The sequence below is a fragment of the Streptomyces sp. B1I3 genome, from assembly GCF_030816615.1.
GTDB lineage: Bacteria > Actinomycetota > Actinomycetes > Streptomycetales > Streptomycetaceae > Streptomyces.
In genome coordinates, this window is the sequence record NZ_JAUSYD010000001.1 from 2,958,563 (window position 1) to 3,014,607 (window position 56,045).

At 70.0% G+C, this 56,045-nt stretch carries 55 protein-coding genes and 1 pseudogene (2 of these 56 running past the window's edge); 12 read left to right on the plus strand and 44 right to left on the minus strand.

Annotated features, from left to right (window positions below; all coding sequences use genetic code 11):
- Together QFZ58_RS13340 and QFZ58_RS13345 are read left to right on the plus strand one after the other, a co-directional pair.
- A protein-coding gene (locus tag QFZ58_RS13340) for a glycoside hydrolase family 18 protein (protein WP_307125140.1) crosses the window boundary here: on the plus strand, positions 1–839 show its 3' portion. The gene continues 520 nt to the left of window position 1, outside the view; 839 of the gene's 1,359 nt are visible here — the last part of the coding sequence; its start codon lies beyond the left edge, outside the window; its stop codon occupies positions 837–839.
- Between the two features lie 215 nt (positions 840–1,054).
- On the plus strand, positions 1,055–2,170 hold the full coding sequence (locus QFZ58_RS13345; protein WP_307125141.1) for a threonine synthase: 1,116 nt from the start codon (positions 1,055–1,057) through the stop codon (positions 2,168–2,170).
- 69 nt (positions 2,171–2,239) lie between these two features.
- Here QFZ58_RS13345 and QFZ58_RS13350 read toward each other — a convergent pair whose 3' ends face one another.
- Entirely contained in the window at positions 2,240–2,722 is a 483-nt protein-coding gene (locus QFZ58_RS13350) for a cupin domain-containing protein (RefSeq protein ID WP_307125142.1), read from the minus strand.
- A gap of 573 nt (positions 2,723–3,295) precedes the next feature.
- On the opposite strand from QFZ58_RS13350, the gene QFZ58_RS13355 reads away from it, so the two are divergent.
- Positions 3,296–4,072: an IclR family transcriptional regulator gene (locus tag QFZ58_RS13355; protein ID WP_307125143.1), complete on the plus strand. Its 777-nt coding sequence runs from the start codon at positions 3,296–3,298 to the stop codon at positions 4,070–4,072.
- Positions 4,073–4,184: 112 nt separating this feature from the next.
- On the opposite strand, the gene gap is transcribed toward QFZ58_RS13355, so the two are convergent.
- Together gap and QFZ58_RS13365 are read right to left on the minus strand one after the other, a co-directional pair.
- Positions 4,185–5,195, minus strand: a complete 1,011-nt coding sequence (gap, locus tag QFZ58_RS13360; RefSeq protein ID WP_307125144.1) for a type I glyceraldehyde-3-phosphate dehydrogenase — start codon at positions 5,193–5,195, stop codon at positions 4,185–4,187.
- A 63-nt stretch (positions 5,196–5,258) separates the two neighbouring features.
- Positions 5,259–6,176, minus strand: coding sequence for a DMT family transporter (locus tag QFZ58_RS13365; RefSeq protein ID WP_307125145.1), 918 nt, complete (start codon positions 6,174–6,176; stop codon positions 5,259–5,261).
- A 100-nt stretch (positions 6,177–6,276) separates the two neighbouring features.
- On the opposite strand from QFZ58_RS13365, the gene QFZ58_RS13370 reads away from it, so the two are divergent.
- Positions 6,277–6,810: an ABATE domain-containing protein gene (locus tag QFZ58_RS13370; RefSeq protein WP_307125146.1), complete on the plus strand. Its 534-nt coding sequence runs from the start codon at positions 6,277–6,279 to the stop codon at positions 6,808–6,810.
- Between the two features lie 121 nt (positions 6,811–6,931).
- Here the strand turns inward: QFZ58_RS13370 and dhaL are convergent, their stop codons facing one another.
- Complete coding sequence (dhaL, locus tag QFZ58_RS13375; RefSeq protein ID WP_307125147.1) at positions 6,932–7,564, minus strand: dihydroxyacetone kinase subunit DhaL; 633 nt, start codon at positions 7,562–7,564, stop codon at positions 6,932–6,934.
- 538 nt (positions 7,565–8,102) lie between these two features.
- Here dhaL and QFZ58_RS13380 point away from each other — a divergent pair.
- Positions 8,103–8,831 carry a response regulator transcription factor gene (locus QFZ58_RS13380; RefSeq protein WP_307125148.1) on the plus strand — a complete coding sequence of 243 codons (729 nt, stop codon included), beginning with the start codon at positions 8,103–8,105 and terminating at the stop codon, positions 8,829–8,831.
- 49 nt (positions 8,832–8,880) lie between these two features.
- Here the strand turns inward: QFZ58_RS13380 and QFZ58_RS13385 are convergent, their stop codons facing one another.
- The 21 genes from QFZ58_RS13385 to QFZ58_RS13485 all read right to left on the minus strand — a co-directional run bounded on the left by QFZ58_RS13385 (position 8,881) and on the right by QFZ58_RS13485 (position 29,466).
- On the minus strand, positions 8,881–9,444 hold the full coding sequence (locus QFZ58_RS13385; protein WP_307125149.1) for a TetR/AcrR family transcriptional regulator: 564 nt from the start codon (positions 9,442–9,444) through the stop codon (positions 8,881–8,883).
- A gap of 207 nt (positions 9,445–9,651) precedes the next feature.
- Entirely contained in the window at positions 9,652–10,836 is a 1,185-nt protein-coding gene (gene aroC, locus QFZ58_RS13390) for a chorismate synthase (protein WP_307125150.1), read from the minus strand.
- A gap of 55 nt (positions 10,837–10,891) precedes the next feature.
- Positions 10,892–12,175: a 3-phosphoshikimate 1-carboxyvinyltransferase gene (aroA, locus tag QFZ58_RS13395; protein WP_307125151.1), complete on the minus strand. Its 1,284-nt coding sequence runs from the start codon at positions 12,173–12,175 to the stop codon at positions 10,892–10,894.
- Between the two features lie 250 nt (positions 12,176–12,425).
- Positions 12,426–13,766: a class II 3-deoxy-7-phosphoheptulonate synthase gene (locus QFZ58_RS13400; protein WP_307125152.1), complete on the minus strand. Its 1,341-nt coding sequence runs from the start codon at positions 13,764–13,766 to the stop codon at positions 12,426–12,428.
- A 244-nt stretch (positions 13,767–14,010) separates the two neighbouring features.
- Positions 14,011–15,120 (minus strand): pyruvate dehydrogenase (acetyl-transferring) E1 component subunit alpha, encoded by a 1,110-nt coding sequence (gene pdhA / locus QFZ58_RS13405; protein WP_307125153.1) that lies wholly within the window; start codon positions 15,118–15,120, stop codon positions 14,011–14,013.
- 78 nt (positions 15,121–15,198) lie between these two features.
- Positions 15,199–16,425 carry a pyridoxal phosphate-dependent aminotransferase gene (locus tag QFZ58_RS13410; protein ID WP_307125154.1) on the minus strand — a complete coding sequence of 409 codons (1,227 nt, stop codon included), beginning with the start codon at positions 16,423–16,425 and terminating at the stop codon, positions 15,199–15,201.
- Complete coding sequence (locus QFZ58_RS13415; RefSeq protein WP_307125155.1) at positions 16,422–17,018, minus strand: cysteine hydrolase family protein; 597 nt, start codon at positions 17,016–17,018, stop codon at positions 16,422–16,424. The genes QFZ58_RS13410 and QFZ58_RS13415 overlap by 4 nt, the downstream gene beginning before the upstream one ends.
- 2 nt (positions 17,019–17,020) lie before the next feature.
- Positions 17,021–18,874: an FAD/NAD(P)-binding protein gene (locus QFZ58_RS13420; protein ID WP_307125156.1), complete on the minus strand. Its 1,854-nt coding sequence runs from the start codon at positions 18,872–18,874 to the stop codon at positions 17,021–17,023.
- Positions 18,871–19,137, minus strand: coding sequence for a chorismate mutase (locus tag QFZ58_RS13425; RefSeq protein ID WP_307125157.1), 267 nt, complete (start codon positions 19,135–19,137; stop codon positions 18,871–18,873). The genes QFZ58_RS13420 and QFZ58_RS13425 overlap by 4 nt, the downstream gene beginning before the upstream one ends.
- On the minus strand, positions 19,134–20,369 hold the full coding sequence (locus QFZ58_RS13430) for an MFS transporter (protein WP_307125158.1): 1,236 nt from the start codon (positions 20,367–20,369) through the stop codon (positions 19,134–19,136). Before QFZ58_RS13430 ends, QFZ58_RS13425 begins: the two co-directional genes overlap by 4 nt.
- Complete coding sequence (locus QFZ58_RS13435; RefSeq protein ID WP_307125159.1) at positions 20,366–20,749, minus strand: RidA family protein; 384 nt, start codon at positions 20,747–20,749, stop codon at positions 20,366–20,368. The genes QFZ58_RS13430 and QFZ58_RS13435 overlap by 4 nt, the downstream gene beginning before the upstream one ends.
- A gap of 308 nt (positions 20,750–21,057) precedes the next feature.
- Positions 21,058–21,630 (minus strand): 3-isopropylmalate dehydratase small subunit, encoded by a 573-nt coding sequence (gene leuD, locus QFZ58_RS13440; protein ID WP_307125160.1) that lies wholly within the window; start codon positions 21,628–21,630, stop codon positions 21,058–21,060.
- Positions 21,627–23,024 (minus strand): 3-isopropylmalate dehydratase large subunit, encoded by a 1,398-nt coding sequence (gene leuC / locus QFZ58_RS13445; RefSeq protein ID WP_307125161.1) that lies wholly within the window; start codon positions 23,022–23,024, stop codon positions 21,627–21,629. Before leuC ends, leuD begins: the two co-directional genes overlap by 4 nt.
- A gap of 1 nt (position 23,025) precedes the next feature.
- Positions 23,026–23,640, minus strand: coding sequence for a prephenate dehydratase domain-containing protein (locus tag QFZ58_RS13450; RefSeq protein WP_307125162.1), 615 nt, complete (start codon positions 23,638–23,640; stop codon positions 23,026–23,028).
- A gap of 44 nt (positions 23,641–23,684) precedes the next feature.
- A complete protein-coding gene (locus tag QFZ58_RS13455) occupies positions 23,685–24,638 on the minus strand; it encodes a branched-chain amino acid transaminase (protein WP_307125163.1) in 954 nt (317 codons plus the stop codon).
- Positions 24,635–26,050, minus strand: a complete 1,416-nt coding sequence (locus QFZ58_RS13460; RefSeq protein ID WP_307125164.1) for a phenylacetate--CoA ligase family protein — start codon at positions 26,048–26,050, stop codon at positions 24,635–24,637. The genes QFZ58_RS13455 and QFZ58_RS13460 overlap by 4 nt, the downstream gene beginning before the upstream one ends.
- Positions 26,051–26,090: 40 nt before the next feature.
- Positions 26,091–26,525, minus strand: coding sequence for a DUF2000 domain-containing protein (locus QFZ58_RS13465; RefSeq protein WP_307125165.1), 435 nt, complete (start codon positions 26,523–26,525; stop codon positions 26,091–26,093).
- Positions 26,522–26,848, minus strand: coding sequence for a Dabb family protein (locus QFZ58_RS13470; RefSeq protein ID WP_307125166.1), 327 nt, complete (start codon positions 26,846–26,848; stop codon positions 26,522–26,524). The genes QFZ58_RS13465 and QFZ58_RS13470 overlap by 4 nt, the downstream gene beginning before the upstream one ends.
- Positions 26,849–26,863: 15 nt before the next feature.
- Positions 26,864–28,036, minus strand: a complete 1,173-nt coding sequence (locus QFZ58_RS13475; protein ID WP_307125167.1) for a LeuA family protein — start codon at positions 28,034–28,036, stop codon at positions 26,864–26,866.
- Between the two features lie 111 nt (positions 28,037–28,147).
- Positions 28,148–28,540, minus strand: a complete 393-nt coding sequence (locus tag QFZ58_RS13480) for a cupin domain-containing protein (RefSeq protein ID WP_307125168.1) — start codon at positions 28,538–28,540, stop codon at positions 28,148–28,150.
- A gap of 38 nt (positions 28,541–28,578) precedes the next feature.
- Entirely contained in the window at positions 28,579–29,466 is an 888-nt protein-coding gene (locus tag QFZ58_RS13485; protein ID WP_307125169.1) for a TauD/TfdA family dioxygenase, read from the minus strand.
- A gap of 515 nt (positions 29,467–29,981) precedes the next feature.
- Between QFZ58_RS13485 and QFZ58_RS13490 the strand changes: the two genes are divergently transcribed.
- Entirely contained in the window at positions 29,982–31,178 is a 1,197-nt protein-coding gene (locus QFZ58_RS13490; RefSeq protein WP_307125170.1) for a hypothetical protein, read from the plus strand.
- 118 nt (positions 31,179–31,296) lie between these two features.
- Here the strand turns inward: QFZ58_RS13490 and QFZ58_RS13495 are convergent, their stop codons facing one another.
- The 4 genes from QFZ58_RS13495 to QFZ58_RS13510 form a co-directional block, all read right to left on the minus strand.
- A complete protein-coding gene (locus QFZ58_RS13495; protein ID WP_307125171.1) occupies positions 31,297–31,467 on the minus strand; it encodes a hypothetical protein in 171 nt (56 codons plus the stop codon).
- A gap of 36 nt (positions 31,468–31,503) precedes the next feature.
- Positions 31,504–31,860, minus strand: a complete 357-nt coding sequence (locus QFZ58_RS13500) for a PRC-barrel domain-containing protein (RefSeq protein WP_307125172.1) — start codon at positions 31,858–31,860, stop codon at positions 31,504–31,506.
- Positions 31,861–31,989: 129 nt separating this feature from the next.
- A complete protein-coding gene (locus QFZ58_RS13505) occupies positions 31,990–32,487 on the minus strand; it encodes a VanZ family protein (RefSeq protein WP_307128852.1) in 498 nt (165 codons plus the stop codon).
- A gap of 308 nt (positions 32,488–32,795) precedes the next feature.
- On the minus strand, positions 32,796–33,773 hold the full coding sequence (locus QFZ58_RS13510) for a YihY/virulence factor BrkB family protein (protein WP_307125173.1): 978 nt from the start codon (positions 33,771–33,773) through the stop codon (positions 32,796–32,798).
- Positions 33,774–34,438: 665 nt separating this feature from the next.
- Between QFZ58_RS13510 and QFZ58_RS13520 the strand changes: the two genes are divergently transcribed.
- Entirely contained in the window at positions 34,439–35,041 is a 603-nt protein-coding gene (locus tag QFZ58_RS13520; protein WP_307125174.1) for a hypothetical protein, read from the plus strand.
- A 614-nt stretch (positions 35,042–35,655) separates the two neighbouring features.
- Here the strand turns inward: QFZ58_RS13520 and QFZ58_RS13525 are convergent.
- From QFZ58_RS13525 to QFZ58_RS13535, 3 genes are all read right to left on the minus strand, one after another.
- On the minus strand, positions 35,656–36,102 hold the full coding sequence (locus QFZ58_RS13525) for a DoxX family protein (RefSeq protein ID WP_307125175.1): 447 nt from the start codon (positions 36,100–36,102) through the stop codon (positions 35,656–35,658).
- 234 nt (positions 36,103–36,336) lie between these two features.
- Positions 36,337–37,155, minus strand: coding sequence for a hypothetical protein (locus tag QFZ58_RS13530; protein WP_307125176.1), 819 nt, complete (start codon positions 37,153–37,155; stop codon positions 36,337–36,339).
- Positions 37,156–37,586: 431 nt separating this feature from the next.
- Complete coding sequence (locus QFZ58_RS13535; protein WP_307125177.1) at positions 37,587–38,351, minus strand: calcium-binding protein; 765 nt, start codon at positions 38,349–38,351, stop codon at positions 37,587–37,589.
- A gap of 422 nt (positions 38,352–38,773) precedes the next feature.
- Here QFZ58_RS13535 and QFZ58_RS13540 point away from each other — a divergent pair, with 422 nt between their 5' ends.
- Positions 38,774–39,379 carry a lytic polysaccharide monooxygenase gene (locus QFZ58_RS13540; RefSeq protein ID WP_307125178.1) on the plus strand — a complete coding sequence of 202 codons (606 nt, stop codon included), beginning with the start codon at positions 38,774–38,776 and terminating at the stop codon, positions 39,377–39,379.
- Between the two features lie 490 nt (positions 39,380–39,869).
- Positions 39,870–40,010 carry a hypothetical protein gene (locus tag QFZ58_RS13545; protein WP_307125179.1) on the plus strand — a complete coding sequence of 47 codons (141 nt, stop codon included), beginning with the start codon at positions 39,870–39,872 and terminating at the stop codon, positions 40,008–40,010.
- Positions 40,011–40,386: 376 nt separating this feature from the next.
- Here QFZ58_RS13545 and QFZ58_RS13550 read toward each other — a convergent pair whose 3' ends face one another.
- The 10 genes and pseudogenes from QFZ58_RS13550 to ychF all read right to left on the minus strand — a co-directional run bounded on the left by QFZ58_RS13550 (position 40,387) and on the right by ychF (position 50,831).
- On the minus strand, positions 40,387–40,563 hold the full coding sequence (locus tag QFZ58_RS13550) for a hypothetical protein (RefSeq protein ID WP_307125180.1): 177 nt from the start codon (positions 40,561–40,563) through the stop codon (positions 40,387–40,389).
- 1,150 nt (positions 40,564–41,713) lie between these two features.
- The gene (locus tag QFZ58_RS13555) at positions 41,714–42,913 is read right to left on the minus strand and encodes a PP2C family protein-serine/threonine phosphatase (RefSeq protein ID WP_307125181.1); all 1,200 of its coding nucleotides are present in this window, start codon (positions 42,911–42,913) and stop codon (positions 41,714–41,716) included.
- Positions 42,914–43,961: 1,048 nt separating this feature from the next.
- Entirely contained in the window at positions 43,962–44,483 is a 522-nt protein-coding gene (locus tag QFZ58_RS13560) for a DUF4396 domain-containing protein (protein ID WP_373428660.1), read from the minus strand.
- Between the two features lie 133 nt (positions 44,484–44,616).
- Positions 44,617–45,240, minus strand: a complete 624-nt coding sequence (locus QFZ58_RS13565; protein WP_307125183.1) for a DUF305 domain-containing protein — start codon at positions 45,238–45,240, stop codon at positions 44,617–44,619.
- A gap of 129 nt (positions 45,241–45,369) precedes the next feature.
- Complete coding sequence (locus QFZ58_RS13570; protein ID WP_307125184.1) at positions 45,370–45,777, minus strand: DUF6153 family protein; 408 nt, start codon at positions 45,775–45,777, stop codon at positions 45,370–45,372.
- A gap of 288 nt (positions 45,778–46,065) precedes the next feature.
- On the minus strand, positions 46,066–46,239 hold the full coding sequence (locus QFZ58_RS13575) for a hypothetical protein (protein WP_307125185.1): 174 nt from the start codon (positions 46,237–46,239) through the stop codon (positions 46,066–46,068).
- Positions 46,240–46,297: 58 nt separating this feature from the next.
- Positions 46,298–48,256, minus strand: coding sequence for an amino acid transporter (locus QFZ58_RS13580; protein ID WP_307125186.1), 1,959 nt, complete (start codon positions 48,254–48,256; stop codon positions 46,298–46,300).
- 616 nt (positions 48,257–48,872) lie between these two features.
- A complete protein-coding gene (locus tag QFZ58_RS13585) occupies positions 48,873–49,355 on the minus strand; it encodes a hypothetical protein (RefSeq protein ID WP_307125187.1) in 483 nt (160 codons plus the stop codon).
- Between the two features lie 135 nt (positions 49,356–49,490).
- Positions 49,491–49,697: pseudogene (locus QFZ58_RS13590) on the minus strand (phosphatase PAP2 family protein); the annotation flags it as partial.
- Between the two features lie 45 nt (positions 49,698–49,742).
- On the minus strand, positions 49,743–50,831 hold the full coding sequence (gene ychF / locus QFZ58_RS13595; RefSeq protein WP_307125188.1) for a redox-regulated ATPase YchF: 1,089 nt from the start codon (positions 50,829–50,831) through the stop codon (positions 49,743–49,745).
- Positions 50,832–51,061: 230 nt separating this feature from the next.
- Between ychF and QFZ58_RS13600 the strand changes: the two genes are divergently transcribed.
- A complete protein-coding gene (locus QFZ58_RS13600; protein ID WP_373428546.1) occupies positions 51,062–51,709 on the plus strand; it encodes a DUF6542 domain-containing protein in 648 nt (215 codons plus the stop codon).
- A 36-nt stretch (positions 51,710–51,745) separates the two neighbouring features.
- On the opposite strand, the gene ppgK is transcribed toward QFZ58_RS13600, so the two are convergent.
- Positions 51,746–52,483 carry a polyphosphate--glucose phosphotransferase gene (gene ppgK, locus QFZ58_RS13605; protein ID WP_307125189.1) on the minus strand — a complete coding sequence of 246 codons (738 nt, stop codon included), beginning with the start codon at positions 52,481–52,483 and terminating at the stop codon, positions 51,746–51,748.
- 119 nt (positions 52,484–52,602) lie between these two features.
- A complete protein-coding gene (locus QFZ58_RS13610) occupies positions 52,603–53,592 on the minus strand; it encodes a 4-hydroxy-3-methylbut-2-enyl diphosphate reductase (RefSeq protein ID WP_307125190.1) in 990 nt (329 codons plus the stop codon).
- An 87-nt stretch (positions 53,593–53,679) separates the two neighbouring features.
- On the opposite strand from QFZ58_RS13610, the gene QFZ58_RS13615 reads away from it, so the two are divergent.
- Both QFZ58_RS13615 and xseA read left to right on the plus strand, forming a co-directional pair.
- On the plus strand, positions 53,680–55,023 hold the full coding sequence (locus QFZ58_RS13615; RefSeq protein ID WP_307125191.1) for an APC family permease: 1,344 nt from the start codon (positions 53,680–53,682) through the stop codon (positions 55,021–55,023).
- Between the two features lie 212 nt (positions 55,024–55,235).
- Positions 55,236–56,045 carry the 5' portion of an exodeoxyribonuclease VII large subunit gene (xseA, locus tag QFZ58_RS13620; RefSeq protein WP_307125192.1) on the plus strand. 402 nt of this gene lie beyond the right edge of the window, so 810 of the gene's 1,212 nt are visible here — the first part of the coding sequence; the start codon lies at positions 55,236–55,238; the stop codon falls past the right edge of the window.

Genomic DNA, 56,045 nt, shown 5'->3' on the forward strand with positions numbered 1-56,045 from the left:
CCTCCTGCATCGATCTGTACATCAAGGGCAACCTGCCCGTGGACGGCGCCCGCGGCGGCGAGGGGGCCGCCGCCGGCCTCTTCGACGGCATCGACATCGACTGGGAGTGGCCGGGATCCGCCGGGGACACCGACACGGTCCACCGCCCCGAGGACAAGCGCAATTTCACCGCCCTCGTACACGAGTTCCGTACCCAGCTCGACGCCTACGCGAAGAGCCGGCCAAAGGGCGGGACGAAGCCGCGGCACTACGAGCTGTCGGCGTTCGTCCCGACGGCTCCCACCAAGATCGACGCAGGGTTCGACGTGCGTCGCGTCATGCGGGACTTCGACTTCGTCAACCTCCAGGGCTACGACTTCCACGTCTCCGGCGAGGCGGCCACCGCCCAGCAGTCCGCGCTGTACGCCGAGGGTGATTTCAGCGTCGACGGGACGGTCCGTGACTGGGTCAGGCGCGGCGCTCCCGCCCGCAAGCTCGTCATGGGAATGCCGTTCTACGGTCAGGGCTGGACCGGGGTCACCGGCGGCGGCGACGGACTCGGGCAGCCGGCCGCGGCCCCCGCACCGGCCACCTACGCCGCCGGTTACGAGGACTACAAGGCACTCAGGAAGCTGGCCGGCTCCGGGCAGTACACGGTGCACCGGGACAACCGGAACGGTCACGCCTGGCTGTTCGACGGCACCACCCTGTGGACGTACGACGATCCGCAGGTGCTCCGCGCCAAGACCTCGTACATCCGCGACCGGGGGCTCGGCGGCGCGATGTTCTGGTCGCTGGACGGGGACACGGACGACGGAGAACTGATGACCGCCGTCGACCGCGGCCTCAGCGGGCACTGACCGGGCACGGCCCGGGCACGGCCCGGGCCGTCGCGGGGCCCGGGCCGTCGCGGGGCCCGGGCCGTCGCGGGGCCCGGGCCGTCGCGGGGCCCGGGCCGTCGTCACCGCACCGCCGGCGCGGCGGCGGCGACCGGTCCGCGTCAGGCCCGCCGTCAGGCCCGGCGACGGGACAAGCGCCCCGGGAACGGCCGGCCGGGGCCACGTACATTCGTCCCATGACCGGCACCCTGATCTCCACGGCGACCTACCTCTGCCCGCAGGACGGAACCCGGGCCGAGGTGACCACGGCGAACTGGTGCTGCCCGGTCTGCGCGGGCCCCTGGGACCTCGACGTCGGCGCCCGGCCACCGGTCCGCCTCGACTCCCTGCCCGGGCGCGTCAATTCACTGTGGCGCTACGAGGAGGCTCTTCCGCTCGCCGGCCCGGCGGTCTCCCTCGGCGAAGGACGGACCCCGCTGGTCCCCCTCACCGGCCACGTCTCGGCCAAGCTCGACTACCTGATGCCCACGCTCTCCTTCAAGGACCGCGGCGCCGTGATGCTGGCCGAACTGGCCCGCAGGCTCTCCCCCGAGCGGGTCGTCGCGGACAGCAGCGGCAACGCGGGCACGGCCGTCGCCGCGTACTGCGCCCGGGCCGGGCTGCCCTGCACGGTGTACGTGCCCGAGGGGACCTCTCCCAAGAAGACCGAGCAGATCAGGGCCCACGGCGCCCGGCTGGAGATCGTGCCGGGGGGCCGGGAAGCCACGGCGCTCGCCGCCCGGGCCGCCGCCGGAGCACCTGGGACCTTCTACGCCTCGCACGTCTTCAACCCCTATTTCCTGCACGGTACGAAGACCTACGTCTACGAACTGTGGGAGGACCTCGGCGGCACGCTGCCGGACGCGATCGCCGTGCCGGTCGGCAACGGCACCCTGCTTCTCGGCGCGGCTCTCGCCACCGCCGAGCTCCTCGCCCACGGATTGATCGCCCGCCGCCCGGCCCTGATCGCCGTGCAGGCGGAGGCGGTGTCCCCGCTGGCCGCCGCGTTCCGGGCGGGCGCGGACGATCTGCTCGGGACCGGGAGTGCGGGTGCCCCGACGCTCGCCGAGGGCATCGCCATTCCCCGGCCTCCGCGCGCACGGCAGATCCTGGCGGCCGTCAGGGAGTCGGGCGGCACCTTCCTGACGGTGACGGAGGACCGGATCCGTGCGGCGCAGCGCGACCTGGCCGCCCGTGGCTTCTTCGTCGAGACCACCGGGGTCGCCTGCTGGGCGGCGGTGGGCGACCGGACGGACGGGAGCGTCGTCGTACCCCTGTGCGGGGCGGGCCTCAAGACGGGGATGGCCCTCTGAGGGCGGTGCCCTCCGGGCCGTGCCGTCGAAGGCCGAGCCGCCGGGCGCCCCGGCCGGAAGGCCGGACCGTCAGTCGGTCCAGTACGTGTCGTGCTTGGCGAAGAACTCGGCGCGCTCCTTCTCCGGCCAGTCGGACACCTGCGACACCTTCTCGAAGTACTCCTCGCGCGGTGCCCCCGGCGTGAAGAGCAGCAGCATCGACGCGGGCTCGTCGGAGTCGTTGCGGAAGGCGTGCAGGCCTCCCTGCGGCACGTGGAGGAAGTCACCCGGCACGGTGTCGGTCCACTGCTCGCCGTTGTAGATCCGTACCGTCCCGCCGAGGATGAAGAACGACTCGGAGATCGAGCGGTGGAAGTGCGTGGCCGGACCGCCCGCCCGGGGGGCCATGTCGATGCGGTAGAGCCCGAACTCACCGCGTGTGGTCTCCGTCGTCGCCAGGTAGTGCGTGCTGCCACCGGTGCGCGTCAGCAGATCAGGAGCGGTGTCCGCGGGCCGGTACTGCGCACTGATCTCGCCCTCACCGGCGGTGTAGGTGGGTTCCGGGTACGACATGGCGTTCTCCCTGTCCGGTCGCGGTCCTGGTCGCGTCCTGTTCGCTGTGCCTTCCCGGCTCCGCGCGGTGGGCCCGGCGTCGCGTGACCGCACGGGCGCCGGACACGCGACGCCGGCCGGGAGGACCGGCCGGCTCCTCACCCCACGGTACGACGGGGCCTTCGTCCCCGGGACGCCGTGCCGTGAGAGGGCCTCGTCGGCGGTCGCGAGGTGCCCGCCGCGCAGACTCTCCTCCCGCATTGCGGCACCCTCGTCACCTCACCGGGCCGGGCCACCCCGGAGCCCGCCGTCCGAACGCGCTGTTACCTTCGGTCCATGGCCGCATCGGGTGATCCTGCTCAGGCGGATCGAGCGGTTCCTTCCGGACGACGGTCACCTGCCGTACGAGCTCATGTCCGAGGAGCCGGAACAATGACGCCCCCGCAGGACGACTGCCCGTGCGGCGCCGGACCGGACCACGGCGCACCGGCCGCCGGACGGAAGCGAGCCTTACGCTGACGGGTGCCTCGGCCCCAGCGGGTGTATGTTCCCTTCCTGAATGGTATTCCGTAATACTGAATGCGAGTAAAGGTCATGGTGCAGTCTGTTCAGCGTGCGGTGAGCATCCTCCGCGAACTGGCGTCAGCCGGCCCTCGCCTGGGTGTGACTGAGATCGCTGAACGGATCGGTGTGTCCAAACCGACCGTGCACGCACTGCTGCGCACGCTGGAGGCCGAGGGGTTCGTCCGCCAGGAGAAGGAGACCAGCAAGTACCTCCTGGGCTCTGCGCTGCTGCGTCTCGGCAACTCCTACCTGGAGACACAGGAGTTGCGGTCGCGCACGCTGCCCTGGGCCGACGGTCTCGCGGAGCGCACCGGGGAGGCGGTATGGGTCGCCGTACTCGACGGCCGGCACGTCCTCGTCGTGCACCACGCGTTCCGGCGCGGCAGCGGGGTCCAGATCCTCGAACTCGGCGCCACCATTCCCTGGAACACCTGCGCCCTGGGCAAGGCGATGGTCGCGTTCCTGCCGCAGAAGGAGCAGGAGGTGCTGCTCCAGGGGGAACTGGCCACACTGACCGGGCAGAGCGTGGTCGATTCCGGCGTCCTCGCGGGCCAGCTGGAAGAGATCAGGCGGCTCGGCTACGCGCAGGAGGACCAGGAGAGCGCGCTGGGCGAAGCCGGCATCGCCTCACCGGTCTTCGAGCGCCACGGGCACGTGGCGGGCGCCATCGGCGTCGTCGGCTCCACCGAACGGCTCCTCACCGAGGAGTGTAGGCAGCAGCACGCCGTCGCCGTACGCGAGGTCGCGACCCTGCTGTCGCGGGAGCTCGGGGCCGGGCGGGGCATCGCCTGGCAGGCATTCGGCTGATCGCCGGCGGTCCGCTCCGCCGCACGGCACGAAAGACGTCCTGCCCCGAGCGGCCGCGGCCGCTCGGGGCAGGACGACGGGTGACCGCACCCGCGCGGCCACCCGTCGTGGATCAGGCCTCGGCGCCGAGCAGTCGCGCGACGTCGATCAGCCGGTGGGAGAAGCCGGACTCGTTGTCGTACCAGCCGAAGACCTTCGCGTGGCGACCGTCGCCGGTGACCGTCGTCAGCTTGGAGTCGAAGATGCAGGACGCCGGGTCGCCGACGATGTCGGACGAGACGAGCGGGGCGTCCGTGTAGCGCAGGACACCGGCCAGCGGACCGGCCGCCGCCTCAGCGAAGAGCCCGTTGATCTCTTCGACGGTCGTCGGCCGCGACAGGTACACGGACAGGTCGGTCAGCGAGCCGACCGGCACGGGGACGCGCAGGGACAGGCCCGCGAGCCGGCCGTTCAGCTCGGGCAGGACGAGGCCGATGGCCTTGGCGGCACCGGTCGAGGTGGGCACGACGTTGATCGCGGCCGAGCGGGCGCGCCTGGGGTCCTTGTGCGGACCGTCCTGCAGGTTCTGGTCCTGCGTGTACGCGTGCACCGTGGTCATCAGACCGTGCTCCACGCCGAGCCCGTCGTGCAGCACCTTGGCGAGCGGCGCCAGGCAGTTCGTCGTGCACGACGCGTTCGAGACGACGTGGTGGTTCGCCGGGTCGTACTTCGCGTGGTTGATGCCGTACGCGAGCGTGATGTCCTCGTTCGACGCGGGCGCCGAGATGAGTACCTTCCGCGCACCCGCCTCGAGGTGCACGGCGGCCTTCTTGCCGTCGGTGAAGATACCGGTGGACTCCACCACGACGTCGATGCCGAGCTCACCCCAGGGGAGCTTGCCGGGCTCGCGCTCCGCGTAGACCGCGATCTTCCGGCCGTCGATCACGAGGGAGTCACCGTCGACCTCGACCTCGGCGTTCAGGCGGCCCATGGTGCTGTCGTAGGAAAGCAGGTGCGCGAGGGTCGCCGCGTCGGTGAGGTCGTTCACCGCGACAACTTCAAGATCGGTTCCATGGGTGAGTGCGGCGCGCAGGAACCCACGCCCGATGCGGCCGAATCCGTTGATGGCGACCTTGATACTCATGTCTCTTCTCTTCTCTGTCTGTACGTGTGCGTCGCGGAGCGGCATAGCGGGTGACGACCTTGTCTACCTGCGCGCCGCGAGCAGAACACCGACCCCTCCGAGGAGCAGGCCGATGATCGCGGAGTAACCGAGCGTCTGACCGATGACCAGCCAGGCAAGCAGGGCGGTGACGGCCGGAGTGAGGAAGAAGAGCGTGCCCACCCGGCTGGCGGCCTGCTTCTTGAGCATGAAGTTGAGCAGGAGGAACGTGCCCACCGAGTTGACCAGGACGATCCACGCCAGTGAACCCCCGAACGCGCCCCAGTCGGACACCTTCGGGTCCTCCAGGGTCAGGGTCAGGATGCCCATCACGGGTGCACTGGCGAGGAAGTGCACGGCCGTACTGCTGCGGACGTCCGCACCCTGGGTGAAGCGCTTCTGGTAGACCGTGCCCGCGCTCAGGCCGAGCAGTCCCACGAAGGACAGCACGATGGCGGCGGCGGAGAAGTGCAAGGCGCCCGCGACCGCGAGGGCCACACCCGCGCCGCCCACGGCGAAACCGAGCCACTGCCGCCTGGTGATCTCCTCACCCAGGAACAGCCCGGCCAGCAGGGCGATCAACACGGGGTTGAACCCCTGGATCAGCGCGACGACACCGCCGGGCAGGCCCGCACCGATGGCCGTGTAGAAGGCGCCGAACTGCACCGCCTGCATCAACAGACCGGTGACGATCACATGCAGGAGCAGACGGCCCTTGGGCCAGGGTGACCTGCTCACCACGGCGATCACGGCCAGCAGGACGCCGGCGACCGCGAAGCGGGAGAACGTCAGCAGCAGGGGAGGCGCCGCATCGGTACCGAGCACCGCCGCGATGAACGCGCTGCTCCACAGCACCACGAAGACGGCGGGGATCACCGCGTTGGCCCGAGCCGGCGGAGCAGTGGCCTGCGGCTCCTCGGCCGCTGCCTCGACCGTGGCGGGTTTCGGGTCGGCGCCTTGCATTGCAGTGGTGGCCTCTCACTGAGGAAGTAACCAGATCAGTAGGTTATTCAGGACACTACAGGGGCCTCGATGAACCAGTCAACGCGGTTACTCTTGAGGGATGAACTTCGCATTTGTCAGCGGCAGCGTGGCCCTTGACTTCGTCGGCACCGTGCAGAGCCGGCGTGATGCCCCGCTGGACCTGCTCACCACGACGGCCCAACTCTCCGAGTGGACCGCCTCATCCGGAATCCTCGACGCCGCCACGACAGCGACCCGGGGCGACCTGGCCTCGGCGGTCCGTCTGCGCGAGGCGATCTACCGCCTCATGCTCGCCGCGGCCGACCACTCGGCCTACCCCCCCGAGGACTGCGCCACGGTCAATCGCGCCGCGACCCCCAATCCGGTACGCACCGAGCTCCGGCCCGACGGCACGGTGCGGCATCACGGAACGGTCGGCGCCGTCCTGTCGACCGTGGCCCGGGACGCGATCCAGCTGATGACCGACACGCCCCAGCTGGTGAAGGAGTGCGCGGCACCGCGCTGCACCCGGCTCTACGTCGACCGGTCCCACCGCGGCTCGCGCCGCTGGTGCGACATGACCCGGTGCGGCAACCGCGCCAAGGCAGCCCTCTACCGCTCCCGCCACGCCTGACCACCGGCGCCCGGGAGGCGGGCCCGCCTCGCCTCCTCGGGCAGCTCGACCGCCGGGCGGCAGGACACCCGGCGCGTGTCCACGTGCCCGGTCGGACACATACGCGTGTCCACGTCCCCGGTCAGACACATGCACGGGCGGATGACACCACCTCGGCCAGGGAACGGAAGAGCAGTTCCGTTGAGACGGCCCCCGGGTCCAGATATCCGATGCTGCGATGGCCCAGGTAGGACGCCCGCCCTTTGCGCGCCAACAGCGGGATCGTGGACTCCGCTCCGGCGCTCGCCGCCGACGCGGCCGCGGAGGTCGCACGGCGCAGACAGCTGATCTCGACGCAGGAACCGCGGAAGGCCGCCAGGGCGGGCACGAAGGCATCCACCATGGTCTTGTCCCCCGGGGCGGCGGCCCCCAGCTTGACGATGACGGCGAGCCCGGCGTCGAGGGCGTCCGTGAACATGTGGGGATCGGCCTCGGTGGTCGCCAACTCGGCCCCCATCGCCTGGAAGGCACTGCCGTACAGCACCCCCGAAGCGCCACCGACCCGGGTCAGGAGCAGCGCTCCCACCTCGCTCAGCACTCCCCCCACGGAGTCCGGTACGTCACCCTCGTCCAGCCATCGGCAGACATACGAGAGCCCCCGGCAGAGGTTCACTCCGTGATCGCCGTCGCCGATCGCGGAGTCGAGGACGGTGAGGTGGCTCTTGTTGGCGTAGGTCGCTCTTGCAAAGGCTCGTAACCAGTCTCGAGCCAGCACGACATCCACTCGGTTTCCCTTCAGCCGTGACGATAGGGGGACGCCGTCCCTCGACCACACTGTCAAGCGACATCACAGGGTGCTCACACAGGAGCTGGAACCGCAGCAGAAACCCGATCGTAAGGCGTGGGGCAGGTGAGGACAACGAGCGACGGAGTAAAGAGAAGCCCAAGTAGGCCTTCTGTCCGAGGGGTGGACACCCTCATCCACTGTTCATACGAAGGCATTTGACGCTTCATCTACTCACGGTCGCAGGTGACACGCGCACGCACCCCCGCGCCGGCGCGACGTACCGCGCGAGGGCGTCGACGAGCCCGCCCACATACCGGCCCCCGAACCGGCGCACCGCCGGCCCGCGCCGGCCGGCCGGCACTCCGGACGGAGGGGTGGGCGAAGGCCCGGGGGCCCCGAGGGAGCGTCACCGGCGACTGTGGCGAGGCACACTTTTACGGAAACGCTGTTCAGCATTGCTGAATGACATTCTGCGAACTAGGCTCGGGCCCGGTCCAGACCGCACAGCTAAGTGAAGGACGCAGACATGTCTCTGGAGCGTGAACTCTTCGGCGCCGACCATGCCGCCGACGAAAGAGTACGAGTACTGGTGGCGGACCACGACCCGATATCGCGACACGTCCTCACGAGCGTCCTTCACAGATCGCCGCATCTGGAGGTGGTCGGCAGTGTGAACGAACAACAGCCGCTGCACCAGTGGCCGTTGGAGCGGATCGACGTGGTGGTCCTGGTGTCCGTCCCGCGCGAGAACGTGACGCAGCTGGTGCGTCAGCTGGAGTCGCGGAAGGTGCGCGTGCTGCTCGTGGGCACCACTTGGAGCAAGCGACGGCTCGACGCCGCCTTCGCGGCCGGCGCCACCGGGTGCCTGGTGAAGAACATCCAGGTCGCCGGGTTGTCGGCGGCCATCCGCGCGGTGGCCTCCGGACACACCGTGCTGTCACCGGAGTTGCGCGTCCTCTACGCGCAGCGGATGCCCGTGTCGTCGAGCGCGCACACGGCCGGGTCCGAGCAGCTGCTGCACACGCTGACCTCACGTGAGCGGGAGGTGCTGAAGAGCCTGGCGGAAGGTATGTCGACGGCTGAGACGGCGGCCCAGCTGCACGTGTCGCCGGCCACGGTCAAGAGTCACGTGTCGCACGCGCTGACCAAACTCGGTGCCCGCAACCGTCTTGAAGCCGTTCTGCTCTTCCAGCGTTCCTACGGCCTCGACACGGAGACGGTGCCGGGCGGACAACTGGCGGCCATGGTCGGGTGAGGCGTCTTCCCGGACCGCACCGTCCGGCTGCCGGGCGGTGGTTCCGCGTTCAGGCCGCGAGCCGGTTCAGCATGCTCAGCAGGCCGTTGACGGCTTGGTCGAACGATGCGGCGGAGCCGGACGCGCGGGCCAGTACGTAGCCGCCCTGGACGACGGCGAGGATGGCCGCGGCCGTGTCGGCGGGGTCGAGGGCGTCGCCTTCGTCCTTCCCCTCCTGGCCCTCGGACAGAACCGCGGTGAGACGCTGCTGCAGCCAGGCGAACGTCTCCTCCACGGGCTGCCGCATCCGGTCGTCGTCGACGATTTCCGGGTCCGCCGTCAGACGCCCGACGGGGCAGCCGCGCAGCACGTCCGACGCGCCGGCCGAGTAGGAGGCTATCCGGTCGAGTGATGTGCCGGAGCTCGACAGCCGCTGTTCCGCCTCCTCCTTCACCTCCTCGGCACTGCACCGGATCGCCGCCAGGGCAAGGTCCGCCTTCCCGGTGAAATGGTGGTACATGCTCCCCTGCCCCACCCCCGCCCGTTGCAGTATCGCCTTGGGGCTGGTGGCGGTGTAACCCCGGTCCCAGAGCAGTTCACGCGTGCTTTCGATCAGGCGTTCCGCGGTGTTCATGGACTTCATTGTGCAGCCACCCGCCGCACCCGGCACCGCACTTGTCCGGGAGCCGTCCCCTGGGGCGGACCCCGGTCCGCACCGAGGTGATGAGCCCTCGTCGGCCGGGAGTTGGAGAACCGGTGAGCCCGGCGGCGGGTGAGTATGACGGGGCAGTCCTCGGCGTCCAGCTCGGGCCGCAAGCTCCGTCGCCGGACGTCGAGCACGTCACCTCACCACCAGGTTGTCCAGGTAGCCGCGCACATTGCGGTGGGTCTCGGTGACGTGGTCGCCGCCGAACTTCTCGGCCACCGCGTCCGCGAGGACCAGGGCGACCATCGCCTCCGCGACGATTCCGGCGGCCGGCACCGCGCACACGTCGGAGCGCTGGTGATGGGCCCTGGTCGCCTCGCCGGTGCGGGTGTCGACGGTGGCGAGCGCCCTCGGCACCGTGGCGATCGGCTTCATGGCCGCGCGCACCCGCAGCGGCTCACCCGTCGACAGACCGCCCTCGGTACCCCCCGAGCGGCCGGACGCGCGGTACACACCGTCCGCGCCCGGCAGGATCTCGTCGTGCGCGCGCGAACCCACCACCCGGGCGAGCTCGAATCCGTCGCCCAGTTCCACGCCCTTGATGGCCTGTATGCCCATCAGCGCCGCCGCGAGCCGTGCGTCGAGCCGCCGGTCCCAGTGCACGTGCGAGCCGAGGCCCACCGGCACCCGGTAGGCGACCACCTCGACGACACCACCGAGGGTGTCACCGTCCTTGCGGGCCTGCTCTATCTCGACGACCATCCGTTTCGAGGCGTCCACGTCCAGGCAGCGCACCGGATCCGCGTCCAGGCGTGCCTCGTCGTCCGGCACCGGCAGCGACCCGGCGGGGGCCCTGGCCGCGCCCAGCTCCACCACGTGGGAGACCAGCTCGATGCCGCAGGTCCGCCGCAGGTAGGAGCGGGCCACGGCACCGATCGCAACGCGCGCCGCGGTCTCCCGGGCGCTGGCGCGCTCCAGGACCGGACGGGCTTCGTCCAGCGAGTACTTCTGCATGCCAGCCAGGTCCGCGTGGCCGGGCCGGGGACGGGTCAGGGGCGCGTTGCGGGCCAGCCCGGACAGCACCTCCTCGTCCACCGGGTCGGCGGACATGACCTGCTCCCACTTCGGCCACTCGGTGTTGCCCACCATGATCGCCACCGGGGAGCCCAGCGTCAGACCGTGCCGGACGCCTCCCAGGATGGTCACCTCGTCCTGCTCGAAGTTCATCCGGGCGCCGCGGCCGTGACCGAGCCGCCGCCGCGCCAGCGCCCCGGCCACCGTCCCCGTGGTGACCGGCACGCCCGCGGGCAGGCCCTCCAGCGTCGCGACGAGTGCGGGGCCGTGCGACTCCCCTGCTGTCAGCCAGCGCAGGCTACTCATGAGCGCCACGTCCTTTCGCGTCCCTCTGCCGGTGCCGCGCCGTGGCGGCGCCCGGTCATGCCACGTCCCGGAGCAGGCGGTGGTGCCCGGGGAAGACCCGCCGGAACTCGGCGTGGAAGCCGGGGAAGGTCTTGGCCACGCACGAGGGGTCGTCGAGCGTGATCCCCGGTACGCGGAGACCCAGCACCGAGAAGGCCATGGCGATCCGGTGGTCGCGCCGGCAGGAGATCCGCGCACCCTGGGGGCGGCCCGGGTGGATGGTGATCCGGTCGGGGCCGGTGTCGGCGGTGATGCCGATCTCCTCGAGGTTCTCCGCCACGGCGGCGATCCGGTCGGACTCCTTCAGCCGGGCGTGCCCGATGCCGCTGATGGTGATGGGGGCGTCCGCCAGGGGCGCGATCGCCGCGAGCGTCATGAACGTGTCCGAGATCTCGCCCATGTCGACGGTGAAGCCACCGCGCAGCGGCCCGGTTCCGGTGACCGTGGTGCTGTCCCGGCCGATCCGCACCCGGGCGCCGGTCCGGCGCAGGACCTCCGCGAAGCGCAGGTCGCCCTGGAGACTGCCTTCTCCGAGCCCGGGGACGGTGACGGAGGTACCCGTCACCGCTGCTGCCGCCAGGAAGTAGGAGGCGGTGGAGGCATCCGGCTCGATCACGAGGTCGGTGGCGGTGTACTCGCCGGGGTGGACCGTGTACACGCCGGCCTCGCCGGCGGCCTCGACGCCGAAGCGGCGCATCAGGGCCAGCGTCATGTCGACGTACGGCCGGCTCACCAGTCCTTCGGTGCGCACCGTCAGCGGCGTACGCATCAGCGGGCCGGCCAGGAGCAGGCCGGTCAGGTACTGACTGGACTGCCCGGCGGCCAGGTCGATCCCGCCGCCGTCGAGCCCGTTCGACGTCACCGTGAGCGGCAGTGAGCCGTCCGGGCCGGGTGCGACCTCGGCGCCCAGCCCGGCGAGGGCCGCCACGAGCGGTGCGAGTGGCCGGGCCCTCAGCTGGGAGGAGCCGTCGAAGGTGAAGCGCCCGGTGCCGGTCGCAGCGAAGGGCGTCAGGAAGCGGGCGGCCGTCCCGGCGTCGGCACACCAGATGTCCGCCTGTCCGGACGGCCCCCCGCCCAGACCGGTGACCTCCCAGTACTCGGTGGTCCCGGTCGGCGCACCGTCGGCGGCGCGCCCGGCGTGCTCCGTCACGCGCACCCCCAGCTCGGCCAGGGCCGCCCGGAAGGCGAGGGTGTCGTCGCTCCGGAGCGGCGCGTACAGACGGCTGGTCCCCCGGGCGGCGGCAGCCAGCAGCAGCGCCCGGTTGGTCATGCTCTTCGAGCCGGGGAAGCGGGCGCTCACGACTCCTCCTGCAGCGGTTCGCCGACGCCTGCCGGCGCCGGTATCGGGTGGGACGGGATCATGCGGGTCCTCGTGCGTGCGCGGGCCTCTGCGGCCGGCCTCGGCGCCGCGAGCCGATCGCTGTCCGAACGGGGGGACATTCCTGCTCTTCCTTTCTGGGTGCTGCGGGCACGGCCGCAGCCGGCGGGCGTCCGGCCGCAGGGAAGGCGCGCGGCCCTCCCGTACGGCGACGGGGACCGGCCAGGGGACGTCACTCGCCCCGGTACATCTCCGCCACGAGGAAGGCCAGGTCGAGCGACTGGCTCCGGTTCAGCCGCGGATCGCAGGCGGTCTCGTAGCGCTGGTGGAGGTGATCCACGCGCACCTCGTCGCCGCCTCCCACGCACTCGGTCACATCGCTTCCGGTCAGCTCCACGTGGATGCCGCCCGGATGGGTGCCGAGGCCCTGGTGCACCTCGAAGAAGCCCTTGACCTCGTCCAGCACCGCGTCGAAGCTACGGGTCTTGTGACCGCTGGACGCCTCGAAGGTGTTGCCGTGCATCGGGTCGCAGATCCAGGCGACCTGGGCGCCGCTCGCGGTGACCTTCTCCACCAGGCCGGGCAACAGGTCGCGGACCTTTCCCGCTCCCATCCGGGTGATGAAGCTCAGCCGGCCCGGCTCGCGGTCCGGGTCGAGCCTGTCGATCAGTGCCAGCGCCTCGTCCGCCGAGACGCCCGGGCCGAGCTTGACCCCGATCGGATTGCGGACCGTGGAGGCGAATTCGACGTGTGCCCCGTCCAATTGACGCGTCCGCTCGCCGATCCAGAGCATGTGCGCGGACGTGTCGTACAGTTCGCCCCCGCGTGAATCCTCCCGGGTCAGCGCGGCTTCGTAGTCCAGCACGAGTGCCTCGTGGCTGGAGTAGAACTCGACGTTCTCGAACTCGTCGGGGTACACCCCGCACGCCTTCATGAAGTCCAGCGCGCGGTCGATCTCCTGGGCGAGCTTCTCGTAGCGCTCACCGCTGGCGGACAGGGCGACGAAGTCCCGGTTCCAGGCGTGCACCTGTTCCAGTGCCGCGTATCCACCGGTGGTGAAGGAGCGCACCAGGTTGAGCGTGGCGGCGGACGCGTTGTACATGCGCCTCAGCCGCTCGGGGTCGGGGGTGCGGGACTCGGGGGTGAAGGCCAGGCCGTTGACGGAGTCACCGCGGTAGACCGGCAGCGTCACACCGCCTCGGGTCTCGGTGTCCTTGGATCGGGGCTTGGAGTACTGGCCGGCGATGCGGCCCACCTTGACCACCGGTACGGAGGCCGCGTAGGTCAGCACCGCGGCCATCTGCAGCAGCGTCTTGAGCGTGTTGCGGATCTGGTCGGCGGAGACGGCGTCGAAGGTCTCCGCGCAGTCACCGCCCTGGAGGAGGAAGGCCTCGCCCTTGGCGACGGAGGCCAGACGGCCCCGGAGCTGGTCGCACTCACCGGCGAAGACGAGAGGAACGGCGGTCGACAGGTCCGCGAGCACGGAGCTCAGAGCCTCGGGGTCCGGCCAGACGGGCTGCTGGGCGGCCGGCCTCGTCCGCCACGAAGGGAAATCGAGTTCATTTTTTGTCATGGTCGGAATGAGCGGTAGGTGACTACCGCCACTCCCTTCCGTTGAAGTGAGAATTCTGAAAGGTGAATTCAGACCCGCGGCAGGGCCGCCGGCAAAGTGCGAATACGGAACACGAGGTGAATGGTTCCGGCGGGACCTCGGCGCTCCTCGACAATTGAAGCAGCGCCTTTCCCTTCCCCGCATCGACCGGCGGCCGAGTTCTTCTGCACTTAAGGAGGAGCCGGCGTCCCCGACCGCGCGGAAGTCAGGAGGACGGGCCGGTCAGCGTCTCCCGGAAGCGGGCGTATTCCGCGCGCTCCTCGTCCACCAGGGAGTGGGGCTCGGCGTAGACGTGGTCGAAAATGGCGTCCGTGGACGGCGAGGGCAGCACCCGCACCTGTTCGCGTACGCCGACCGCCAGCTCCTCGGCTTCCTCGTCCACCATGTCGAAGTAGCCGCTGTCGGCCAGACCCTCCCGGGTCAGGTGGGCGGCCAGTCGCGCGAGGGGGTCCTTCCGGGCCCAGTGGGCGGTCTCCTCCTCGCTCCGGTAGCGCGTGGGGTCGTCGGAGGTGGCGTGGCCGTTCATCCGGTACGTGAGGGCCTCGATCAGGACGGGGCCGGCGCCGCTGCGGGCATGGGCCAGCGCGGCCCGCGTCACGGCGAGGACCGCCAGGACGTCGTTGCCGTCCACATAGACGCCGGGGAATCCGAACCCGGCCGCACGGCGGTGGATGGGGACCCGCGTCTGCGACGCCACCGGGGTGGAGATGGCCCACTGGTTGTTCTGGCAGAAGAACACCACGGGTGCCTGGTGCACCGAGGCGAAGGTGAAGGCCTCGGCCACATCACCTTGGCTGGATGCACCGTCCCCGAAGTAGGAGAGGACCGCGGTCTCCTCACCGTCCAGTGCGACCCCCATCGCATAGCCGGTCGCGTGCAGGGTGGGTGCGCCGATGACCAGCGAGTAGATGTTCATGCCGTGGACCGAGGTGGGCCAGCTGCCGTGGTCCACACCCCGGTAGAGCCGCAGCAGTGCCAGGGGGTCCACTCCGCGGTGCAGCGCGACGGCGTGTTCGCGGTAGGTGGGGAAGACGAAGTCGTCGCGGCGGGTGGCGTGGGCGGAGCCGACCTGGGCGGCCTCCTGCCCTCGCAGCGATGCCCACAGGGCCAGCTCCCCCTGGCGTTGCAGGGCGACCGCCTCGCTGTCGAAGCGCCGGGCGACCACCATGTCTCGGTACAGCTGCCGCAGTTCGTCGGGGCCGATGTCGAGCGGGTGGTCGGGGTGGTGGACGCGCTCGCCGTCGGGTGTCAGCAGCTGGACGGGCTCGGCCCCGGGCTCACCTGCGGGAAGGAAGGCGTTCTTCTTCGTGTCCAACTCCGGCTCCTCATGAAAGTTCCCGTGAACGCCCGGTGGCGCGTTCACGGGGTGCGTACCGTGCTGCCCGTCAGGGCCTCATGACAGGTTGTCAGCGCGGAGGGCCGTTGTCCCCCGCGGGGCTCCGCCGGCGTCCAGCACCGCCGCGAGGCGCTCGACCGTGGCTGTCAGGGTCTCGAGGGGCGCCGCGAAGGAAAGCCGGACATGCTGTTCCGCGGTGGGGCCGAAAGCACTTCCCGGCGTGACGACGACCCCGGCGTGCTCGATCAGCCACGCGGAGCATTCCTGCGCCGATCCGAATCCGAGCCCGGAGATGTCCGGGAGGACGTAGAACGCCCCTTCCGGATCGGCGCAGGAGATGCCGGGGATCTTGTTCAGCGCACCGACGAGGAACCGGCGCCGGGCGTCGTAGCTCGCCACCATCTCGTCGATACAGGCACGCGACTCCCCGGTCAGGGCCCCGAGCGCGCCGCGCTGGACGAACGAGGAGGCGCAGCCGACGGTGTGCTCCTGCACCTTCACGACTTCCCGCATCACGGCCGCCGGCCCTGTGACGTAGCCGAGCCGCCACCCGGTCATGGCGTAGCTCTTGGAGAACCCGTTGACGGTGAGCGTGCGGTCCCGGCAGCCCGGCCAGGCGGCCAGGCTGCGGTGCGACCGGCCGTCGTACCGGATGTACTCGTAGATCTCGTCCGCCAGCACGGTGAGGTCGTGCCGGTCGGCGACCCGCGCGATCGCGTCGGCCTCGGAGGCCGTGAGCATGCGGCCCGTCGGGTTGTTCGGTGTGTTCACCAGGATCGCCCGCGTGCGCGGGGTGACCGCTTCCGACAGCTGCTCGGCGGTGATCGTGAAGTTGTCCCGGGGATCGAGCGGGACGTCGACCGGGCGCCCTCCGAGCAGCGTGACCATCGGGGCGTAACTGACCCAGGCGGGCGAGGGCACCAGCACCTCGTCACCGGGCGCGATGACGCCGGCGAGGGCGATGAACATGGCGTGCTTGGCCGACGGGGTGACGATGACGTCGGTCCCGGGGTCCGCGACGATCCCGTTGTCGGCGTGCAGCTTGGCCGCGATCGCCTCGCGCAGCTCCGGGAGGCCCCGGCTCGGGGTGTAGTGCGTGAAGCCGGCCTGCAGCGCCTCGACCGCCGGACGGACCACGTGTTCGGGTGTCGCGAAGTCGGGCTCACCCCCGCTGAGGTTGAGTACGTCGACGCCGCGCGCCTTCTGCCGCTGGACCTCGTCGAGGAGGGCCACGGTGGGGGACCGCCCGATGGACGCGGCGACCGGAGCGGGACGGGTACTCATGCGGCGGCCCTCCTTGCCACCGGAAGTGCCTGGTCGACACTGGTGACCACGGCGGTGCGGGCGAGCATGTGCAGCGCTGCCTCCTGCAGCGTCTCGTCCCCGGTGGCCGTGGCGTCCTCGAGCACCTGGACGGAGAAGTCGCGGTCGTGCGCCTCACGGGCGGTCATGAGGACCACCAGGTCGGTGGCGACTCCCGTCAGCAGCAGCGTGTCGATCTTCCGGGCCCTGAGCAGGAACTCGAGGTTCGTGCCGTAGAACGGGCTGACCCGTTGTTTGACCACGACGTCCTCACCGGGCTCGGGCGTCAGCCGCTCGTGGACCTGCGTCCCCCAGCTGCCGAGGGTGAAGCGGTGCTCCGGGTCGGCCGGGCCGAACAGGGGCGACTCACCGGGCCAGTCCTCGTAGTGGCTGCTGTACCCGAGCACCACGTAGATGACGGGTGTGCCGTCGGCGCGGGCGCGGTCGATCGCGGCCGCGGTGCGTTCGATCACGCCGCGGCTGGCCACCTGCTCGCGGCACACGTGCGCGTAGTGCCCGTCGGGGTGGACCAGCTCGTTGACCATGTCGAGCACGAGCAAAGCTGACCGTGACATCTTCAGCCTCCGATCGTCAGGGGGTGGACGTTCAGTTCGGCGGAGCGCAGCATGTGTGACGCGACGTCGTCCGCGTCACGCATGAACTCGCTCCACCCGGTGGGCCCGGTCGCGACGACCTGGGTGAAGTAACGGGAGTACTCGGTGGGGATGCCGAGCACGTACAGGCCGCGTTCCGGACGGCCGTCGGCTCCGAGCGGATGGAACGGCGACCGGGTCACCGCGACCCCGCCGGTGCGGAACTCCCCGCCGTTGACGAACTCGGACCACAGCCCGCGGCGCAGCAGCATGCGGGTGAGCGGGGAGGTGTCCGCCCGGACGTCCGGCGCGGGTATCCGGGCGTCGATGATGGTGTCGACCGCCTCGGACGCTCCCGGTACCTGCGGCGAGAGGACGCCGAACCGTCCGGCCGCGGGGTCGGCCACGTACGTGGCCCGGGGCCCGATGACCCGCAGGATGCCCGCTTCGATCAGGGCCCGCGTCTCACGCAGCCGGACCAGGGGCGGCCCGGCGGCGAGGAAGGCGCTGCGCGGTGCGTACCAGTCGACGAGACCGTCCCGGTGCGAGGCCGGGGTCAGGCCGCCGAAGTCGGCGAGCTCCCGGATGATCCAGCGCAGACTGCGCAGGATGTCGAGACCGGCCTTGAGCGGCGAGTCCACGTTGCCGCGCTCCGACTCGCGCACGTCGGCGTCCAGCGCGGCGAGCAGTTCCTTGTCGAACGTGGCCCGGTCGGCGAACGTGCGGGCCGCGAACGGGAGGGCCAGGGTGTCGAAGTCGAGGCCGGGCAGGCCGGCCAGGCCGAAGTCCGCGGCGCACCGTGCCAGGTCGGCGACGCGGGCGCCGCCCCCGGCCCGCACCCGCGCGGCGAACTCGTCGGCGGTGGCCGCTCCGGAGCGTTCGCGCAGCACGGTGGTGAAGTGGACGAAGTCGACCTCCGCCGTCAGGCGGGGCAGCAGGTGCCGGTGGAAGTCGAGGCGTTCGTCGCCCGCAGCGGCGCGGACGAGTTCCTCGGTGAAGAAGACGGGCCGGTAGGCGAAGCCGGAGGGCTTCTGGTTACGGCCGCGTCCTGGTTGCGGGAAGCCGCTGCGCGATCCGGCGACGATGAACGGCTCGTCCCCGCTCGGTGTGTAGACGAGACCGTCGCCCGACTCGGTGAACGTCCCACCGCGGCCGACCGTCAGGGCGGCCACCACGTCGTAGAAGGTGAGCCCCATCCCGATCACACCGACCTTGGTGCGCGGGGCGATGTCGGACAGCGGCATGTCCGCGGCCGAACCTCCGGGAACGAACCGCAGGCCGGGGTGGCTCTGCGCGAACCGCTGCAGTTCGAGCAGGTGCCCCGAGAGACGGGGCCGCGCATGGCCCGTGACGATGGCGGCCTGGTCGGCGAGGATCTCCCGTCCGTCGTCGAGGGTCACGCGGTACCCCTCCCCCTCCTTGCACAGGTCGCCCACGGTGGCGACGACCCGGTGGAGGGTGACGGAGGACGGCAGTGCCCGCTCGATCGTGTCGAGCAGGAAGAGCAGGTACTGCCCGTACAGGCGGCGCGGGGCGTAGTCGTTGGCGTGCTCGCGCCCCGGGTCGGTCATGTCCCACCACTGGGCGAACGAGGGGCCGGCCCCCGGGCGGGCGGGGCCCGCGTCCGGCGGGCCGGAGAACGCGGTGATCTCGCCGGCGACCGTGTTCATCAGGTACCAGTCCGGCTGATCGGTGCGCCAGACCTGTCCGCAACCGACCTGCACGGTGTCGATGAGGTGGATGTCGACCGGTTCGAGGGACTCGGACGCACGGGCGGCGAGCCGTTCCAGGATGCTCATGGCCCGGGGCCCGCCCCCGACGACAGCGATCGTGGTCATCGTGCTCGCCTCGTGTTCCCACGGCACATCTCGAGTACCAGGCCCGCCAGTTGCGCGCCCCTGTCGCCGAGGCGGTCGGCATACCGTTGGACGATCCACTGCTCACGCTCGGAGGCGAGCCGATCGCCGCCCTCGCGCATCCGGGTCCGCTGGACCTGCAGGGAGAACGCCGTCCGCTGTTCCAGGAGCGAGATGATCCTCTCGTCGAGGACGTCGATCTCGGACCGCAGGTTCGCGATGGACTCCGTCGCTTCCACGCTCATATCGCCTTTTCCTTCCGGGGGACAAGTGGCACGGCGACTGCCGAGGCGACGCCCGCGAAGAGCCACACGACGCTCCAGGACGACCAGCCGAGCAGCAGCGGTATGAACAGCGGGCTCACGAAGCCCATGGCGAACACCATGGTGTTCTCCAGGCCGAGTGCGGTGCCCGATCGGCCGGCACCCGCCATCGAGGCGATCTCGGTGTACGCCACGCCGTGCCAGGCGTTGGCGAACACGCCGCCGATCACCAGCGTGACGACGGCGACGGGTGACGAAGCCTGGGCGAGCAGCGCGGAGACACCGAGCGCCACCGCGGACAGGACACCGATGATCCTGATCATCGGGCGCCGGTTGCCCCGCTTGTCGGTGTACCTGCCGCTCCAGATCCGGGCCGCACCGCCCCCGAACTGCACGATGCACATGGCGACCACGGCGGCGAGGACGCCGGCGTGCTCGACGTCGTGCAGGTAGATCGCGAGGAAGGTCACCACTCCGAACTGCGGCACGGTCAGCAGGGAGCTGGCCAGGGCCAGCCGCCAGACGTCCCCGCGCCGGAGCGGCGACCGGCTGTCGACCTGCACCGCCCCGGCGGGCGCCGTCGTCTCGGGCGGTTCGTGCAGCCAGCGCCAGGTGGCCGCGGCCGCCGCGAAGCACAGGCCCGCGAGGAGCAGGTAGACCGGCCGGAATCCTGAACTGCTGGCGAGGGCCGGGAGTACGGCGATGCCGATGGCTCCGCCCGCGGGCATCGCCGTCTGCCGGATACTCATGGCCAGGCCGCGCTGACCGTCCTGGAACCAGGTCATCACCGCCCGGCCGGACGAGCCGTTGATGCTGCCTCCGAAGAGGCCCACGAGGAGCATCGCCGCCACGAGCAGTGCGAGCGGTGGTACGGAACCGTGGGCGGGCACCAGGACGACCCCCATCAGTGCCAGGACGGCGCCGGTGGAGAGCAGACCGAGCAGCAGGACACGACGTTCACCGAAGCGGTCCGTCCACACCCCCCAGAGGATCTCGGACGCGGCGATGCCCAGGTAGATCACGCCGATCACGAGACCGAGCTGGAAGTTGCTCAGGCCGTACGCGGAGCGCAGCTGGGGACCGGCCACCGGGAGCCCGGAGATCGCCGCGGAGAAGCTGGCCTGCGCCGCGACACCGATACCGAGGATCACCCAGCGGTGATTGGCACCTACGACGGAAGGACGCTGTGCGGCCGTCGTCACGTCCCCGCTCATGTGCCGACCACCGCCAGGACGTCGGCCTCGATCAGGAGCCCTCCCGGCAGGTGCACCCATACCGTCGTGCGGGCCGGCCGCACGTCGCCGAACACCTCGTCGAAGATCTCGTTCATCACGGCGAAGTCCTCTTCGCGGGCCAGGTAGAGCCTGACCATCAGGACGTCGGAGACGTCGGCGCCGGCTGTCCCGAGCAGTTCCTGGAGATGCGTGAACACGGCTCGGGCCTGTTCACGGATGCCCGGGACCGGACCTTCGAGCTGACCGGGAAGGAACGGGACCTGGCCCGAGACCGCGAGCAGCGGGCCTCGGCGGACCACCGGTGAATACCGTGCCGCCGGGGCCGGAGCACCGGGCGCGGAGAACGTTTGGCTGAGCATGAATACCTTTTCCGAATGGAATGTGAGGGGTGGGCGCGCACGACGGCGGTACGCCGGTACCGCTGGGCGCGATCCCGGACGGGCGTCCAGGGTCTTTCGTCGGGTTCGGACCGGATGAGGGAGCCGGGTGCGCAGGCGCGGTGCCGGGGCACACGAGCACAGCGGCTCCGGGTGAGGGGCCCTGGCGCCCGGGTCAGGTCAGGTCGGGTCAGGGAGCGGGCGCCGGTGCCACGCCTCGTCCGGGGTGAGCGGCGCCCGCAAGGCACTGCGGCCGATCCGGCCGCATCCGCCGGTGCCGGCCTCGACGGTCACAGAGCGCGTGTCTTCGCCTCGTACTCCTCGATCTCGGGGAGGTGGGCCAGTGTCTCGGCGATCCGGTCACCCGGCTCGAGCAGCCGTCGCCGCAGCGGCTCGTCGATGCGGAAGGGGCTCGTCACGGCACCGCAGCTGAGCTGCAGCGTGGCCAGGTCGACCGTGACGGCCTGCCATGGGTCGGCCTCGATCTCCGCCCACAGCCGTTCGATCACGTCGTGGTCGACCTCGGCCGTCCACAGACCCCGGGTCGTGGCGTTGCCCCGGAAGATGTCGCCGAACCGGTGGGCGACGACCACCTGGAAGCCCGCGCTCTGCAGTGCCCAGACGGCCGACTCCCGCGATGATCCGGTTCCGAAGTCGCGGCCCGCGACGAGGACCGTCGCCCCCTGGTACTGGGGCTGGTTGAGGACGAACGCGGGATCGCTCCGCCAGTCCGCGAGCAGGATGTTCGTGAAGCCGTCCGGCCGGTAGTACGGGACGAACCGGGCCGGCGCGAGCTGGTCGGTGTCGACGTCGTCGCGCCGCAGCGGGACCGCGGTTCCGGTGCGGATGACGGGCTCGCTCACAGGTCCTCCGGTGTCGTGAAGCGGCCGGACACCGCGGTGGCGGCCGCGACCCGGGGCGAGACGAGGTGGGTCCTGGACTGTTTGCCCTGGCGCCCCTCGAAGTTGCGGTTGCTGGTGGACGCGGCGCGCTCACCCGGTGCCAGCCGGTCCTCGTTGAGCGCGCAGCACATCGAGCAGCCCGCTCCGGCGCGGAAGTCCGCACCGGCCGTGTCGAACACCTTGTCCAGGCCCTCGCTCACGGCCTGGCGCCGCACGGCCGCGGAGCCCGGCACGATCAGCATGCGTACGCCTTCGGCGACCCGGCGCCCCTCGAGGACGGACGCCGCCTCGCGCAGGTCCTCGATCCGGCCGTTGGTGCACGAGCCGAGGAAGACCGTGCTCACCTCGAGGTCCCGCACCGCCTGGCCCGGGCGCAGGCCCATGTAGTCCATGGACCGCTCGGCCGAGGCCCAGTCCTCGCCGGCGGCGAAGTCCGCCCGGGTCGGGACCCGTCCGTCGATGAGCAGGTTCTGTGCGGGATTGGTTCCCCAGGAGACCCTGGGACCGACGTGTGCGGCGTCGATGTGCACGACGTCGTCGAACCGGGCGTCGTCGTCGCTGCGCATCTCACGCCACCGCGCCTCGGTGGCGGAGAAGTCCTCGTCCCCGCCCAGGGCCGTGACCCGCGAACGCAGGTAGTCGATCGTCACGTCGTCGGCCGCCACCAGGCCGGCCCGGGAGCCGGCCTCGATGCTCATGTTGCAGAGCGTCATCCGGCCTTCCATGGACAGACGGCGGATGGCCTCGCCCCGGTACTCGATGACGCTGCCCTGGCCGCCCCCGGTGCCGATCTGGGCGATCAGCGCCAGTGCGAGGTCCTTGGCCGTGGCACCGTCCGGCAGCACGCCGGAGACCTCGACGGCGAGGTCCTTCGGCCGGTGCACGGGAAGGGTCTGGGTGGCGAGCACGTGCTCGACCTGGCCGGTCCCGATACCGAACGCGAGCACACCCAGGGCGCCGAGCGTCGAGGTGTGCGAGTCGCAGCAGACGATCGTCATGCCGGGCCGCGCGAGCCCCAGTTCGGGGACGATGACGTGCACGATCCCCTGGTCGGCGTCGCCCAGCCGGTGCAGCTGGATGTCGAACTCGGCGCAGTTGGCGCGGATCAGTTCACGCTGCCGCCGCCCGGCCAGGTCCTCGAGCGCACCGTCCCTGGTCGGAGTGTTGTGGTCCTCGACCGCGAGCGTGCGGTCGGGGCGCCGGACGGTCCTGCCCGACGCCCTCAGATCGTCGAAGGCCCGTGGGGTGTTGACCTCGTGCAGGACGTGCAGGTCCACGTAGAGCAGATCGGCGCCGTCGTCGAGGGGCCGCACGACATGGTTCGACCAGATCTTCTCGGCGAGAGTCCTTCCCATGTCAGGCCGCCACGGGGTCGGTGGCGTGGGCAAGGCTGAAGACGGACCAGAGCATGTCGATGGGCCGGGTCCCCGAGATGAAAGTCAGCCCGTACCGTTCGGCCGAGGGCTGGGTGGTGAGGGCCGCGTCCACCCGTCCCGAACGGGCCGCGAGCGCGGCCGCGCTGGTCGAATCCGCCAGCACCACCTCCTTGACGCTCAGCTCCTTCGGCAGCAGCTGCTCGATCAGGGGGGTCGGCGCCGGGTGGCTCGCGATCCGGACCGGTCCGGTCAGCGTGGTGCCGGTCGGCACCGCGATGCCGTACTGAGGGGTCTGGTAGTGGTACGCGCCGACCAGGCTGAGCGTCGTGTCCATGTAGAACTCGGAGACGTTGGCATAGGCGTTGGCGACCACCAGCAGGTCGGCCGTGCCCTGGATCACCGCTCTGGACGCCATCTCGTAGCTGTGGAACAGCTCGGGGGTCTCCTTGACGGCCACGCCGGGGAGCCGTTTGATGAGGTGCTGGGCCGCCAGCTCGCTGCTCGTGCCGGCCGGGCCCAGCGTGGCCACCTTCCACCCCTTGGCCGTGGTGGGCAGCGATATGTCCAGGAACCTCTGGTCTATTGATTGCTGCACTGCTTTTCCTTCCCCCTGTGCCTCTGCGGACCAGTCGTGCGGAGTCATGCGGAACGGACGGGCGTGAGCCACGAGGCGTAGGCGGGGCGCCGGCCCCGGACCACCTCGTCGTAGACGTCGCGGAGTCGGGAGGTCACGGCACCCGCCCGGCCCGTGCCGACCTCCCGGTGGTCGATCGATGTCACCGCACAGATCTCGACACCCGTGCCGGTGGTGAACACTTCCTGGGCCTGCGCCAGCTCCTCCACGGCCACCGGCCGTTCCTCCACCGTGATGCCGAATTCGCGCGCGAGCAGCTCGATGGCGCTCGCCCGGGTGATGCCGGGCAGGATGTCGGCGGTCACCGGTGGTGTCGCGACGCTTCCGTCCCGGCCGACGACGAAGACGTTGGACGTGCTCGCCTCGGTGAGGTTGCCGTCGAGGCCGAGCATCAGCGCGTCGTCGCACCCGTCGGCATGGGCCTCCTCGACGGCCAGGGCGTTGTTGACGTAGGTACCCGTGACCTTCGCCGCCGACGGGATGCTCACGGACGGCACCCGGCGCACCGTGCTCACCTTGCAGCGCAGGCCTTCGCTCGGGACGTAGGAGCCCATCTTCACCGTGGTCACGGTGAACTGCCCGGAGACCCCGCTCAGCTTGACCCCGAACGGTGTGCCGGGCTCCAGCGCGAGCTTGTAGGCGAGAGGGCGGATGTAGGTGTCGCCGCCGCTGCCGTTACGCCGCAGCAGGTCGAGCACGATCTCGGTCAGACCGTCCACGTCGCACGGAAGCTGGAGCCGCAGGGTCGCGGCGGACCGCTCCAGGCGCTCCAGGTGCTCCCGGAGCCGGAAGACCGCCGGGCCGGACGCGCCTTCCTGCGCGTAGGCGCGGATGCCCTCGAAGACGCCGGTGCCGTAGTGCAGGGCCTGCGTGCTCAGAGGCAGCCTGACGGCGCCGGCCTCGACGAAAGCGCCGTTGTGGTACGCGTACGGGGGCGCCGCCACCGCGGTCGTGGTCATCGCGCGTCACGTCCCGTGGCGATCGCCAGCGCGGCCAGGCGCTCGGGCTCGGGCTCGCTGCCCCGCCGGTCGTGGATGCGCGCGGCCTTCCAGCTCACCATGGCGCCCGTGCTGGTGATGGCGTCCATGGAGCCGAGCACGACCTCGCAGCGGACGCCGAAGGCGTCGGCGACGGCCCGCCGGATCAGCTCGCGGTCGAGGCGCAGCCCCGCCGCCGCGTCCGTCGGCTCGAGGTTGACCGTGACGAGGTCCTGCCCGTCCACCTCGTCGATGAGCAGGAAGTAGTCGATGACACCGCGGATGTGGGTGAACAGCGTCTGCTCCAGGTCGTAGGCGGTCACCCGCCGACCGCCCAGGTGCAGCGCGTCCCGAACCCTGCCGATCGGCTGCAGGACCTCGTGGACCGAATCGGCCTGCGCGGAGAGCCGGACCATGTCACCGGTGCGGTAGCGCACCAGCGGCTTGGCTCCCTGGTACAGGTGCGTGACGACGAGCTCGCCCTCCCGCACCCCGCTCACCGCCTCGACGGCCTGCCCCGTGTCGGGGTCGACCACCTCGAAGTAGTTGTTCAACGGCACCGTGTGCAGCCGGCCGTCCGCATGGCAGGCCGCCATGATCGACGCTTCCTGCGAGGCGTACATGCAGTTGTAGACGGAGGCCGACCACAGTGCGCCCAGGTTCTCGAGCATGGCCGGCGAGGTCAGCTCGCCGAGGGTGAGGATCAGCCGGACACCCAGGCGGGAGTGCAGGTCGATGCCGGCCTCACGCGCCGCCTTGGCCAGCGAGATGGCCATGCCGGGGGTGCAGACGAGTGCGGTCACCCCGAGCTTCTCGAGCAGGGCCAGCGCACGCGGGAACCCGACGACCGGCGAGTGCGGCCACATCTTGACCACGGTGTGGCCCAGGTTGCGCAGTACGTCGCCGAAGGTGTCACCGGTCGAGTGGAGTTCGGTCGGCCCCATCACCGCGACCACGTGGCGCTCGCCGTGCTGGGCGAAGATGTCCTCGTACGCGAGCGTGAGGGCGGTGTTGTTGACGATGGAGTCGTGCTCGTCGCGGGGGCACGGGGTGGCGCGGCCGGTCGTCCCGGTCGTCTCGTAGAAGACCCAGGCCTTGTCGAGCGGCTGCGACATGACGTCGAACAACTCCGCGCGCAGGTCGTCCTTGGTCGTGAACGGCACCGCGGCGAGTTCCTGCGGGCTGATCGGCCCGGACGGGGCGAGGGCGACATCGCGCAACCGGTCGCGGTAGAAGGCGGAGTTGGCGCGGACGTAACGGATGGTCTCCGCGGCCCGCTCCATCTGCAGCGCGTGCAGGTCGCCGGTCGACCAGCCTCCCTTGTGGAGCTGCTGGTGCTCCGTGAGCGCCGTGCGGGCGAAGGCCTCGAGTTCCGGCCTGAAGAGGGTGAACACCGCTGTCCTTTCGGTATGTCGTGGCTGGGGTCTGCGGGTGTCAGCGCATCAGCGGGAGGCTGCCGACGATCTTGTTGACCTGCTTCCGGGGCCCGAACATGGCCACCCCGGCGAAGTCGAGGTCCTGCGTCGCCGTGCCGGACATCCGGTCGGTGTACTCGTCGTACGTGCGGCAGGACTGCGCCAGTGAACTGAAGCCGGCCCGGACGACGTCGCCGTGCCCGGCCAGCTCCCAGATCTCCCGGAGCCGGTCGTTCGAGGCGGTGAGCACGGGCACCGGGATCAGGACGATCCCCGGATGCACCGTGCCGTCGGCGTCCTTGACGTCCGGCCCGATCAGGCCGGGCACCCGGTGTCCCAGGGTCATCGTGAGGACGGAGGCCGCGTTGGCCCGCAGCCCCGGAGGGAGCTCGTCGCTCACCACCACGGCGCACTTGCCGCCGGTGATCTCCGGGGTCATGAAGGCGTTGCTCACCGGGCCGGCTCACCGAGCAGGGCGTCCTCGGTGTCGTCGAGGTCGACCACCACCCACGTGCTCAGCTCTTTCCAGGCCCGGACTCCCCGCTGGTGGTCGGGGTGGGTCTGGTACCGCTCGAGCGCGTCCCGGTCCGCGAACCGGCCGATCACGGCGAAGTCATGGGCGACCTCACGGACCGTGGTGTTGCGCCCGGCCGTCCAGGACTCGATGTCGGGGATGTGCTGCGGATGCGCGCGTGAGATGCTCTCGGCCTCGACGGCCCGGGGGTCCGCCCAGGTGATGCCCGGCAGGAACCGGAAGCAGACGATGTGGCTGATCACGTCGTGTTCCCCCGGTCAGCTCGGCACGGGAGCGAGATCGGCCGCCAGTCGCTCCCGCAGGACGGAGATGTCCTCGCAGTCGCTCTCGACCCGCTCGGCGATGTACTCGCGGTAGATCTCGTTCAGCTTGGAGTCGTCGATCTGCAGGCCCATCTCGCCGAGCAGGTGGCGCAGCACGGCCCGTCCGGAGTGCCTGCTGATCAGGAGCGTGCGCTCCCTGCCGAAGCGGGCCGGCTCGACGTACTCGTAGGTCGCCGGGTTGCGGAGCATGCCCGCCTGGTGGATGCCGGCCGCCGTACCGAACGCGTACTGGCCGAAGATGGCCTTGTTGCGCGGCTCTTCGAGACGGATGATCTCGCGGAGGCGGTTGTACACGGCGTAGATGCCGGCGAGGTCGACCTCGGCGTACAGGCCCAGCTGCTCACCCTTGTAGGCGAGCAGGGCGCAGACCTCCTCCATGGCGGTGTTGCCGGCCCGCTCACCGATGCCGCCGACCGTGACCTGGACATCGTCCGCGCCGGCCTGGAGCCCGGCGATCGCGTTGGCGGTCGCGAGACCGAAGTCGTTGTGGCAGTGCACACCGATGCGCACCGGAGCCGGCGCCCATTCCCGGATCTTCGCGATGAGGTCGCCGAACTCCTCGGGGGACGCGCACCCGGAGGTGTCGGCGATCGGGATGTAGCGGGCCCCGGCCTCCACCGCCCGCTCGGTGAGCTGCTGCAGATAGCCGAAGTCGCCGCGGGTGGCGTCCTCGATCCCCACCGCCACGGTCTCCACCCCGAGGGACGCGGCGAACTTCGCGGCGTCGACCGCGTCGTCGATCGCCTGCTGCCGGGTGATGCCGAGTTTGTGCTCGAGGTGGATGTCGCTGCCGGTGCCCATGATCTGCAGCACGTGGTTGCGGCTGCCGGCGGCCTGGACGGCCGTCTCGATGTCGTCCCTGCGCGCCCTGGACAGGGTCGCCACCTGGGCCCGGCTGAGCGCCGCGGAGACCGCCTGGGTGGCGTCGAAGTCGTTGGACGACGACGCCGGGAAGCCGGCCTCGATGACGTCCACGTCCAGCGCTTCGAGCCGTAGGGCCAGATCGAGCTTGTCCTGGGCGGACATGGCGTTCCCGGGAGCCTGCTCCCCGTCGCGCAGCGTCGTGTCGAATATCCCTATGCGTCGTGCAGCTTGCTTGTTCGTCATCAGATTCCTTGGATGAGGGAGGGCTGTGCCGCTTCTTCCACAAAGCCCTGCGTTCGTGGACGCGGCTACTGCGTGCGTAGGTCCCGCACGGCCCTCAACGCTTCGAACCGGTCACTGAGCCGGGCGTACCGGCTGCTCCCACACCACGAGTCCGACAGCGCCCTTCGGGCTGCGCGGCGTGTGCACGCTGTCGGGAGGCATCACCAGGAGGCTGCCTGCGGGATACACCCCGTCGTCGGTCTCGAGCTCGCCTTCGACGATCCAGATGATTTCGTACCCGGGGTGCCGGTGCGGCTGTGCGTTTCCACTCGGCAGGTAGCGGACGATGGCCGCCGCAGGGCCGTTCTCCCCGGTTTCCGCCGTCGAGTAGAGGGAATGGATCTCCGCACCGATTCGGCCGTCCCGCATCAACGGCTCGAATTTGTAGTTCACCGGCCCGAACGACTTGCCGGGAACGCCGCCGTACAGCTGCGGAAGTGCGCTGGTGCCATCCTGATCAGACATGAGTTTTCCTTTTGCTCGGCTTGTGGGGAACGGGGAGATCAGTCGCCGACCTTGCCCGGCACCCCGTCGATCCAGGCATCGCTGTGCGCGTCGGCCGCGGCCTGGTCCGCGAAGGCGTAGGTCTTGAGCAGCCAGCGGCCGAGCGCACGCCGGGCGTCGCTGATCTCGATCTGCTCCCGGTTGTGCAGGCCGTGCTGGTTGGCGAACGTGAGCACGTCACCCTCCTGCATGCGGTGCCGCTCCTTGGGCACCCGGGTCAGCGCGTTCTTCAGCGCCAGCAGGGCGTCCTTGGCCTCGACCGGCGCGTCCGGCGCGGTCGCCGTGTGCGTGTCGAGGTAGCGCAGCGAGGAGACCCCGCTCAGGATCGCGTGCGTCGGCGTGGCGCCGAGCTCGGTGTTCGCGTCCCGGGAGACGACGTCGAACGGGGTGATGAAGTAGGGCTGCCGCAGCACCTGCTGGATCTCCGGCGACAGTTCGGCGATGAGCCGGCGCCCGGAGACGAAGCCGGTGTAGACCAGGTCCTCGGTCGGGCAGCGCATCCCCAGCAGGGTGATGTAGTCGGCCCGGACTGGGTGAGCGGTCCGGTCGTTGTGGAACACCACCTCGCCGCCGTTGTAGCCGGTCTGCTTCCCCAGGTACTTGTTGATGGCGATGACGTCGATGAAGAAGTCGCCACCGAAGCGATTCGCGTAGGACAGCAGCGGCGTCCTGGTGATCTGGGCCAGCAGCTCCAGGAATCCCTCACCGATGAACGTGCTCTTCAGGCTCTTCTTCTCGGCGGAGGGGTCCTCGTTCCCGATCTCCGGCAAATCCTCGTCCACCGGGCAGTTACGCAGGACGTGCGCCTCCGCGAGTCCCTGGGAACGCTCGATGCGAATCTGCTCGGCCGCCTCCAGCAGCCGAGCGGGAACTCCACCGTCGGCCACTATCTTGGAAATGAGTGCACTGAATGCCGGATAGTCCTTGTAAGGACTGGCATCGACGCTCTCGAGCCTCTCCACAAGCTGAGACCGTTCACTGTCCGTCAGAACCAGCGTCGCTTCCAAATCTTGACCCCCACATTCTTTTGATTCGGCTCGACTATTCAATCAATGCACCCTCGATCGGTGCATCGGCTGACGGTTGAGATCCGACTCAACCTAAGGAGGAGAACGCGTCGGAGAAGGGAGGCCGAGGCGGCCCATGCCGGTGACCACCCGTCAGCTGGGCTCGGAGGGATTGGAAGCGCGAGGACCTCGTCGCGCCGGCTCGGTGCCTGCCGGGTGGCTCGGGCGGGCATGGCGGGCGTGGCGGGCGTGGAGCGGCATGGCTACGCAGGCCGCGGCGGAGGCGACGAGGCAGCGGCGGACTTCACCGGCCACCAAGGACTCCGCCGCACGCGGCGCACCACTGCCCGGACCGGCCGTCGCAGGTTGTCAGTGGGGGCTGCTTCCATGGCGTCATGAGCACCGTGCACGAGATCGCCGCCCTCCTCCCTGGTCCCGCCGAACTCCGCTCCCACCTGCGAGGGTTGGCTGTACTGGAGGCCACGATCGGCGACGATCCGCAGTTCTGCTGCCACACCTTCGACTCCGCCTGGGGCCCCGGTGAGGAGGCGGCCTTGATGGACAACGGATCGGGGGACGACTTCTCCGTCGTCTTCACCCCGGCCGGCGTGCTCATACGCGGCTTCGACCACGAGTCGGAGATGAGCCCGTACGCGACGGACGACGAGCAGGTCTGGCCGGGCGTCATCGACGACGTGCCCGCCGCGCTGAGTCCGCTCCTCGACGCACCCGCCTTCCGTGACGAGGGAATCGACGCGCTTCGCATCACCGTCTGCCTGTGGCGGGAGACCGGTGACACCGCCTGGCGCACCGGCTCGGGCATCGACTTCCCGCCCGGCAGCGAGGACCCGGACGGCTCCGGCTTCCTCTTCCACCTACTCGCCGACCGCTCCCCCGAAGCCGTCCAGGCCCACTTCGAGGACTACTACGAGCGCCCCGTCCCCCTCGACGCCGTCCGCCACGTCCTGGCGGGGCATCCCCTCACTCCCGCGATCACCGCGGCCCTCAACCCGGCCGCCCTCTCGGAGGAGGCGCTGCTCCGCAGGATCGCCGCGCATCCCGGGGCCGCTTCCTACCTGGCCGGCGACGGAGAGTTCGACCTCGCCCGCACCGACCCGATAGAGCGGATCGCCCTGCCGAACGGCCTCGCGGTGGAGCCCGTCGCCGGATGCAGCGCGGGCGGTACCCACTACCTCTGCGGCCCGGCCGTCCCCGGGGGCCCTCGGCCCGTCCTCTACACCGACTCCGAGGGCCGGGCCTCCCTGATCGCCGAGTCCCTCGCCGAGGCCCTGACCCTCGCCGTCGTCCTCCCGTCGTGGCACGACGCCCTGGCCGGCTTCCGCCCACCGGCCCTCGGCTCCGACCACCTCGACGACCACCCGGACCACCCAGCGGTCCGCGATCGTCTCCTCGCCGGCCTTCTGCTGCCCCCGGTCACCGAGCGGGAAGTCCTGGACCGTCTCCTCGCCACCGCCGCCCGCACCGTGCCCGACGGATTCCTTCCGTACGCCCCCGGCGAGGAGGACTCCTCCTTCGAGCCGATGCTCCAGCTGCCTGCCGAGGAGGCTGGAGGGGCGCACGTGTCGCCGTGATGGCGGCCCGTCGCGAGCGCGTGTCGCTCGCCCCGCGCGCCCACGGGCGGGGATGTCACGCCGTCGGGGGGGGAGGTCGGTGAACGCCGTGGCAGGGGGAATCCTGGGCTGGACGGCGCTATCGGATGGGGCGGCGACCGGAGCGCCGGGACCATCGCACCGCGATGAAGGCCACAGCGGCCACGAGAACCGCGATGCCGATGATCAGCAGGTAGCCCAGCCCCTCCACCGTCACACCGACGATTCCCAGCACGACGGCGACCAGGACGAGAAACAGGAAGAGAGCCATGGCACGAACACCTCCTTCGGGATGAGCGCGGGGCGGTCAGCGGCGCGCGAGCTGCCTCTCGCCACCCGCGCCCGGCCGGTAGGTCAGGTCGTAGTGCTGGAAGATCGCTTCTTCTGCCTCGGCGGGCAGGATGTCGTCCATGCCGACCGTGGGCGCCTTCTTCACCAGCGATTTGTCGTAGAAGACCTTGACGTAGTCCGGTCCCAGGATCGCCTCGTCGAGGGGCACGAAAGCCAGTTGGTGGCGGGTGGGAAGTCCGATACGGACCGTGGCCATGGCAGGTTCGTCGGTGGCCGTGTCCACGTAGACGGCTTCGAGCACGCCGATCTTGCGGCCCTTGGGGTCGACGACCCTGAGGTTGCGCCACTCACGGATATCGGCTGAATGGATCATGGTGTGTCCGTCTCACTCCGCTTTGTCGTCCGGTTCGGTCAGCACAGCCTCGTCACCCCGGTCCTCGCCGGCACGGGCAGGCTTCAGCCCTGACAGCTCCCCACCGGACGGGCGGCTCACAGGACTCGGTCATGCCGGATCCGTGGCAGTCACCGGGCGTCCGGTGAATCGGTGCCACCAGCGGCGGCGCCGGGGATGCACTGCACGGCCCAACCAGAGGCCGAGCAGCAAGTAGCCCAGAAGAGCACCTGTGGTGTTGAGCAGAACGTCATCGATGTCGAAGGTACGCCCGATGATGAGGGCGCCTTGAACGAGTTCCACGAGGAGCATCACGAAAGCGGTGACCACCGCCACCCGGACCAGTCCTCGCGTTCGGGGCACCAGCACCGGCAGCAGCACACCGAACGGCACACCCATCACGATGTTGCCGCCGAGCTGCTTGACCGTGTCGAGGGACGCGGGCTGGGCGAGGTAGGCACGGATGGAGTCACCCGGGCGCAGATTACTGTGCGTCAACGGCACCGACGTCACCGACGGTTGCAGCGTCAGCCGGGCCAGCACCACCGCGAACCCCACCATCGCCGCGAAGGCCAACAGCATGGCCAGTACCCGGCCGAGCACAGACATGGGAGGTCTTCCGGAAACCTGGTCTCCGGGTTCCGTCGCGGTCTTGTCACGCAGCATCATCCGTGCCATTGCAAGCTCCTAGCCACATTGGTCTGCTTGGACGTTCCGATATCCGCGACGTGAAGCGGCAGGCGCTATGCGGGGGCCCGTCCCGGTCCGAAGATCTCGGCGTGCACGCAGGCAGAGCACGCGGCGTAGCAGCGCGTCATGAGGCTCAGGTCGTCGCTTTGCCTGTGGGGTGCCTGGGCGTGGGGGAATGGAGTAACCGACCAATCGGGACGAAGGCTGCGCAGCTTACGCCCTGTTGGTCACCGACGGCGGAGTTTGGCCAGTTCGGCGTTGAACTGGGCGCCGGTGAGGAGGGCCAGGTTGGACAGCCACAGCCACACCAGGAAGACGATGATGCCGGCGAGCGACCCGTACAGCCGGTTGTAGGTGCCGACGTGCGAGACGTAGAGGGCGAAGCTCGCGGAGGCGACGAGCCACAGGGCCACGGCCAGAGCGTCTCCCACAAGCCTCTGCCGCACCCCGTGTGTCCCGGCCGGACCCGAGCGGAACAGCACCAGCACCAAGATGGCGACCAGGCACAGCAGGAGCGGCCATTTCAACGCGTTCCAGACGCTACCGGCCATGCTGCCCATGCCGACGAGCCGGCCGACGGTGTGGGCCGCTTCGCCGGTCAGGATGAGCACCAGGGCACTGGAAACCAGAAGCGTCAACAGCACGAAGGCGGTAATCACCAGCCGTGGTGCCGTCCTCCACGCCGGGCGCAGGTCCTCGACGCCGTGCATGACGTGCAGGGCTCGGCGGAAGACCCCCAGATAGCTGGAAGCGGACCACAGGGCGCCGATCATGCCGAAGACAGCCAGCGTCCAAGCAGCCGTGTGCTGCTCCGCCATGCCCTGCAACGTGCTCTGCATGACGGCGCGGGACTCGGTCGGCACGACAGCGATGACGTTACTGATCAGGTTGTCCGTGGTCGAGGCGCCGACGATTCCCAGCAGCGAGACCGTGACAAGGAGGGTCGGGAAGAGCGCGAGCACCGCGTAGTAGGTGAGGGCGGCAGCGAAGTCGGTCACGTTGTCGTTCCACACCGAGGCGAGGGTTCGGCGCAGCGCGGTGCCGATGTGCCGCCAGCCCGGCAGGTCGCGCGCGTACGTCGGGGGCGGCGAGGTCGGTGTGGTCGCCTGGCGTGTCGGCAAGTGGTGTGCAGGCGAATCCGCTTCGGACAGCGGTGCGCGGTCGGCACCGCCCGGCTCGAGCGCAGGCGTTGGCGAGCTGCTCATCAGGCGGGCGCCTCCCCCTCGTGCCATGGGCCGTCATCCGGCCCCTGTCGGCAGACTTCCCCGGCGAACCGTTCGTACGTCACCCCGGCTGTACGCCCCTCAACGATGCGCGATCTGCTTGGAGATACCGGCGTACCCGCATCGGTTCGCGCCACAGAACGTATCCGCTGTTCCGCAGGACAGCCAACTCCTCCCCTCTCAGCGCTTCGCGATCGACAGCTGGCGGTTCACAAGGCATACGACATTCCCTCGCCTGCGGAAATGATTACGGGGCAAGCCCATCGGCGTCCGGATCGCCCGTAGTAGCCCGCAACGTCGTCGAATCAGGCGAACACCTCGGCCGACCCAGGCGGCCATCCGGCGAACCATGTCCTGGTTGACCGGCTGCATGCCCCTCCGCGATTACCTGGCCTTCCCCGGTCGCGCCGCAACCTTCTGCTGCTACAAGCGCTTCCGTAAGCCCGCAGAACACCGCTTTGACAGTGTTCCGTCATGGCTCATCGTCGAAGACGGATCCAAGGTGCGATGCACGGCCAAAATTTGCTTGTTCAGTCTGTTTAAGGACATTTGATCGTCCCTCAGAGTGCACGGTACGTCGCACTTCGTTACGTTGAGGCTGTCAGGCGGAGAATCTCTCCGCCTGCACAAACCGAAGGAAGTACCTCATGCGCTCCATGCGCACCACGGCCACTGCCCGGACCTTCCTGATCGCCACGATTGCCGTAGCCGGCCTCACCGTCGCTCCTACCCTCGCCTCCGCCCAGCCCGGTACGGACAGCGCCCGGACGGCCGGGGCTCCCGGCAGCAACGGCGCCAACGGCGTCGGGACCCTCAGCGGTATCGGAGGCCTCGGCGGCACCGGTGGCGCTGCGGGCGCCAACGGCAACGGAGGTAACGGAGGTACCGGCGGCAACGCCACCGGCGGCGGAAGCGTCGGCGGGGCCGGGGGCACGGGTGGCGCCGGCGGCGCCAAGGGCAACGGCGGCAGCGGCGGCCTCGGCGGTGCCGCCACGTCCGGCGGCACCGGCGGCAAGGGCGGCGTGGGCGGCGTCGGTAATGCCGGTGCCGGTATCAACGGCGGCAAGGGCGGCAACGGCGGCGCCTCCGAGGCCGGAGGCGGCCACACGGGCGGTACGGGCGGTGCCGGCGGCGCGGCCAGTCCGGTGTGCCCGGGTAAGCCCGGCGGCAACGGCACCGCCGCCACGATGTCGGCGGACGGCACCACCGGCACCACCGGCGCCGCCGGCAAGTCCACTCTCCCTTGTTGAACACCTCCGCCGAGCGGGTCACCGCGGCAGGAGAGGGAGCACCGGTCGGGGACATCGCCCCGTGACCATTGACCGCTGACGGGTGCTCCGTGTTGTGCGGGCCCCGGACAGGCGCCCGGCTGAGATGCCTCAGCCGGGCGCTTTCCGTCGTACCCGAACTACCCGCACACCGGCCCGTGCGGCCAGGGGCGTTGGACCCAGCCCGGCCTCCTCCAGGTGGCACCACTCGCAGGCTCGCGCTGCCGCGGCGGCCATTGAGCCTTTTCCAACCTCACTTCGCTGCGTGGTGAAGGGCGAGAACGGCTTTCACGAAGTCGGGGCGACGCAAAGTCAGCGCATCCAGCAGCTATCCACCACGGAAAAGAAATAAGGGTCGACCCCACAGGTCGGGCCCTTATTGACCTGCATGTTTGCCAGGTCGGCGGCGTGGACGTCTACGCGAGATCAGGACGGAAACTGATCCGGTAGATGGACAGCCGAGTCCAGGAGCGTCTGACAGTGGCCCGAGCCGCCCTCGGCGTGGCACAGGGGATCACCATGGCACACGTCCCTGAACGTGAGCCGGCCCTCCAGCGCCACCCTGCGACTGCTTGACGACGACGATGGGGAATCAGTCAGGTGGGGCGCCGACGGGGTTCTCGCTCGTCGACGGCAACAGTGAGGCACGCGGCGATCAGCACCACGTTCTTGATGATGTACTGACCCTCCAGGGTGGGGGTGGGTACGGTGCCGTTCCACATCTCAGCCGGCAACAAGAACAGGGCCGAGAACACTCCTGTCATGTGAGCGAAGAACGCCGTCAGTGCTACGCGCAGCAGCCTGCCGGTGATCAGGCCGACGCCGATTGCAGTCTCCAGAAGCGCCAAGAGCAGGCATGACACTGTCGCCGGTAAGAGACCGAAGGTCAGAACATCCATGGTTCTGATTGCGATGCTTTCGGCGGGGCTGGCCCCGGGAAAGAATTTCATCAGGCCGAACCAGACGAAGACCAGGCCTACGGACACCCGGAGGATGGTCGTACTGTGCGGGCGATAGCGGTCCCGCGCGATGACCAGTGCCACTCGGGCTCGACGGCGCGGTTCGCCACCGCGGCTCACCGGCGACGTGCTTCGCCGTCTTTCGTGGGTTCTCACGTTCCTCCTCATGGCTTCGCCGCGAAGGGCCGGGTGTGGAAAGCGCTGGGCCGAGTGGTGCCACCAGGTCGCCCTGGGACCTTTCCGCGCCAAACCGGCAGCAGCTTTCGGGAGCGCTCCCGATCCAGAACGGACACCTTGCCGGCGTACCCGCAGTCCCGTTCAACAGCCGAGCCGAGTGCCGTCCAACGCGATGTCGTCCATCCGCGCGTCATAGGAGGACGGACTCGGACTGCCCTGGTACAACTGCCAGCCAATCTTCAACGTGTCGAACCGCGGGAAGACGAAGTCGGTGTCGAGGCCGCCGTGATGATGAGTGGAGACAGCGAGTTCCGGCTTGGCCTCACCGTCGATCCAGAGGGAAATCTTGTTGTCGGAGGCGTCCATCCGCCACTCCACGCACTGCCATGTGCCCGCGCGGGCCGGGGCCGACTCGTGCCAGGCCGTCCAGTCACCGGTCGGACCACCGTCGGAGCCGGCGCCCCACAGGTTCTCTCCGACTCCCGGTACGTACTGCCCGCCGAGGGGCCGTACGTACCCCGGTCCCTCACCGGTGGCCTCGACGATCGTCCAGTGCGCCCAGTCGGGGGCGGTCGGGAAAGCGTCGACGCGCAGACGGACCCGGCCCCAGAAGCTATTGCCGGGCGGCGTGAGGTTGCGGATCTCCAAGAACGCCCGGCCGTTGCCCTCGGTGCGGATCCGCAGATGCTTGCTGTGGTGGGTGGCGTCCCGCTCGATGGTCAGCGTGCCGTTCGCGGCGTCGGTGGTCCAGCCACGGCCGTGAGCTTCTCCCGGCCGCAGGCCGGCGAAGTCCTCGCAAAACATCAGAGCGCGGGCGACACAGGTACGCGCTTCGGACTCACCGGCACGGTCGCCCGGACCGGAACCGGAACCGGAACCGGAACCCCAAGATGCGGGCGCAACCGCAGTCGTCGCCGACAGCATGGCCACGAGAGCGGCGAACAGGACGGTTTTCTTCATGTGTGCGGCCTCCAGTTCCGGTGCCGATGGGTAGGCGGCGCGAGGGCAGGGTTAGTCGAAACGGCTGAGGCGCATCAGCCCGCCACAGTCCTGCCGGAAAGATGGGAGCGCTCCCACTCCTTGTCCCGAGGAGGACTGTAGGGACGCTTCGAGGCAGAGGCAAGACGTGCGACGGAACAACTCCCTTGATCCGGAAGCGAGTCGGCGCCACCTGCGGAACATAGGAACTCGGGCGCCCAGCGCCGCTCCGCCACGGCGCGAGAATCAGCAAAGCAATTTCGAGTCACGGCGGATGGAAACAGCCTCGCACCCCCGCCGTCTGAGGCGTTCACAGTTGACGCGGCTCGGGTGGCGCGTCGCCGACGGCGATGGCTCGGCGCCTGCGGCGCCGTTCACGCCGCGGGCCAGGGCCTTCGGGCGTGGAGGCGCACTTACGGGAGGATGATGTTGCGGCCGGGCCCGCCTTCGAGGGCGTCCTTTCCGGCGCCACCGCAGACGAGGTCGTCGCCGCCTTCGCCGTCCAGTGTGTCGTTGCCGGGGCCGCCGAGGAGGATGTCGCGGCCGTCCCCGCCCATGGCGCGGTCGTCGCCGGGGCCGGCGTGCACGGTGTCGTCACCGCCGTATCCCTCGATCATGTCGTCGCCCCGGCCGCCCCACATCTGCTGGTTGCTGCTGTCACCCATCAGGTGGTCCATGCCGTCGCCGCCGTGCAGGGCGGCGGGTCCCATAACCATGTCGTTCCCCGCGCCGCCCAGCACCGTGCGTGCGGTGTGGGCGTGCAGTTCGTCGTCGCCGGGGCCGCCGCTGACGGTGCCGATCCCGGGGGCGAAGGCGGCGATCGTGTCGTTGCCGTCACCGAGGAAGACGTCGATCCTGTCGAGCCGGGGGCTGTCGGCGGGCAGTTCGCAGACGAGGGAGGTGGTGTCCTCGGCTCTGGAGTACGCACAGTGGTCGCCCGGTTCGAGCGGGACCACGTCGCTGAAGCCGATCCGCCGGATCCCGTCGCTGGTGTACATGGGGAATATGTTGAGGTTGTCGGTCTGCCCTGCGGCGGCGGTGAAGACGATCGACTGAGTTGCCCAATCGGCTCCGACGTGGGCCTTCGCCTCGGTGGCGGCGGCTGCCGGGCCGACGGGGAGGCCGACGGTGAACAGGGTCACGGCGATTGCGCTGACGGCGGCTCGGCTTCGGTTCATGAAACCTCATCTCGGTGGAGTGATGGTGGACCGGCCTGCTTGGAGTTGTGCTACCGGGGAGCGCGCGGATCCGCTCGTGAAGGCAGGCAGTCTCCCCTGCTGGTCGGGATCTACAAGACCGCGAATTGACGCGGCGACATGGTAAGCAATTGTCCCTCCGGATGCGATGGTTGCGCTTCTTCTTCCTCGTTTTCCGGTCTCGGGAACGGTTCTGACTCCCGGCTCAGGGCAGATTCCCTGCTCACCGCCCACCCCTGTGATCAACTCCGTTCGCTTCATTGACATTTCACTCAGAAGACCTACCGTTGGGAGCGCTCCCATAAAAGCCTCGCAATTGGAAGGAGCTCCCCCCTATGCGTACACAGAGTCCGTTAACCGGGCGTTCGCGGTGGTCCCTCCGCCGACCTCTCCAGGCGCTCGTCATGCTGTTCGCCGTAATTGCCGGCGCACTGACCTGGTCGGCCCCCGCCCAGGCTCACGGCACCGTCGTCGACCCCGCCACCCGCGCGTACCAGTGCTGGAAGACGTGGGGCAGCAACCACACAAACCCGGCCATGCAGACCCAAGACCCCATGTGTTGGCAGGCCTGGCAGGCCAACCCCGACACCATGTGGAACTGGATGAGCGCGCTCCGCGAAGGCCTCGGTGGCCAGTTCCAGGCGCGGACCCCCGACGGGACGCTCTGCAGCAACAACCTTTCGAGGAACGCCAGCCTGAACAAGCCCGGGGCGTGGAAGACCACCAGTGTGGGCAACAACTTCTCGGTCCACCTGTACGACCAGGCGTCCCACGGTGCCGACTACTTCAAGGTCTACGTGAGCAAGCAGGGCTTCGACCCCAAGACCCAGACCCTGGGCTGGGGCAACCTCGACTTCATCACGCAGACCGGACGCTTCGCCCCGGCGCAGGACATCACGTTCCCCGTCCAGACCTCCGGCTACACCGGACACCACATCATGTATGTGATCTGGCAGGCCTCGCACCTCGACCAGACCTACATGTGGTGCAGCGACGTGAGCTTCGGCTGAGCCGGGTAGCGCCGCACACGGCACCGGCTTCGGCCGGGCACCGGTAATCCGCCACCCGGCCGACCGAGCTCCGTCGGGGCAGGGGACCCATTCGGTCACCCTGCCCCGACGGGGCTTCCTGCGCTCCTACTGACTTCGGCTTGTCAGGGTGCGGATGGTGTGTCGAGGGTCAGGCTGGTGCCGGCTATGAAGCCGGCAAGGGTGTGGGGCCGGTATTGCAGGCGGTTGCGGACGTGAGGTGCCCCCGTGTGAGGTGCCCCCGGAGGCATGGACACTCCGGTAATGGATCTTGCAGATCCCAGGACCGGTGTCCTGGTGGGACGGAAGTCTCTGTATCCGGTGGGCTTCAGGGATGATGCCGTTCGTTGTACCGCGCGGCGGGCGGGAAGCGTACGTGTGCGGCAGACGGAGGTCGGGGTGACCGGCGAGACGCTGCGCAACTGGGCGCACCGGGCTGACGAGTGCGCGGCCGGTGGACACGACCGCGGTCATGGCCGGAGAGAGCGGGGATGCGGGACTGGCCCGGCTGCGGGCGGAGAGCGGCCGGCTGCGCAAGGCGGAGAAGGAGTGGGAGCTCGAACGGGAGATCCTGCGCCGGGCGGCCGCCCGTTTCGCGAAGGAGACGAAGTGAGGACCCACCGCCGGGACGTCCTCTCCGCCCACGCCGAGGCCTTCGGCGTCCAGCGGGCGTGCCGGGACCTTCGGGTCTCGCGGGCGGGCTTCCATAGGTGGATCGCGGCCTGGACTCGGCGGACGCCGTAAGCACCCTTGTGCTCGGCATGGACCTCGCGGATCTCCGTGACCACAGTGTCCTCGGCCGCCTGCCGCCCGGCGCGAGCGCTCACGCCGGGACTGGTCGGCCCCCGGGCCCGCAATCTCGGCTCCCTGCACGCCGACATCTGGCGCGGCTCGGCGACCGAACTCGCCTGCGGCACGCTCCTCGTCCACCCCGTCGGAGGCTGGTGGAAGGCGAACAGGCGCAACGACCGCATCGGCCTGCCCGTCAGCTACGCCCTCCTGATCTCCCTGTGCACACCAGAGGTCTCCACCGATCGGCATACGCCCATCGCCAACCAGCTCGGCGTGTCGATCAGCCCGTCGAGGAAGCCCCGGGTGCTCTCGCGTGCGCCGGCGACGGACGTCGCGGAGTGGAGGGGGGAGACGTTGACGCTCATCGTGTCCATCAAATCCCCCTGGTCTCCGGATCGTCAATGCCCGGTCCGGTGCGTCCGGGGCTTGTGCCCCGGCTGCGGCCCGTCAGCCCGGCCACCCCCAGCCTCCATCACTGTTCGAGGTCGATTACCTCGCCGTCGAACATGGAGAAATCTATGTCAGCTGGAGTAGACATTGGCCAGTGTCGTGGTTATGGTTTCTCTCGTAACCGAGATCAACACGGCTCGGCAGGGACGAACTGCCGGGCAGTAGGACCGCAGTTGTAGTTCGCAGGACGGTTCGGTGGTGGAGTTCCGAAGCCAGGGTTGTTGCAGGACGGCGACGGGACTGACGACCGGACCGGATGGCCCGCAGTGATCAGGGGCCGTCGTGAGCAGTACCGCAGTTCGGTAGGTGCAGTTCGCAGTACCCAGCAGTGAAGTCAGTGAGCAGCACCTCGGTGAAGGCGTCGGCTGCGGGCGCGCGCACCGGGAGGTTCGGCAGTGGGGTTCCAAGCCAGAGCAGACGCAGGACGGGCGACGGGGCTGGCTGCCGAAGAGTGGCGCTGTCGCAGGCCACAGAGCAGTTCGCATCACCAGCAGTAGTAAGTGGTTGATCCCAGAGGGAAGAACGGAGGAGCCAGGCGCCATCAGGATCGCCCGGGCGGAAGTGTTGAGCCCGGGTACCGCAGGACATCGATAGTGAGGTGGTCTCCGGTCGAGCAACCGCGATCCCCGCAACTCCGACAGCATCTTCTTGGTCGGGTCTGCGGAAACAGAAGGCCGGCGCAGTATCAGGGCCGGCAGATGGTGTAGCAGTTCCTTCGGGGCCCTGGTGCCATTGGCGCCAGGGCCCCTCCGACGTGTTCCACCTAGAGGTGCGATGACAGCAGGCGACTCGTTCGGCCGCCTGACGACGAATGCCCCGCCTACACCATGGGCCGGGCCGCCGATCGGTGGTGCTCCTCTGGGCTCAGCCCCAGGCTTTCACCAGCGCGCGCAACGGGTGGCGCCTGTCCGCGGTGGAGAGTCGATGCGGCGGACCAGGGAACGGCGGGTCCTGTCCGCCCCTGCCGTCCGGGGAATGGGTTCACCGCGCACCTCGCATGAACAGGCGACCGGTTGACGGAGGACGCCCTTCGCCCCCTCACGGCGATGAAGTGGCCCCGGCGCGGTCGCTGTTTCACCCTGCCGAGGCGCGCGGGCCGTGCCATTCGCAGAACAGGACGGTGCCGTCGTCCTCCAGTCGTCCCTGGTGGTAGTCCATGACGGCGTGCATGAGGCGGCGCAGGGTCTCGTCGAGGGGGAGGCCGTCGGCTTGGTGGCGGATGATGAAGTCGGTGAAGCGTTCTACGCCGAACTCCCGGCCGTCGGTGTCGCGGGCTTCGGTGATGCCGTCGGTGAACAGCAGCAGCCGGTCACCGGGCTCCAGCTGTTCGGTGCTCTGCTGGATCGGCAGGTTGAAGCCGCTGCCCATCGGCCCGGCGGGCGGGCAGTGCAGCGTGCTGGCCCACCGCCCGCCGCGGATCAGAACCGGCAGCGGGTGACCGCGGTTGACCCAGCTGAATTTTCCGGTGTCCAGCTCGAGGTCGGCGAGGATGCCGGTGGCGTAGCGGCTGTGTCCGAACTGCTCGATGAGGGTGTCCTCGATGGCCGCGCTGGCGTCGGGGATGGTGGCGCCGGCGCGGCGGTGGCTGCGGCAGGTGGCCATGGCGAGGGCGGCGGTCAGGCCGGCGGAGGTGTCGTGGCCCATGGCGTCGAAGACCGCCAGGTGCAGGACATCCTCGGCCACCGCGTACTCGTAGGCGTCCCCGGCCACCTCGTAGGCGGGTTCCATGAAGGCGCTGACGGTGACCCGCCGGTCGGAGAACGTCCGCGGCGGCATCATGCTCCACTGCAGTTCCGCCGGTATCCCCATCGGCCGGACGCGGGTCAGCCGGGCGTGGGAGTCGCTGTTGGCCCGCTTGGAGGTCAGCAGCAGCCCGGCCATCGACGCCAGCGCCCCCATGACCTCCTCATCGGGCCGACCCCCGTCCCCCTCGGCGGGCTCGACGTGCAGGACCCCCAAGCGTTCAGCACCGTCCCGTACCGGCACCCAGCACGCCCCGCCACGGGCCGGCGCCGTGATCTCAGCCGTCTGGTAGGTGCGACCGGGCAGCGTGCCCTCGATCGGGTACTCCTCGCCGCCCTTCCCGGCGCTCAGGCCGAGGCCGGTGACCTCACGCAGGACCTCCTCCTGAAGATCGGCCACGAACAGCCGCGCCCCGCCCGCACCGGCCTCCCTCGCAGCGTTGTCGAGCAGGCGGGGCAACTGCTCGAACGGCGCCCTGTGACTGGCGGCCAGCAAGCTGGTCAGCGCTCGCGCCAAGCCCTGCGCCGTCACGCCCGTCCTCGCAGCCCAGGCCCCGGCCCGCCGCCGACATATCCCTCTTCTGTCATGATCCATCCCTGCCAGCGCACGACCACACAGGCCCGCGAATCAACACACGCATGCGCCACCGGGAACCACAGGACCCAAGCCCGAAGAAACAACACCGGCACGCCCGCCCCGGGCCCCTCGGCGAGGGGCCCGCCAGGACAGCGATCCCCGCAAGTCTGCCACCCCGCGGGCAGGGGACGCGTACGAAGTGCCGGGCCGACTGCCCGCATCGACACCGGCCTCGGCCCGCAACGGGTGGCGCCCTCCCCGGCCAGGGCTTCGGCACCATCCTGCGCACTGCCTCCGCCGGGCTTGTCCTGGGCACTGTCCTGGCGCCGGCGGCTCCACGCCGGCAGAACCTCGAGTAATCAAACCGTTGGCGAATACAAGGCCGCTCGCTGCTGGAAGTTCCCGTCTGATCCGAGCGGAGTTCGAACCGCCCCAGCGCATGGCCCGCACATCTCTGAATGCATGAGACGGCCGAGGCAGGGTGGTCAGGAACTCATCATTCTCGAGTTCGGGGCCGCCATCAAGGGTTGAGGGGACAGCTGATGGGGCCGGAACAAACTTGTCCCGGCCCCAAAAGTCACTTGCGCTTTCGCACTGAACTCACTCACGTCGGCGAGGTGGTGGAATTCATAGACTGAAGCGGAATCCGTAGCGCAGAGCTCCCACCTGCGGAAAAGCGGGTTTATAGGGGGCCATCCCAGCACCATGGAGGACAGGCGCCCTCGTACACCTACGCAGCTCGGGCGCTGCCGCTCGAGCTCGCCTCCTCTGCCTGCTGGGACGTCGCGTCTGGGGATTCAGGCCGCATGGCGCGCTGCGCCAGCATCAGCGTTCCAGGACAGGGAGGTGATCGATCTTCGAGTCACTGTGCGTCCTTCGCGGCGCAGGTCCAGGCGGCGTCACGTAGCAGACGCAGCCCGTTGAGGCCGGCGGTTCACCTTGCCGACGACCGACATCCCCCTGTGGTTTCAGTCTTGCCGCGAAAGTGTCCGGAGCGGGAGGGTCAGTGGTAGGTGTGGACGACGGCGTGGCCTTTGCCGCGGCCGATCATCCATTTGTTCACCGGGGTCGTCAGGAGGAAGGCGATGACGAAGCCGCCCAGCAGGGACGTCCAGAACAGGGCCTCGCCCAGGTGGGCGTCCATCGCGCCGGGGACCAGGGCGATGATCCCGTTGTCGACGAGTTCCATCACGATGATGGAGACGGTGTCGGCGGCCAGCGCCACCTTGAGGGCGATCTTGAAGCCCAGGCCCGCCTTGCGGATCGCGAACAGGGTCAGCGAGTAGCCGAAGACGAAGGCCAGCGCGATCGCCAGGATCATGGTCGCCGCGTTGCCCCACAGCAGGGCCGTACCGATCGCCATGCCGAGGATCTCACCGATGGCGCAGCCGGTCAGGCAGTGGAGCGTCGCCTTCGCAGCAGACACCCACGTCACGCCGCCCTCATGGTGTCCGCCGTGGCCTTCACGGGTCTGCTGCGCGGTGTTGTCGTGCCCATCGCCGGCGTGGTGTGCGCTGTGGTTCATGGCTGTCATCCCCTCGATCGTCCGGTGTGGTCCGTCTCCAACGAACGCCATACCCCCGGGGGGTGTTCCGACGGTGGTGTGACAGGGCCGTGCACGCCGGGCGGGCGGGCACGGCCCCGTGGTGTCGGGCGGGTCAGTTCTTGCCGAGCAGGCTGTTCATCCGGGAGATCTCTGCGGTCTGGGAGGTGATGATGGCGTCCGCCATCTTCGTGGCGTCGGGGAAGGAGCCGTCGGCCTTCTCCGTCCTCGCCATCTCCACCGCACCCTCGTGATGCTTAATCATCACCTCCATGAAGGCGGTGTCGAACGCCGGGCCGGACGCCTTCGTGAGGCTGTCCATGTCCTCGGCCGTCATCATGCCGCCCATGTCGTGCATGGAGTGGTCCATGGCTCCCTCGGCGGGAACCGTCTCACCCCAGGAGGTCAGCCACCCCGACAGGGTTTTGATCTCCGGGTACTGGGCCTTCTTGATCTCGCCGGCGAGCTCCTTGACCTCGGCGGACTCAGCCCTGGAGGGTGTCAGGTCAGCCATCTCGACGGCCTGCCGGTGGTGAGGGATCATCCCCTTGGCGAACGCGACGTCGGCGGCATTGTGCTGCCCCTGCGACACCGAGGCGGACGCGGAGGCCGGTGACGACGAGCTGTGCCCGTCGTGCCCGGCGGAAGCGCCGTCGCTCGACCCGCACGCGGCGAGCAGGAGCGAGGCGGCGCCCGCGGCGGCGACCAGGGCCGTGCGGCGGATGAGGTTTTTGTTCATGGTGGTGCGACTCCTTGATGCGCAGCCCTGCTGCGGGCATGCGCCGAGGCGGAAAGAGAACACATCCGGAGCACGGCACCGCTTTCCACCCGGGCGGTGCCGGGCCTCAAGCGTGCCGTGCGGGCGGTCCTATATCCGCAGGAGTTGCAGCTCGGCCAAGTCGGGCGGCGCGCGCCCACCTTCCGGAGAACCGGCCGCACCGCTGGACAGCACCCGTACCGCCGGCGGGACGCCGGGTGCGGAAGCCAGCGGGGGCGGAGCATAGGGGGCGCCTACACCGGCCGCCGCGCAGGTCGCGTCCACATGCTGCGCATGCCCCGATCCGCCCCCGGCGTGCACACAGTCCGCGGCCGCCTCGACGTCCTTCTCGTGGACCATCGCCACACCGTGCCCGCTGCCCACCGTCGCAGTCTTCGCCGGCACCGCGCCAGGGGCCAGCCCGTGCATCGCCAGCACCCCGGCCAGCACCGCCAGCACCAGCAACACGACACTGCGCCCGGCGGGGCGGCGGCTCGGCGACTGGACAGTGCAGGACATGGCGCCATCCTACGATCCGGCTCCGACCCCGGCCATGGCTCCCTCGCCGGCCGGAGCGGCAGTACCGCCGCCGGACTGATGACGCCGGCCGCCGAGCTTTCACCGGCCCGCTCACCACGACGCCGACGGCATGGGCACCACGTTCGCGGCCGTCCTCACCGCCGGCGGGCGGCCTTCACGGGTGAGACTCATTCAGCACGCCGGCGGCGGAGCCGCTGCCCGAGGGGCCTTCGGCGTGCCGACCACATAGCGTCACGGCAACGGTCCCACGCCTCGGGTGCTGTGCGTTCAAGGCCGGTAGACCATCTCGATGAGTCCGGCCGCGATGAGGGCCCAGGCGGCAAGCCCGAGGAGCCATATCGATTCGATGAGGACTCCAGCTGTGCCCAGGACGACCATGACGAGGAGTAGGGCGTGCTCGGCCCGCCGCATGCCGCAGCCCGGGGCGTGAGACGGGATCAACGCGCCTGCTTTCTATCCCCGTCGTCCGGCTTCCGCCGCCCCCACCAGGGGGAGCGGGTCATCCACCGACGTGGATTCCGGGGCGCTGGTCGGGGTCGGGTTCGTTGCTGCGGATGATTTCGCGGGTGACGGGGGCGGTGTCGCCGCGGCCGAGGAGGAAGTAGCGGAGCATGTGGCGCAGGGGACTGCCTTCGGCCCAGGCGAAGTAGCAGTGGGGACGGACTCCGGTGGCGTCGCGCAGGGCGAGGAGGATCGCGGCGATGGCGTTGGGGGCGGCAGGGGCCTTGGCGCGCAGGACGCGGTAGCCGTCGACCTCGGTGCCGTGGACCGTGAGGGTCTCGCTGAAGTCGGAGGGGTCGACGACGTCGATCTCCAGGAAGATGACGTCTGCGGGGCCCGGGACGGGGTTGGTGCCGCGCTGCTCGCGTTCCTTGGCGGCGTACTCGGCAGCGTCGCCCGCCTCGCGGCGGTTGGCGATGATGTTGATGGACCGGTCGTGGGCCAGGGTGTCGGCGACGAAGCGGCGGGCGGTGTCGTCGAAGACGATGCGGTCGGCGCGCAGTTCGGTGGTACGTGAGACGCGTGAGATCAGGGACACGACGATGATGCCGATGATGAACAGTCCGGAGATGGCGATGCCGTTCGGCTTGTCGACGACGTTGGCGATCAGCGCGTAGAGCAGGACCGCGGTGAGCAGGGCGAAACCGGCGGTGGCCACCCGTCGGCGGCGGCGGGCGACGGAGACGGTGACGGCGAGGGCACCGGAGACCATCATGGCGAGGATTCCGGTGGCGTACGCGCCGGCCTGGGCGTCGACGTCGGCGCCGAAGGCGATCGTGATGACGATGCACAGGGCGGTGTAGACCAGGACCACGGGGCGGACCGCGCGCCCCCATTCCGGGGCCATGCCGTAGTCGGGCAGGTAGCGGGGAACGATGTTGATCAGCCCGGCCATGGCGGAGGCGCCGGCGAACCAGAGGATGAGGATGGTGCTGATGTCGTAGACGGTGCCGAAGACCTCGCCGACGTGCTGGTGCGCCAGGTAGGCCAGGGCGCGGCCGTTGGCTGCCCCGCCGGCTTCGAACTCCTCGTGCGGGATGAGGGCGGTGGTGACGAAGCTGGAGGCCAGCAGGTAGACGCTCATGGTCACCGCGGCGGTGGTCAGAAGCCGGCGGGCGTTGCGGATGCGGTCGCGCAGCCGCTCCTGTGCGTCGGAGCCCCTGGCGGCGATCATCGGCATCATGCTCACGCCGGTCTCGAACCCGGACAGGCCGAGGACCAGCAGGGGGAAGGCGAGCAGGGCCGGTCCTGCGAGGTCGCCGAAGCTTCCTCCGCCGTCGCCGAGCGCGTCGGTCCAGGAGGAGAACACACCCGCGGTGGTGAAGACGTCCACCATGCCGACGGCGATGACGACCGCGTTGAGGATCAGGAAGACGGCGACCAGCGGGATGGCGACCTTGACCGCCTCGTTGAACCCGATCAGGAACACGCCCCCCAGGACCAGCAGCAGTACCACCGTCATGGCAACTTCGTGGCCGTGGAGCACGGCGGGGAAGAACGGGTTCTCCACCACGTGCACCGAGGCGTCCGCCGTGGACAGGGTGATGGTGATGATCCATGAGGTGGCGACGAACCCGAGCAGCACGAGGACGAAGAGCTTGCCCCACCAGAACGGCAGCAGGTCCTCCAGCATGGCGACCGAACCCGCCCCGTCGGGACTCTCCTTGGCGACCCGCCGGTACATCGGGAGCATCCCCACCAGGGTCAGTGCCACGATCAGCAGCGTGGCCAGCGGCGAGACCGCCCCGGCGGCGAGCGCGGCGATCGCCGGGACGTAAGCCAGGCTTGAGAAGTAGTCGACGCCCGTCAGGCACATCACCTTCCACCAGGGCTGTGTCTCGGCGTGGTCGTCGCCGGCCGCCGGCCCCACCGGGTGCACCTGATGCCGCAGCAGCCAGCGCGCCACCCCGCCCGTCGGCTGATCCCTCCGCGCGGGGCTGTCCACCGTCTCGGGCATCGTCAACCCACCGGCCTGAGGTATCACCGGCTGGCCGGCCTTCTTCATCGCGCCCATAACCCTTCGCACTCACCCATCGCAACGGTCAGGGCGTCACCGCGCCCAGCGCGCTGCACCGATCACCGCAGTTGCGGTTGCCCGGCATCACGGCAGAACACGCGGGAAGATGGCGAGCTTTTGCCCAATCAGTACCCGAAGCGTGAGGCACGGTGACCTCACCCGGCGTGTCCATGGCCACCGCCAGCACCGCGGCCTATGGCCTACCGGGCGTACGGAGCCGGGAGCAACCGGCCGTGGCGCAACCGGAGCAGGTAATCGCCCCGCCTGCGGAGAAGCCACTGAGGCGGCCGGATCACTGACATGGTGACGGGCGGTGAGGGGTGTCCGGTGCGAAGAACCCGTTGGCCCGCGACGTCTGACACACATCGCGCCCGTCGGCATCGGTAAGGCCCACGTCCAGCACCACCGCATCGACCGTGTCACCGGCCAGCCGCAGCGCTCCGGCGCCGTCCTGCGCGGTCAGCGTCGTGAAGCCCTCTTCCCCTACCCCTCTGAGCAGGACGCCGCCGCAGGGCAAGATCGTCCTCGACCACCAGAACCCACTGCTCCCCCGCAGTCAGGAGGCACCCGACGGCTGCGGATGTTGGTGCGACGTACGGCAGCGCATCGCGGGCCCGTAGCGCGCCAGCAGTCCGGCGCACAGGCACAGCCAGAAAGTGCTGAACAGCCAGCCGCCGAAGACGTCGGTGAACCAGTGCACGCCCAGATGGACCCGGCTGATCCCGACCAGGGCGCCCCAGCTCCCGATCAGCAGCACCAGCGCGGTACCGCACCGGAAGCCGCGTACCAGCACCGCCCCGATCCACTGCCCCACCGGGGGACGCGGCCGGGCGGCCAGATCCATGACCTCGTACCGCACCGCCTGACCGCCGACGAGGCACCCGAGAGCGATCGCCGCAGCGGCGACCCGCTGACGCACCGTGGCACGCCGTCGGGCGAACACGCCCGCCGCAGCCGCGAGTGCGTAGGGAATGACTCCGGTGCCCGTGTACGTCACGGCCCTGGCGACGGCTACGGCGGGAGCGGGCCGGTGACCCACCGACCACTCGTGGAGCTGCTGGTCGGCGAGGACCGGAGCACCCCGCCCATGCGCCCGCGAGCACGGCCAGCACCGCGAAGGCCACCGCACACCCTGCCGCGACCGACAGCGCCGGCCGGGCCGCACGCCAGCGGTTCACGAGGAGACCAGGAGCGGCCTCAGCGGTGTCCCGGTCAGCCGTCGCGCGAGCGCCTCGGAGCGCGAACGCAGGGCCGGCGAGAGGAGCAGGGCGACCAGCGCGCCGACGAACAGGCCCGCAGCGACGTCGTGCGGGTAGTGGGCGCCGACCCACACCCGGGAGGCCGCCATCGCGAGCGCGGCCACGACGGCGAGCGCGCCGAGGACCTGCATGGTTGCCAGATCAGTGACGTGGTGACAAGTCACCCGCTACACGTTGAAGCGGAACTCCACCACGTCGCCGTCCTGCATCACGTAGTCCTTGCCCTCCATGCGCGCCTTGCCCTTGGCGCGGGCCTCGGCGACGGAGCCCGTTTCGATCAGGTCCTCGTAGGAGATGATCTCGGCCTTGATGAAGCCCTTCTGGAAGTCGGTGTGGATCACACCGGCCGCCTCCGGGGCCGTGGCGCCCTTCTTGATCGTCCAGGCGCGGGTCTCCTTCGGGCCTGCCGTCAGGTAGGTCTGGAGGCCCAGGGTGTCGAAGCCGACGCGGCCGAGGGTGGCGAGGCCCGGCTCTTCCTGGCCCATCGACTGGAGGAGCTCGAGAGCCTCGTCGTCGTCGAGTTCGATGAGCTCCGACTCGATCTTGGCGTTGAGGAAGATGGCCTCGGCCGGGGCGACCAGCGCGCGCTGCTCGTTCTTGAAGTCCTCGTCGACCAGCTCGTCCTCGTCGACGTTGAACACGTAGAGGAAGGGCTTCGTCGTGAGCAGGTGCAGCTCGTGGAGGAGCCGGCCCTTCTCCGTACCGGCGGTGATGCCCTTGGAGAAGAGGGTGTCGCCCGCCTCGAGGATCTTCTGGGCCTCCTCGACCGCGGCGAGGACCGCGACCTTGTCCTTCTGGAGGCGGGACTCCTTCGTCAGGCGCGGGACGGCCTTCTCGACGGACTGGAGGTCGGCCAGGATCAGCTCGGTGTTGATCGTCTCGATGTCGTCCTTGGGCGAGACCTTGCCGTCGACGTGGACGACGTTCTCGTCCTTGAAGGCGCGGATGACCTGGCAGATCGCGTCGGACTCGCGGATGTTCGCGAGGAACTTGTTGCCCAGGCCCTCGCCCTCGCTGGCGCCGCGCACGATGCCCGCGATGTCGACGAAGTCGACGGTGGCGGGGAGCAGCTTCTGGGAGCCGAAGATCTCGGCGAGCTTGTTCAGGCGCGGGTCGGGGACGCCCACGACGCCGACGTTCGGCTCGATGGTGGCGAACGGGTAGTTGGCCGCCAGCACGTCGTTCTTGGTCAGGGCGTTGAACAGGGTCGACTTGCCGACATTCGGCAGGCCGACGATTCCGATCGTGAGCGACACGTTGGCGACTTCCTGAAGTGAGGAGCGGGGGCTGTGCGGGCGGGCCGGGAGTGGACCGATTCTCCAGTTTACGGGCGGGGCGGAGCCGCCCGTCACGGGTGCGGAGGCGGAGACCGGTCCGGGGCGGAACGGCACCGTTTCGGCCGTGTGGCATCGAACGCAGGACCAAGGTCGGCCAAAGCGCGTGTCCAACGCCCGAAAGAGCCCGCTGCGCCACCTAGGTTGTCCAGGTGGACCAGCACAGGACACGTAGCCCGCAGCGCAGGCAGCCCCACCAGGCCCCGCTGTCCCCGCCGGGTGGCCCGGGCGAGGGCGAGGCCGCCCTTCCGGTGACGGTGACGGTTGCCCCTGTCGCTTCGGCCGCGCCCGGGGCGGATCCGGCCGTGGGGCCGGGGCGGACGTCGGCGCGAAGGCCCCGGGGCGGCGCGGTCGCGCCCGTGGTCCTCGCCTTGCGCCGCTTCCCCAATCCCCGGCTGACCGGTATCGGCGCGGGGCTCTTCGCGGCCCTGACCATGTTCCTGCTGGCCTGCCTGGACCGGTTGCTCCTGGGCAGCTCCGAAATCGTGTTCGGGCTGCTGTTCCTGCCGGTCAGCGCGCTGACCGCCCTCTGGGTCCGCCCCGCCGACCTGGTCACCGCACCGATCGGCGTGCCCATCGCCTTCGCCGTCGGGGTGATCCCCGTCGCCGGGGGCACGGGCGGCCTCGGTGGTCAGATGATGGCCGTCGTCACCGCGCTGGCCGTCCACGCGGGCTGGCTGTACGGCGGCACGCTCGTCGCGGGGATCATCGCCACCGTGCGCAAGATCCGGCAGATGCGGGAGCGGCAGCGGCACCTGGTGAGGACTGCCGCCCAGGCCGCCCGCCGCCCCCGCCCCTGAATCCCGGCTCCTAGCCTTTCCCCGGTCCGCTCGCGCTCACTTGGCCGCCGCCGCCATGGCGGCGCCCACGATGCCCGCGTTGTTCTGCAGCTGGGCCGGGACCATCTCGGCCCGTACGTTCTCGATCAGCGGCAGGAACTTATCGGCCTTGCGGCTCACGCCCCCGCCGATGATGAAGAGCGCGGGCGAGAACAGCATCTCGACGTGGACCAGGTACTTCTGCACCCGGTGCGCCCAGTGCTGCCAGCTCAGGTCCTCGTCCTCCTTGGCCTTCGTGGAGGCCCGCTTCTCCGCGTCGTGCCCGTGCAGTTCCAGGTGCCCCAGCTCGGTGTTGGGGACGAGCTGCCCGTCGGTGAAGACGGCACTGCCGATCCCCGTGCCCAGCGTCAGCACGATCACGGTGCCCTTGCGGTCCCGGCCCGCGCCGAAGGTCATCTCGGCCACCCCGGCAGCGTCGGCGTCGTTGAGGATCGTGACGGGCTGCCCGATACGGCCGCTGAGCAGCTTCCGGGCGTCCAGGTCGATCCAGCCCTTGTCCACGTTGGCCGCGGTACGGGTGATGCCGCCGGTGACGACACCGGGGAACGTGATGCCGATCGGGCCCTGCCAGCCGAAATGGCCGACGACCTCGGCCACACCGTCGGCCACGCCCTCGGGCGTGGCCGGATGTGGTGTCAGTACCTTGTGGCGCTCCTGCGCCAGCTCTCCGCGGTCCAGGTCCACGGGCGCACCCTTGATCCCTGAACCGCCGATGTCCACACCGAAGATCTCCATGGAACCACGGTACGGGGAGGTGGCGCGGATCACTCCCCGGGGAGCGATTCGCGTGTCCCGTGGGCCCGTTGCCCGCGTGTGCGGCGTACGCGGCCCGACCGGTCCCCGCTCTTACCGCGTCACTCGGCCGAGAGCGCCGCAGCCTCGGCACGCAGGTCGCGGCGGAGCTCCTTCGGCAGCGAGAACGTGATCGACTCGTCCGCCGTCTTCACCGTTTCCACGTCCCCGTAACCCCGCTCGGCCAGCCATTCCAGGACACCGTCGACCAGGACGTCGGGAACCGACGCGCCCGAGGTGAGGCCGACCGTGGTGACGCCCTCGAGCCAGGCCTCGTCGATCTCGTCGGCGAAGTCCACCAGGTGCGCGGCGGGTGCGCCCGCGTCCAGGGCGACCTCGACCATGCGGATGGAGTTGGACGAGTTCTTCGAGCCGACGACGATGACCAGCTCGGCGTCCTGCGCGAGCTTCTTCACCGCGACCTGGCGGTTCTGCGTGGCGTAGCAGATGTCGTCGCTCGGCGGGGAGAGCAGCTGCGGGAACTTCTCCTTGAGCGCGTCCACCGTCTCCATCGTCTCGTCGACGGAGAGTGTGGTCTGGGAGAGCCAGACGACCTTCGACTCGTCGCGCACGGAGACGTTGGCGACGTCCTCGGGGCCGTCCACCAGCGTGATGTGGTCGGGGGCCTCGCCGCTCGTCCCGATGACTTCCTCGTGGCCCTCGTGGCCGATCAGGAGGATGTCGTAATCCTCCTTGGCGAAGCGGACGGCTTCCTTGTGGACCTTGGTGACCAGCGGGCAGGTCGCGTCGATCGTGGCCAGCTTGCGCTCGGCGGCCTCGGCGTGGACCGTCGGCGCGACGCCGTGCGCGGAGAACATCACGATGGAGCCCTCAGGGACCTCCGCGGTGACGTCGACGAAGATCGCGCCCTTCTTCTCCAGGGTCTGCACGACGTATTTGTTGTGCACGATCTCGTGGCGGACGTAGATCGGGGCCCCGTACTGCTCCAGGGCCTTCTCGACGGCGATCACGGCACGGTCCACGCCGGCACAGTAGCCACGGGGTGCGGCGAGCAGGACTCGGCGGGCAGGCGAAGCAGTCATGCGTCCCATCGTAAGGCCGTACCGAACAGGCGCCGGATCGGCGGGGTCGGGAGACTGAAGCCCTGTGTGGCGGGGCAGGCGAGCGACGGAGGGTTCATGGCCGGCAGCAGCGCGGACCAGCAGGGACTACGGCGCACACTCGGGTTCAGGGACCTGGTGGTCTACGGGCTGCTGTTCATCGCCCCGATGGCCCCGGTCGGCGTCTTCGGCACCCTGGACGCGAAGTCGGGCGGCGCCGTCGCACTCGTGTACCTCGTGGCGACCGCCGTGATGGCGTTCACCGCCTTCAGCTACGCCCAGATGGTCCACGTCGCCCCGTTGGCCGGCTCCGTCTTCGCCTACGCCCGCAAGGGCCTCGGCGAGGGGCCCGGGTTCATCGCCGGATGGATGGCGATGCTGGACTATCTGCTCATCCCCGCCGTCGCCTATCTCTTCTCGGGGATCGCGATGAACGCGCTGGTGCCGGACGTGTCGCGGTGGGTGTGGACGGCGATCGCTGTGGTCTTGACGACGCTGCTCAACCTGTGGGGCGTCCGGGCGGCGGCCCGGGTGGGCTTCGCGGTGCTCGCCATGGAGATCGCGGTGCTGCTGGTCTTCGTGGTGTCGGCCGTGGTGGTGCTCGTACGGGACGGGGCGCAGCGCGGCTGGCTGACCCCGCTCACCGGTGACTCCGGGTTCTCGATGACGGCGGTCCTGGGGGCGGTGTCCGTCGCGGTGCTGTCGTATCTGGGTTTCGACGCGATCGCCTCGTTCGCGGAGGAGGTCACGGGGGGCTCGGCGAAGGTGGCACGTGCGGTGCTGTTCTGCCTGGTGCTGGCCGGGGTGCTGTTCGTCGTCCAGTCGTACCTGGCGGCGTTGCTGGAGCCGGTGTCCTCGGCGGAGCTGGCGGCCGCGCCGGTGAAGCAGGGATCGGCCTTCTACGACGCGGTCGACGCCTCGGTCGGGACCTGGCTGCACGACCTGGTGGCCGTCAGCAAGGCGGTCGGCGCCGCCTTCGCCGCGCTGGCCGGGCAGGCGGCGGCGGGGCGGCTGGTGTTCGCGATGGCGCGCGAACGGCGGCTCCCCTCGTTCCTCTCCCGGATCGACGGCACGTCCGGGGTACCGCGCGTGGCGATCACGTGCGCGGCGGTCGTGACGCTGGTGGCCGCTGTGTGGGCGGCCCGGCGCGACGACGGACTGGACCATCTCGTGTCGGTCGTGGACATCGGGGCGCTCACGGCGTTCGTGCTGCTGCACGCGTCGGTGGTGGGCTGGTTCGCCGTGCGCCGGATGGAGGGCCCGCCGAGTTGGTGGCGCCATGTCCTGATGCCGGTGGTGGGTGCCGGGGTGCTGGTCGCGGTGATCTGGGAGGCGACGACGAGCGCCCAGCTGGTCGGGTTGTGCTGGCTGGGGGTCGGGTTGGTGGTGCTCGCCGTGCAGTGGGGGCGGCGGGAGGCCTGAATGCGCGGGTACGGGGACGGGGCCGCCTGAGTGCGCGGGCACGGAAGGGGCCGCCTGCGCGCGAGGCGTGCGGGGCGGTCCGGGCCCGGGGTGGGCCGGGCCGGCCGGGCGCGAGGGCGGCGTGAGCGGGCGCGCTCGGCACGGGCGGCCCGGGCCGCGGATGCGCGCGCGGGCGGCCTCGGATGTCGGCACCGGCCGATACGCTCGCCCGTATGGCTCTCACTACGTCCCCGGAAGCCCCACTGCCCGTCGGCGACGTGTCGCGGCTGATCGGGGGGTGGATCGACCGGCTCGGTGCGGTCTGGGTCGAGGGGCAGATCACCCAGCTGTCGCGGCGGCCGGGCGCGGGTGTGGTCTTCCTGACGCTGCGCGACCCGTCCCACGACATCTCGGTGAGCGTGACCTGCTTCCGGCAGGTCTTCGACCGGATCGCCGACGTCGTCACGGAGGGCGCGCGCGTCGTCGTCCTCGCCAAGCCCGAGTGGTACGCGCCGCGTGGGCAACTGTCCCTGCGGGCGACGGAGATACGCCCGGTGGGCATCGGGGAGCTGCTGGTCCGGCTGGAGCAGCTGAAGAAGGCGCTGGCCGCCGAGGGACTCTTCGCCCTGGATCGCAAGAAGCCGCTGCCGTTCCTGCCGCAGTTGATCGGCCTGGTCTCGGGCCGCGCATCGGCGGCCGAACGCGACGTCCTGGAGAACGCCCGGCGGCGCTGGCCCGCGGTGCGCTTCGAGGTGCGGAACACCGCCGTGCAGGGCGTGCACGCGGTCAGCCAGGTGGTCCAGGCGGTGCGGGAGCTCGACGAACTGCCCGAGGTCGACGTGATCGTCGTCGCGCGGGGCGGCGGCAGCGTGGAGGACCTCCTGCCGTTCTCCGACGAGCAGCTGATCCGTGCGGTGGCCGCGTGCCGTACGCCGGTGGTGTCGGCGATCGGCCACGAGCCGGACTCCCCGTTGCTGGACCTGGTCGCCGATCTGCGGGCGTCGACACCGACGGACGCGGCGAAGAAGGTCGTACCCGACGTG

Bases quoted from the DNA above. Each gene is read 5' to 3' on its own strand.
- QFZ58_RS13415 (WP_307125155.1), bottom strand. From the start codon at position 17,018: ATGTCACGGTCAGCTTTGCTCGTGCTCGACATGGTCAACGAGCTGGTC.
- QFZ58_RS13545 (WP_307125179.1), top strand. From the start codon at position 39,870: ATGGCCGGAGAGAGCGGGGATGCGGGACTGGCCCGGCTGCGGGCGGAG.
- QFZ58_RS13425 (WP_307125157.1), bottom strand. From the start codon at position 19,137: ATGAGCGTGGAAGCGACGGAGTCCATCGCGAACCTGCGGTCCGAGATC.
- aroC (WP_307125150.1), bottom strand. From the start codon at position 10,836: ATGAGTAGCCTGCGCTGGCTGACAGCAGGGGAGTCGCACGGCCCCGCA.
- leuC (WP_307125161.1), bottom strand. From the start codon at position 23,024: ATGGGAAGGACTCTCGCCGAGAAGATCTGGTCGAACCATGTCGTGCGG.
- QFZ58_RS13565 (WP_307125183.1), bottom strand. From the start codon at position 45,240: ATGAACAAAAACCTCATCCGCCGCACGGCCCTGGTCGCCGCCGCGGGC.
- gap (WP_307125144.1), bottom strand. From the start codon at position 5,195: ATGAGTATCAAGGTCGCCATCAACGGATTCGGCCGCATCGGGCGTGGG.
- QFZ58_RS13570 (WP_307125184.1), bottom strand. From the start codon at position 45,777: ATGTCCTGCACTGTCCAGTCGCCGAGCCGCCGCCCCGCCGGGCGCAGT.
- QFZ58_RS13410 (WP_307125154.1), bottom strand. From the start codon at position 16,425: ATGAGTACCCGTCCCGCTCCGGTCGCCGCGTCCATCGGGCGGTCCCCC.
- QFZ58_RS13495 (WP_307125171.1), bottom strand. From the start codon at position 31,467: ATGGCTCTCTTCCTGTTTCTCGTCCTGGTCGCCGTCGTGCTGGGAATC.
- QFZ58_RS13490 (WP_307125170.1), top strand. From the start codon at position 29,982: ATGAGCACCGTGCACGAGATCGCCGCCCTCCTCCCTGGTCCCGCCGAA.
- QFZ58_RS13420 (WP_307125156.1), bottom strand. From the start codon at position 18,874: ATGACCACGATCGCTGTCGTCGGGGGCGGGCCCCGGGCCATGAGCATC.
- QFZ58_RS13475 (WP_307125167.1), bottom strand. From the start codon at position 28,036: ATGACGAACAAGCAAGCTGCACGACGCATAGGGATATTCGACACGACG.
- QFZ58_RS13370 (WP_307125146.1), top strand. From the start codon at position 6,277: ATGAACTTCGCATTTGTCAGCGGCAGCGTGGCCCTTGACTTCGTCGGC.
- QFZ58_RS13455 (WP_307125163.1), bottom strand. From the start codon at position 24,638: ATGACCACGACCGCGGTGGCGGCGCCCCCGTACGCGTACCACAACGGC.
- QFZ58_RS13365 (WP_307125145.1), bottom strand. From the start codon at position 6,176: ATGCAAGGCGCCGACCCGAAACCCGCCACGGTCGAGGCAGCGGCCGAG.
- QFZ58_RS13540 (WP_307125178.1), top strand. From the start codon at position 38,774: ATGCTGTTCGCCGTAATTGCCGGCGCACTGACCTGGTCGGCCCCCGCC.
- QFZ58_RS13610 (WP_307125190.1), bottom strand. From the start codon at position 53,592: ATGGGACGCATGACTGCTTCGCCTGCCCGCCGAGTCCTGCTCGCCGCA.
- QFZ58_RS13345 (WP_307125141.1), top strand. From the start codon at position 1,055: ATGACCGGCACCCTGATCTCCACGGCGACCTACCTCTGCCCGCAGGAC.
- QFZ58_RS13550 (WP_307125180.1), bottom strand. From the start codon at position 40,563: ATGGACACGATGAGCGTCAACGTCTCCCCCCTCCACTCCGCGACGTCC.
- QFZ58_RS13510 (WP_307125173.1), bottom strand. From the start codon at position 33,773: ATGAGCAGCTCGCCAACGCCTGCGCTCGAGCCGGGCGGTGCCGACCGC.
- QFZ58_RS13500 (WP_307125172.1), bottom strand. From the start codon at position 31,860: ATGATCCATTCAGCCGATATCCGTGAGTGGCGCAACCTCAGGGTCGTC.
- QFZ58_RS13580 (WP_307125186.1), bottom strand. From the start codon at position 48,256: ATGCCCGAGACGGTGGACAGCCCCGCGCGGAGGGATCAGCCGACGGGC.
- QFZ58_RS13560 (WP_373428660.1), bottom strand. From the start codon at position 44,483: ATGAACCACAGCGCACACCACGCCGGCGATGGGCACGACAACACCGCG.
- QFZ58_RS13535 (WP_307125177.1), bottom strand. From the start codon at position 38,351: ATGAACCGAAGCCGAGCCGCCGTCAGCGCAATCGCCGTGACCCTGTTC.
- QFZ58_RS13520 (WP_307125174.1), top strand. From the start codon at position 34,439: ATGCGCTCCATGCGCACCACGGCCACTGCCCGGACCTTCCTGATCGCC.
- QFZ58_RS13350 (WP_307125142.1), bottom strand. From the start codon at position 2,722: ATGTCGTACCCGGAACCCACCTACACCGCCGGTGAGGGCGAGATCAGT.
- QFZ58_RS13430 (WP_307125158.1), bottom strand. From the start codon at position 20,369: ATGAGCGGGGACGTGACGACGGCCGCACAGCGTCCTTCCGTCGTAGGT.
- QFZ58_RS13480 (WP_307125168.1), bottom strand. From the start codon at position 28,540: ATGTCTGATCAGGATGGCACCAGCGCACTTCCGCAGCTGTACGGCGGC.
- QFZ58_RS13615 (WP_307125191.1), top strand. From the start codon at position 53,680: ATGGCCGGCAGCAGCGCGGACCAGCAGGGACTACGGCGCACACTCGGG.
- QFZ58_RS13530 (WP_307125176.1), bottom strand. From the start codon at position 37,155: ATGAAGAAAACCGTCCTGTTCGCCGCTCTCGTGGCCATGCTGTCGGCG.
- QFZ58_RS13380 (WP_307125148.1), top strand. From the start codon at position 8,103: ATGTCTCTGGAGCGTGAACTCTTCGGCGCCGACCATGCCGCCGACGAA.
- QFZ58_RS13385 (WP_307125149.1), bottom strand. From the start codon at position 9,444: ATGAACACCGCGGAACGCCTGATCGAAAGCACGCGTGAACTGCTCTGG.
- QFZ58_RS13400 (WP_307125152.1), bottom strand. From the start codon at position 13,766: ATGACAAAAAATGAACTCGATTTCCCTTCGTGGCGGACGAGGCCGGCC.
- QFZ58_RS13505 (WP_307128852.1), bottom strand. From the start codon at position 32,487: ATGTCTGTGCTCGGCCGGGTACTGGCCATGCTGTTGGCCTTCGCGGCG.
- ppgK (WP_307125189.1), bottom strand. From the start codon at position 52,483: ATGGAGATCTTCGGTGTGGACATCGGCGGTTCAGGGATCAAGGGTGCG.
- QFZ58_RS13435 (WP_307125159.1), bottom strand. From the start codon at position 20,749: ATGCTCAGCCAAACGTTCTCCGCGCCCGGTGCTCCGGCCCCGGCGGCA.
- QFZ58_RS13355 (WP_307125143.1), top strand. From the start codon at position 3,296: ATGGTGCAGTCTGTTCAGCGTGCGGTGAGCATCCTCCGCGAACTGGCG.